The 52,837-nt window shown below is 70.9% G+C and carries 44 protein-coding genes and 2 pseudogenes; 29 read left to right on the plus strand and 17 right to left on the minus strand.

Translation table 11 applies throughout. The features are described from left to right. The 3 genes and pseudogenes from ACNAW0_RS19450 to ACNAW0_RS19460 all read right to left on the minus strand — a co-directional run. Nucleotides 1-185, minus strand: a pseudogene (locus ACNAW0_RS19450) (IS5/IS1182 family transposase); the annotation flags it as partial. A gap of 277 nt (nucleotides 186-462) precedes the next feature. After that, complete coding sequence (locus ACNAW0_RS19455) at nucleotides 463-666, minus strand: DUF397 domain-containing protein (RefSeq protein WP_416289341.1); 204 nt, start codon at nucleotides 664-666, stop codon at nucleotides 463-465. Continuing rightward, nucleotides 659-1,549, minus strand: coding sequence for a helix-turn-helix domain-containing protein (locus ACNAW0_RS19460; protein ID WP_416289342.1), 891 nt, complete (start codon nucleotides 1,547-1,549; stop codon nucleotides 659-661). The genes ACNAW0_RS19455 and ACNAW0_RS19460 overlap by 8 nt, the downstream gene beginning before the upstream one ends. 269 nt (nucleotides 1,550-1,818) lie before the next feature. On the opposite strand from ACNAW0_RS19460, the gene ACNAW0_RS19465 reads away from it, so the two are divergent. Next, nucleotides 1,819-2,118 (plus strand): DivIVA domain-containing protein, encoded by a 300-nt coding sequence (locus tag ACNAW0_RS19465; protein WP_416289343.1) that lies wholly within the window; start codon nucleotides 1,819-1,821, stop codon nucleotides 2,116-2,118. Beyond that, entirely contained in the window at nucleotides 2,115-2,366 is a 252-nt protein-coding gene (locus ACNAW0_RS19470; RefSeq protein ID WP_416289344.1) for a hypothetical protein, read from the plus strand. Before ACNAW0_RS19465 ends, ACNAW0_RS19470 begins: the two co-directional genes overlap by 4 nt. 102 nt (nucleotides 2,367-2,468) lie before the next feature. Here ACNAW0_RS19470 and ACNAW0_RS19475 read toward each other — a convergent pair whose 3' ends face one another. The 6 genes from ACNAW0_RS19475 to ACNAW0_RS19500 form a co-directional block, all read right to left on the minus strand. After that, a complete protein-coding gene (locus tag ACNAW0_RS19475; RefSeq protein WP_416289345.1) occupies nucleotides 2,469-4,856 on the minus strand; it encodes a WD40/YVTN/BNR-like repeat-containing protein in 2,388 nt (795 codons plus the stop codon). A gap of 168 nt (nucleotides 4,857-5,024) precedes the next feature. Continuing rightward, the gene (locus ACNAW0_RS19480) at nucleotides 5,025-5,492 is read right to left on the minus strand and encodes a hypothetical protein (protein WP_416289346.1); all 468 of its coding nucleotides are present in this window, start codon (nucleotides 5,490-5,492) and stop codon (nucleotides 5,025-5,027) included. An 18-nt stretch (nucleotides 5,493-5,510) separates the two neighbouring features. Continuing rightward, nucleotides 5,511-6,323: a carbohydrate ABC transporter permease gene (locus ACNAW0_RS19485; RefSeq protein WP_416289347.1), complete on the minus strand. Its 813-nt coding sequence runs from the start codon at nucleotides 6,321-6,323 to the stop codon at nucleotides 5,511-5,513. Between the two features lie 65 nt (nucleotides 6,324-6,388). Continuing rightward, nucleotides 6,389-7,402, minus strand: a complete 1,014-nt coding sequence (locus ACNAW0_RS19490; protein ID WP_416289348.1) for an ABC transporter ATP-binding protein — start codon at nucleotides 7,400-7,402, stop codon at nucleotides 6,389-6,391. Then, nucleotides 7,399-8,673 (minus strand): ABC transporter substrate-binding protein, encoded by a 1,275-nt coding sequence (locus tag ACNAW0_RS19495; RefSeq protein WP_416289349.1) that lies wholly within the window; start codon nucleotides 8,671-8,673, stop codon nucleotides 7,399-7,401. Before ACNAW0_RS19495 ends, ACNAW0_RS19490 begins: the two co-directional genes overlap by 4 nt. 23 nt (nucleotides 8,674-8,696) lie before the next feature. Next, entirely contained in the window at nucleotides 8,697-9,491 is a 795-nt protein-coding gene (locus ACNAW0_RS19500; RefSeq protein WP_416289350.1) for a carbohydrate ABC transporter permease, read from the minus strand. A 476-nt stretch (nucleotides 9,492-9,967) separates the two neighbouring features. Here ACNAW0_RS19500 and ACNAW0_RS19505 point away from each other — a divergent pair, with 476 nt between their 5' ends. Then, nucleotides 9,968-10,378: a DUF2267 domain-containing protein gene (locus ACNAW0_RS19505; protein ID WP_416289351.1), complete on the plus strand. Its 411-nt coding sequence runs from the start codon at nucleotides 9,968-9,970 to the stop codon at nucleotides 10,376-10,378. Between the two features lie 98 nt (nucleotides 10,379-10,476). On the opposite strand, the gene ACNAW0_RS19510 is transcribed toward ACNAW0_RS19505, so the two are convergent. Then, nucleotides 10,477-11,571, minus strand: coding sequence for a P1 family peptidase (locus tag ACNAW0_RS19510; RefSeq protein WP_416289352.1), 1,095 nt, complete (start codon nucleotides 11,569-11,571; stop codon nucleotides 10,477-10,479). 106 nt (nucleotides 11,572-11,677) lie between these two features. Continuing rightward, on the minus strand, nucleotides 11,678-11,860 hold the full coding sequence (locus ACNAW0_RS19515; RefSeq protein WP_416289353.1) for a hypothetical protein: 183 nt from the start codon (nucleotides 11,858-11,860) through the stop codon (nucleotides 11,678-11,680). Nucleotides 11,861-12,026: 166 nt separating this feature from the next. Between ACNAW0_RS19515 and ACNAW0_RS19520 the strand changes: the two genes are divergently transcribed. From ACNAW0_RS19520 to ACNAW0_RS19545, 6 genes are read left to right on the plus strand one after another with little or no spacing between them, the layout of a single operon-like run. After that, nucleotides 12,027-13,703 (plus strand): ABC transporter substrate-binding protein, encoded by a 1,677-nt coding sequence (locus ACNAW0_RS19520; protein WP_416289354.1) that lies wholly within the window; start codon nucleotides 12,027-12,029, stop codon nucleotides 13,701-13,703. Nucleotides 13,704-13,708: 5 nt separating this feature from the next. Further along, complete coding sequence (locus tag ACNAW0_RS19525; RefSeq protein WP_416289355.1) at nucleotides 13,709-14,665, plus strand: ABC transporter permease; 957 nt, start codon at nucleotides 13,709-13,711, stop codon at nucleotides 14,663-14,665. Continuing rightward, on the plus strand, nucleotides 14,662-15,549 hold the full coding sequence (locus ACNAW0_RS19530; RefSeq protein ID WP_416289356.1) for an ABC transporter permease: 888 nt from the start codon (nucleotides 14,662-14,664) through the stop codon (nucleotides 15,547-15,549). Before ACNAW0_RS19525 ends, ACNAW0_RS19530 begins: the two co-directional genes overlap by 4 nt. Then, nucleotides 15,549-16,610, plus strand: a complete 1,062-nt coding sequence (locus tag ACNAW0_RS19535) for an ABC transporter ATP-binding protein (RefSeq protein ID WP_416289357.1) — start codon at nucleotides 15,549-15,551, stop codon at nucleotides 16,608-16,610. The genes ACNAW0_RS19530 and ACNAW0_RS19535 overlap by 1 nt, the downstream gene beginning before the upstream one ends. Then, entirely contained in the window at nucleotides 16,607-17,608 is a 1,002-nt protein-coding gene (locus tag ACNAW0_RS19540) for an ABC transporter ATP-binding protein (RefSeq protein ID WP_416289359.1), read from the plus strand. The genes ACNAW0_RS19535 and ACNAW0_RS19540 overlap by 4 nt, the downstream gene beginning before the upstream one ends. Then, nucleotides 17,605-19,392, plus strand: coding sequence for a gamma-glutamyltransferase family protein (locus ACNAW0_RS19545; RefSeq protein ID WP_416289360.1), 1,788 nt, complete (start codon nucleotides 17,605-17,607; stop codon nucleotides 19,390-19,392). The genes ACNAW0_RS19540 and ACNAW0_RS19545 overlap by 4 nt, the downstream gene beginning before the upstream one ends. Before the next feature lie 3 nt (nucleotides 19,393-19,395). Here ACNAW0_RS19545 and ACNAW0_RS19550 read toward each other — a convergent pair whose 3' ends face one another. Continuing rightward, complete coding sequence (locus ACNAW0_RS19550) at nucleotides 19,396-20,100, minus strand: GntR family transcriptional regulator (RefSeq protein WP_416289361.1); 705 nt, start codon at nucleotides 20,098-20,100, stop codon at nucleotides 19,396-19,398. Between the two features lie 47 nt (nucleotides 20,101-20,147). Here ACNAW0_RS19550 and ACNAW0_RS19555 point away from each other — a divergent pair, with 47 nt between their 5' ends. The 8 genes and pseudogenes from ACNAW0_RS19555 to ACNAW0_RS19590 form a co-directional block, all read left to right on the plus strand. Continuing rightward, the gene (locus ACNAW0_RS19555; RefSeq protein WP_416289362.1) at nucleotides 20,148-20,879 is read left to right on the plus strand and encodes a YoaK family protein; all 732 of its coding nucleotides are present in this window, start codon (nucleotides 20,148-20,150) and stop codon (nucleotides 20,877-20,879) included. Further along, on the plus strand, nucleotides 20,866-22,488 hold the full coding sequence (locus tag ACNAW0_RS19560) for an N-acyl-D-amino-acid deacylase family protein (protein WP_416289363.1): 1,623 nt from the start codon (nucleotides 20,866-20,868) through the stop codon (nucleotides 22,486-22,488). The genes ACNAW0_RS19555 and ACNAW0_RS19560 overlap by 14 nt, the downstream gene beginning before the upstream one ends. A 112-nt stretch (nucleotides 22,489-22,600) precedes the next feature. Continuing rightward, entirely contained in the window at nucleotides 22,601-23,434 is an 834-nt protein-coding gene (locus tag ACNAW0_RS19565) for a YbaB/EbfC family nucleoid-associated protein (protein ID WP_416289364.1), read from the plus strand. 28 nt (nucleotides 23,435-23,462) lie between these two features. Beyond that, nucleotides 23,463-23,789, plus strand: a complete 327-nt coding sequence (locus ACNAW0_RS19570; RefSeq protein ID WP_416289365.1) for a hypothetical protein — start codon at nucleotides 23,463-23,465, stop codon at nucleotides 23,787-23,789. Nucleotides 23,790-23,792: 3 nt separating this feature from the next. Continuing rightward, nucleotides 23,793-24,287, plus strand: coding sequence for a hypothetical protein (locus tag ACNAW0_RS19575; RefSeq protein ID WP_416289366.1), 495 nt, complete (start codon nucleotides 23,793-23,795; stop codon nucleotides 24,285-24,287). Further along, complete coding sequence (locus ACNAW0_RS19580; RefSeq protein WP_416289367.1) at nucleotides 24,280-24,765, plus strand: EndoU domain-containing protein; 486 nt, start codon at nucleotides 24,280-24,282, stop codon at nucleotides 24,763-24,765. Before ACNAW0_RS19575 ends, ACNAW0_RS19580 begins: the two co-directional genes overlap by 8 nt. Before the next feature lies 1 nt (nucleotide 24,766). Next, nucleotides 24,767-25,183, plus strand: a complete 417-nt coding sequence (locus tag ACNAW0_RS19585) for a hypothetical protein (protein ID WP_416289368.1) — start codon at nucleotides 24,767-24,769, stop codon at nucleotides 25,181-25,183. 177 nt (nucleotides 25,184-25,360) lie between these two features. After that, nucleotides 25,361-25,501 (plus strand): annotated as a pseudogene (locus ACNAW0_RS19590) (hypothetical protein); the annotation flags it as partial. 80 nt (nucleotides 25,502-25,581) lie between these two features. On the opposite strand, the gene ACNAW0_RS19595 reads toward ACNAW0_RS19590, so the two are convergent. Next, nucleotides 25,582-25,767 carry a hypothetical protein gene (locus ACNAW0_RS19595; RefSeq protein WP_416289385.1) on the minus strand — a complete coding sequence of 62 codons (186 nt, stop codon included), beginning with the start codon at nucleotides 25,765-25,767 and terminating at the stop codon, nucleotides 25,582-25,584. Between the two features lie 91 nt (nucleotides 25,768-25,858). Here ACNAW0_RS19595 and ACNAW0_RS19600 point away from each other — a divergent pair, with 91 nt between their 5' ends. Then, entirely contained in the window at nucleotides 25,859-29,593 is a 3,735-nt protein-coding gene (locus tag ACNAW0_RS19600; RefSeq protein ID WP_416289384.1) for a S8 family serine peptidase, read from the plus strand. Between the two features lie 72 nt (nucleotides 29,594-29,665). Here the strand turns inward: ACNAW0_RS19600 and ACNAW0_RS19605 are convergent, their stop codons facing one another. Together ACNAW0_RS19605 and ACNAW0_RS19610 are read right to left on the minus strand one after the other, a co-directional pair. Beyond that, the gene (locus tag ACNAW0_RS19605; RefSeq protein WP_416289369.1) at nucleotides 29,666-30,691 is read right to left on the minus strand and encodes a helix-turn-helix domain-containing protein; all 1,026 of its coding nucleotides are present in this window, start codon (nucleotides 30,689-30,691) and stop codon (nucleotides 29,666-29,668) included. A 229-nt stretch (nucleotides 30,692-30,920) separates the two neighbouring features. Then, a complete protein-coding gene (locus ACNAW0_RS19610; protein ID WP_416289370.1) occupies nucleotides 30,921-32,561 on the minus strand; it encodes an amidohydrolase in 1,641 nt (546 codons plus the stop codon). A 203-nt stretch (nucleotides 32,562-32,764) separates the two neighbouring features. On the opposite strand from ACNAW0_RS19610, the gene ACNAW0_RS19615 reads away from it, so the two are divergent. The 8 genes from ACNAW0_RS19615 to ACNAW0_RS19650 all read left to right on the plus strand — a co-directional run bounded on the left by ACNAW0_RS19615 (nucleotide 32,765) and on the right by ACNAW0_RS19650 (nucleotide 44,533). Beyond that, entirely contained in the window at nucleotides 32,765-34,333 is a 1,569-nt protein-coding gene (locus ACNAW0_RS19615; RefSeq protein ID WP_416289371.1) for a TIGR02677 family protein, read from the plus strand. 76 nt (nucleotides 34,334-34,409) lie between these two features. Continuing rightward, entirely contained in the window at nucleotides 34,410-35,768 is a 1,359-nt protein-coding gene (locus tag ACNAW0_RS19620) for a TIGR02678 family protein (RefSeq protein ID WP_416289372.1), read from the plus strand. Nucleotides 35,769-35,783: 15 nt separating this feature from the next. Next, complete coding sequence (locus tag ACNAW0_RS19625; RefSeq protein WP_416289373.1) at nucleotides 35,784-39,926, plus strand: TIGR02680 family protein; 4,143 nt, start codon at nucleotides 35,784-35,786, stop codon at nucleotides 39,924-39,926. After that, nucleotides 39,923-41,212: a TIGR02679 domain-containing protein gene (locus ACNAW0_RS19630; protein WP_416289374.1), complete on the plus strand. Its 1,290-nt coding sequence runs from the start codon at nucleotides 39,923-39,925 to the stop codon at nucleotides 41,210-41,212. The genes ACNAW0_RS19625 and ACNAW0_RS19630 overlap by 4 nt, the downstream gene beginning before the upstream one ends. A 209-nt stretch (nucleotides 41,213-41,421) precedes the next feature. After that, nucleotides 41,422-42,537 (plus strand): WD40/YVTN/BNR-like repeat-containing protein, encoded by a 1,116-nt coding sequence (locus tag ACNAW0_RS19635; RefSeq protein ID WP_416289375.1) that lies wholly within the window; start codon nucleotides 41,422-41,424, stop codon nucleotides 42,535-42,537. After that, the gene (locus ACNAW0_RS19640; protein WP_416289376.1) at nucleotides 42,534-42,842 is read left to right on the plus strand and encodes a MoaD/ThiS family protein; all 309 of its coding nucleotides are present in this window, start codon (nucleotides 42,534-42,536) and stop codon (nucleotides 42,840-42,842) included. The genes ACNAW0_RS19635 and ACNAW0_RS19640 overlap by 4 nt, the downstream gene beginning before the upstream one ends. Nucleotides 42,843-42,985: 143 nt before the next feature. Further along, on the plus strand, nucleotides 42,986-43,381 hold the full coding sequence (locus ACNAW0_RS19645) for a hypothetical protein (RefSeq protein ID WP_416289377.1): 396 nt from the start codon (nucleotides 42,986-42,988) through the stop codon (nucleotides 43,379-43,381). 312 nt (nucleotides 43,382-43,693) lie between these two features. Continuing rightward, nucleotides 43,694-44,533: an ion transporter gene (locus ACNAW0_RS19650; protein WP_416289378.1), complete on the plus strand. Its 840-nt coding sequence runs from the start codon at nucleotides 43,694-43,696 to the stop codon at nucleotides 44,531-44,533. A 9-nt stretch (nucleotides 44,534-44,542) separates the two neighbouring features. On the opposite strand, the gene ACNAW0_RS19655 is transcribed toward ACNAW0_RS19650, so the two are convergent. Continuing rightward, a complete protein-coding gene (locus ACNAW0_RS19655; protein ID WP_416289379.1) occupies nucleotides 44,543-44,956 on the minus strand; it encodes a TIGR03668 family PPOX class F420-dependent oxidoreductase in 414 nt (137 codons plus the stop codon). A gap of 167 nt (nucleotides 44,957-45,123) precedes the next feature. Between ACNAW0_RS19655 and ACNAW0_RS19660 the strand changes: the two genes are divergently transcribed. Continuing rightward, a complete protein-coding gene (locus tag ACNAW0_RS19660) occupies nucleotides 45,124-46,935 on the plus strand; it encodes a RyR domain-containing protein (protein ID WP_416289380.1) in 1,812 nt (603 codons plus the stop codon). Next, entirely contained in the window at nucleotides 46,925-47,437 is a 513-nt protein-coding gene (locus ACNAW0_RS19665; protein WP_416289381.1) for a hypothetical protein, read from the plus strand. Before ACNAW0_RS19660 ends, ACNAW0_RS19665 begins: the two co-directional genes overlap by 11 nt. Before the next feature lie 75 nt (nucleotides 47,438-47,512). On the opposite strand, the gene ACNAW0_RS19670 is transcribed toward ACNAW0_RS19665, so the two are convergent. Then, entirely contained in the window at nucleotides 47,513-48,067 is a 555-nt protein-coding gene (locus tag ACNAW0_RS19670) for a winged helix-turn-helix domain-containing protein (protein WP_416289382.1), read from the minus strand. A gap of 289 nt (nucleotides 48,068-48,356) precedes the next feature. Between ACNAW0_RS19670 and ACNAW0_RS19675 the strand changes: the two genes are divergently transcribed. Continuing rightward, complete coding sequence (locus tag ACNAW0_RS19675) at nucleotides 48,357-52,751, plus strand: S8 family serine peptidase (RefSeq protein WP_416289383.1); 4,395 nt, start codon at nucleotides 48,357-48,359, stop codon at nucleotides 52,749-52,751. Nucleotides 52,752-52,837 lie beyond the last annotated feature (86 nt).

Here is a 52,837-nt window from a genome sequence, read left to right on the forward strand (position 1 = left end):
GCGACACGCTCGTACCCGGAACCGTGCACCAGCGCGGCGATGACGTGCTCGAACACCACCCGGTCCGGGACCCGGCGGCGGTGGCAGCCCAACGGATGCGCCGGATCGAGCTCCCGTCGCTCAGGCCACAGCACGGCGAACTGGACCCAGACAGGTTCAAACAACGATGATGGCAGGGCAGGCACGGGACTCCTGTCGATCGCTGAGCGTCGAGAACTCTGATGATCAACGGGCTCGTGCCTGCTTGCTACCTCGGGGTCCCTACCTGTCCGGATCCTGGCCTATTGCCGGTCGCTCTAAGACAGCACGGCGAGGCCCCGGTCGGGGCATCGGATTTGGATCGACTGCTGTCCTACCTGGGGCCTTATCCTCATCGATCTACGGGGTAAGTACTCGCACCCGCGTGACCAGCATAATCACGATGAAAATGGCTCAGTGCCCACATGCGTGATAGAGCGTCTGTCAAGGCGCGTCGATGCCGTGAGGGACAGCAGCCACGAACTCACCCCAGATCCTCGGGCCGAAGATCAAGGCGGGCCCGACCGGATCCTTCGAATCGCGTACGGCGACGATGCCGGAGAGGTTGGTGGCGACCTCGACGCAGTCTCCACCGTTGCCGCCGCTGCGGGTGCTCTTGCGCCAGACGGCGCCGGACAGGTCAGTCATGCCGCATCTCCCCGGTGATCCTCTTGATCATGTCCTTCGATTCTGCCTCGCCGAGGGCGAGCGCATCCAGACCCTTCCAGACGCGCTCGTAGGCGGCCAGTTCGTCGGCCTTGTCGAGGTAGAGCGCGCCGGTAAGCGACTCGCTGTAGACCACGGACGGCTCCGGCGCCGCTCGGCCGCCCTCGACCGGCGGAAAATCGAGGATGACGAAGGACCCGGCCACAGCGCCGGGCTGCGGGCCAGCTGCCAGCGGAAGCACCCGAATGGAGACGTTCGGCAGGTCGGACAGCCTCATCACGTGGTCGAGCTGGGCATGCATGACTCCCGCTCCGCCAACAGGCCGGCGGAGGACCGCCTCGGAAAGCACCTGCACCACTCGCGGCGCGGCCGGGAGACGGCGGGTGAGCAGGGACTGCCGTTGCAGCCGGACCTCGACCGCCCGCTCCCGTTCTTCTTCGCTGGCCTGTGGGCGGTCGAGTCGGTAGATGGCCTGTGTGTACTGGCGGGTCTGGAACAGGCCGGGGATCAGCGATTCGTCGTAGCGGCGCAGGTGGGCGGCCGCGGATTCCAGGCCGACGTACAGCTCGAACCAGCTCGGCACCACGTCCCCGTACGCGTGCCACCAGCCCTTCGACTTCGTCTCCGCCGCGAGCCCCTTCATCGCCTCGGTCAGCTCCGCCGAGACCCCGTACAGCTCGCACATCGCCTTGACGTCGAGCACCCGAACCGGGCCCAGGCCGCACTCGATGCGCCAGATCTTCTGCCGGCTGTATTCGAGGGCTTCGGCGGCGGCGTCGAGCGTGACGCCGGCCTCGGTGCGGTACTGGCGCAGCAGCCGGCCGAGCTGCCGGCGCGGCACGGTCGATCCGATGCCCTCGGCCATCCGAGCACTCCCTGATTCCGTCTTGCAACACTCCGTGACGTCGCCCTGTAACTCGTACATGTTTCAGTAAAGAAAGTCAATGCATCTGGCGAGAAATCTGCCGTGGAATGTTGCGTCGCAGCTCCACAGTGTCACAAGCTGACCATCAAGAGCCGTGTTGCCGTACCGCTGAATGGAGCTGCGGTGGCAGGGCCGGGGTGGGACGCCCGGGCGGGGAGGGCGGGTGATCCCACCCCATCCACCCACGACAAACGAGGGGAGCCTGCGGCATGAGCGTCCGCAATCAGCGACCGGCCTGGGGGAGTGGAGTGACCTACCGCTCCACCGCGTACACCAGCCTGTTGCCGTGGCAGGTGCGTGAGCGCCGCTTCCAGCCGGTCGGGCTCGGACGCCGCGGTCTCAACCCCGACGACGTGTACGCCTTCCTCGACCGGGTCGCCGGCGATCTGGCCGCCGTCTACGCCGCCCTGGCGGCCAGCCGCCGGGAGACCGCCGTCATCAAGGACGCGCTGCGCCGCTGGCAGTCCGACCAGGCCCGCCCCGACGATGTCCGAGGACACGAGTGGTGACCCAGCGGTACGTCATCCACCTGCCGGTCGTCGTCGCCGACCTGCGCGCCGCGCAGCGCCTGGCCCGGGTGGTCGGCCGCTGGCTGCTCGTCCTGCCGCAGGCCGACCCGGGGGAGACCACGGTCTCCGCCGAAGACGACCAGAACGTACGCCATCGGGTCTTCTGCGACCTGCTCATGCCCAGCGGCCGGCGCTGCCTGCTCCGCGCCGACCACGACGGCCCCTGCTCCCGCCGGCTGCGCCGCTGACCCGGCTTGCACCACGGGCTCCCGTCGGTGGACAGCAGCAAAAATGGGGGCGGGGATCTGGAGGCAAGCCTCCAGATCCCCGCCCGGATCACGTCGAGATCGCTATCCGGCTCGGCACGAGGCGAGCGTCCCGACGACGCCGACGCCCGGCGCGGGCAAGGGGAGCTTGGTCGACGCGGCGGGGCACCGCGGCACCGTGAGGTCGTAGATGCCCCGACCGAATGAGGCCACGCTCAACTGGCGGGTCGGCTCGTGGTAGCGCATGTACATCACGGCCGCATTCGGCAGGTCGGCGCCCAGTGAGGCCCACTCGCCGCCGTTCCACGCGGACATGTACACCCCGACATCGGTGCCGACCAGCAGCAGCCCGTCCGAGGTCGGTGTCACGAAGTTCACCGGCGCGTCGGGCAGGCCACGGCCGATGTCCGTCCAGGTGTGGCCGCCGTCCTTGGTGATCATCACGTGCGGCCGGTCGCTGCCGGAGCGGAAGCCGGAGAACGTGGCGTAGGCGATGTTCTTGTCCTTCGGGTTCACCGCGACCCGGGTCACCCACGTGCCGGGCAGTTGCGCCTGGTCGACCTGGTTCCAGTTCTGCCCGAGGTCGTCGGTCCACCACAGCCGACCGTCATCGGTGCCCACGTACAGCTTGTTGCCGTCGGTCGGTGCGGCCGCGATCGTGGTGATCGTGCCCCACGGGTAGCCGGACGGGTCGTTGGGGCCGCCGCCGGTGAGGTCCGGGCTGATCGCCCTCCAGGTACGACCGTTGTCCGTCGACCGGTTGACGATGTTCCCCGCGTAGTACATGACGTTGGGGTCGCTCGGGTCGAACTGCACCGGCGTCAGCCAGTTGCGCCGCTGCGACACCGTCTGGCCGGTGCCGATGGTCTGACGCGGCGTCCCACCGGCGGTCTCCGACCGGTAGCAGGAGCCGTACTGGCTGCAGCCGAAGACGATGTTCGGGTTCTCCGGGTGAATGATCACCTGGAGGCCGTCACCGCAGCCGATAGCCGTCCACGCGCCACCCCGACCGTTGTAGCCGCGGTTGCAGCCGTTGTCCTGGGCGCCGCCCGCCCTCAGCGCGGGATCGGTCTCCGCGACGTCCACCGTGTAGAACTGCGTGTACGGCTCGTGGGTCGACTTCACCCAGCCGCTCGCGCCGTTGTTGTTGGACCGGTAGAAGCCGCCGTCGTTGCCCAGGTAGGCGCGGTTGGGCGTCTTCGGGTCCCACCGCAGCACGTGCTGGTCGGCGTGCGGGCCGCTGACCGAGGAGAAGCTCTGGGCGCCGTCGGTCGAGCGCATCAGGCTGACCCCGGTGAGGAAGACGTGGTTCTGATCCTTCGGGTCAACGGAGATCTTGCCGAACCACCAGCTGAACGTGGACTGGGAGGCCTGGTTGGCAGTGACCGGGGTCTGCGTCCAGGTGTCGCCGCCGTCGTCCGAGCGGTAGAAGGCGCGGAACGGGCCCAGCGCCGTGCCGACGTACGCGTACAGGCGCTGCGGGTTGTTCGGGGCGACCGCCAGCCCCCAGCGGCCCTGGTCGGCGTCGGTCGGCAGGCCGTTGGTCATCCGCTGCCAGGTCTGGCCGCCATCGTTGGAACGCCAGATGCTGGAGCCGGGGCCGCCGTAGGTGCGCTGGTGCGGCTCGCGCTGGTGGTCCCACATCGCCGCGTACATGCGAGCCGGGTTGCTCGGGTCGATGACCACCTCGGTCGCGCCGGTGGTGTCGTTGGGCGCGGCGAGGACCTGGCGCCAGGAGTCGCCACCGTCGTCGGAAAGGTAGACGCCGCGCTCACCGCCGGGAACGAACAGGTTGCCGGTCGCCGCGGCGAAGATCCGGTCCTCGTTGCTCGGGTCGATGGCGAAGCGGGCGATGGCGTGGCTGTCCTTCAGACCGACGTGCTTCCACGTCGCACCTCGGTCGCGGGAGCGGTATACCCCGTCGCCGCCGAAGGTGATCGAGCCGCCGCCTGGCTGCGCCTCACCGGTGCCGGCGAAGAGCACGCCGTCGCTGGTCATGGCGACCGCACCCATGCTCTGCGTCGAACTGTCCGGCCACGCGGCGGTGAATGTCGCGCCGGCGTCGCCGGACCGCCAGATGCCGCCCGACGCGGCGGCGATGAAGATCTGGTCCTTGACCTGAGGATCCACCGCGATGTCGACCACCCGGCCGCCGATGTTGGTGGGGCCGAAGAAGCTCCAGTTCCGTTCGGTCAAGGGGCGGTACACGTTGCGGGTGTGTGCGGCGAGCTGGTTCGCCTCACCGCGTGCCTTGGCGTACTTGGCGGCGGACAGGTCCGTGCTGCCGTCGCTGAGTCGCTGGGCGGTCATCCATTCGTCGGGGAGCTCCATCGGTCCGGTCGGTGTGCTCGTGGCCAGCGACTCCTGGCCGCTCGCAGACGTGAGGGATGCCGTCAGCGCGACCGCGGTGAGCAGCGCCAGTCCTGCTGCCACCGTGAAGCTGCGACGACGTCTCAGGAGGGTTGGAACCATCAGGACCTCCTTGTCCATGCGGCGACGCGATCGGGGGATACCGATCGTCCAGGCGTACACTACGGACGGTGGCGACAAGCGTCACCGAGCACTTGTTGGGATTCCGACTGTCGGGTTGGGACAGTTGTCGAGCCCGCTGGCCCGCTTAATCGTTGTGGGCTGGTCCGCTCAGCCGTTCTGGAACTCGGGAAGGCCTGCCTCGTCGGAGTCCGGGCCCACCACCGCGGTCAGGCTGGTGCCGTCCGCGCAGAGCGCGCCGGCCCGCAGGTACATCCGCCGCTGCGGCGTGCGGATCAGCACCTCGGCCTCGAAGGTCTCGTCCTCAGCGCGCAGCAGGTCGATGTCGTCGCGGTTTTCGTAGTGCCCGCGTACGTCCAGTGGGGTCATTCGCACGGTGGCTTCCACTGTGGTCAGGACGCCCTGCTTGACCACCGAGGTGACCCGCGCGCCGTCGGGCAGCACCAGCCCGGTGACATCGGCGCTGATCTCGGGATCGTCGTCGAGCGACACCCGGTCGCAGCTGGGCAGGTTCGCCAGCATCGCCCGGCCGTGATCGGTGCCGCGGGGCGTGGTCGTGTCGCCGCAGCCGGCGAGCACCGTGACCGCGACGACGAGGGCTGCCACTCGGACTCTCACCCGTGCAGGATGGCACGTTCAGCGCAGGACCCGCCAGCGCCGCACCATCAGCAGTTGCGCGGTGATGATGACCGCGGTGACCGCCATCAGCATGATCGTGATGAGCGAGCCGTAGGCGAATCCGGAGAACTCGAAGACCTGGTCGAAGATGTAGACCGGTAGGTACAGGGTGGCGTTGCCGGGCCGCCCGTCGGTGAGGACGTACGCCGGGACGAAGTTGACCTGCAGGGTGAGGATCGTGTCGCGGACCGCGAGCAGCACCAGTACCGGCGCGAGCAGCGGGAGCGTGAGCCGCCGGAGTTGACCGAACGGGCTGCAACCCTCCAGCGCCGCTGCCTCGTACAGCCGGCCGTCCAGGAGTCGGCGTGCGGCGAGGACGACGATGAAGCCCTCCCCGATCGGGAACGCCAGCATGAGGACGACCCCGAGCCGCGCGGTGGTCGGATCGGCCAGCCAGGTGTAGCCGGGGTGGCCGAACAGCCCGAGAAGCTGGTTCAGCGGCCCGTACATCGGGTTGAGCACCCAGAGGAACAGCACCGCCAGCGCCACGTCCGGGATGACCGTGGGCAGGTAGACGGCGACCCGGAACCACCGGCCACCCGGGCGCGGCGCGGCCAGTAGCAGCCCGAGCCCCACGGCGGCGAGCAGCCGGACCGGTACCGCCAGCGCCACGTGGAACAGCGACGCCTGCAGACTGTCGAGCAGGAATCCGTCGGAGAGCAGGCGACGGACGTTGGCCAGGCCCACGAACTGTGGATCGCGGGTGAGCCCGGTGTGGTCGGTGACGGCGTAGCCGACATTGAGCAGGGCGGGAAGCGCGATCAGTAGCACGACCGCAACGGTGTACGGCGCGAGAAACGCCCAAGCGGTGAGAGGGCGCCTGGCCCGGCCAGCCTTCACCGGCGTCGTCCACTGTCGGCATCGAAGCGGTGGATCCGGCTCGGGTCAGGGCGAAGCCGTACCCGATCGCCCGGCCGCACACCCGACCGCGGCCCGGTTCGTACCGCCAACCGGGTACCGTCCGCACAGCGCGTGAGGACGATCGCCTCACTGCCGAGCGCCTCCACCGCCTCGACTGTGGCCTCCAGTGGCCCTTCGGGGTCGAGAGCCAGATCTTCCGGCCGTACGCCGAGTGTCAAGCCGGCCGTGCCGCCCAGCACACCCCCACCCGGGACGAGGTTCATCGGTGGGCTGCCGAGGAAACCGGCGACGAAGGTGTCAGCCGGCCGGTCGTAAACCTCCTGCGGCCTGCCGACCTGCCGCACCTGCCCGCCGTGCAGCACAGCCACCCGGTCCCCGAGCGTCATCGCCTCCGCCTGATCGTGCGTGACGTAGATCGTCGCGGTGCCCAGCTCGCGGTGCAGGGCCAGCAGGTCGGCGCGGGTGGCGAAGCGCAGCGGAGCGTCCAGGCTCGCCATCGGCTCGTCGAACAGGTAGACGCGCGGCTCGCGCAGGACAGCCCGGGCCAGGGCGACCCGCTGACGCTGCCCGCCGGACATCTGGTCGGGGTAGCGGTCGAGCAGGTCCGTGATGCCCAGCCGCTCGGCCGCCTGCTGTGCCCGCTGTTCGGCCTCGCCGCGTCGGACCCGGCGTACCCGCAGTCCGAAGAGCAGATTGCCGCGCGCACTCAGGTGCGGGTAAAGCGCGTAATCCTGGAACACCATCGCCACCCCGCGTCGGTGCGGCGGGAGGAGACTGACATCCAGACCGTTGACGAGAATCCGGCCGCCGTCGGGTCGCTCCAGTCCGGCGATCAGGCGCAGGATGGTCGACTTGCCCGAGCCCGACGGCCCGACCAGGGTCACCAGCTCACCTACCCGGACCTCCAGGTCGACGCCGTCGAGGGCGGTGACCTTTCCGTACGACTTGGCCAGCGACTCCAGCCGGATCGCGTCGTGCTCGGTGCTCACCGGCCGGTGCCTACCTTGAGGCTGAACAGTGGGTCGATCTGCTCCTCCAGGTGGCGTAGCCCTTCCTCGCGCCCGATGCGTCCGTAGAACACCCCTTCGAGGAGTTTGTCGGTCTCGCGCTCCACGCGCGCCCAGCTCGCCGTGAGTGGGGTGGCGCGCAGGTGCGGCTCGGCGTCGAGGAAGACACGCGACGAGCGTGGGGGCCGAGTTGCGGCGAGGAACGCCGAGGAGTTGGCGACGTCGAGACGGGAGGGCACCGTGCGGCCCGACTCGGCGAGAATCTCCTGGCCCTGCACTCCCATAGCGAACTCGATGAAACGCCAAGCGGCATCGTGGTTCGACCGGCCCGCGCTCATGCAGTAGGCGTCGCTGTGCAGGATCGAGGCCGGTACGCCTCCCGGGGCCACCGGCAGTGACGCCGCATCCCACTCGAAGCCCTTGATGGTGCGCAGCGTCGGCACCGCCACCCGACTGTTCAGGTACATGCCCAAGCCGCCGCGCAGGAACCGTGCCTCACTTGATTCGCTCTGCTCCTCGGCGTCTGGTGGCACCACATGGTGCACCAGTTGAAGGTCGAGGAACCAATCGAGGGCCTTGCGCGTGGCCGGGTTTTTGGTCAGGGTCAGCGCGGCGGGCTGGCGCGTGTCGTCGACGAGTTCACCACCGTTGGACCACACGAACGGCGCGACCCGGGCGATCGACGGCTCCACGCCGAGGCCGTACGTGCCGTCGCCGGTCAGTGCCTGCGCCGCCGACAGGAAGTCCGCCCAGCTCCAACCCGCCCGCGGCAGCGGGACATCCGCCTTGGCGAACAGGTCGGCGTTGTAGTAGACGACCAGGGAGGACATGTTCTGCGGAAGACAGGTCAGCTTCTCCCCATCGAAGCGGAAGGCCTCCAGGGCCCGCGGGCTGAAGTCCTTTTCCTTCAGCATTTTGCTACCGTCCAGGTAGGACTGCACGGGCTCGATCCCTTGCTGCGCCGCGAACTGGCCGTAACGGCGGTAATTCAACAGAAAGACATCGGGGGGACTCCCGCCGGCGAACGACGAGGTCAACCGAGCCATCAGGTCGTCCTGTTTGGCGACCGGGGAGAGGGTGACGTCAACGCCGGGCTTGGTCTTCTCGAAGGCTTCGACCAGGCTCCGGTAGCCGGCAACCTCCTCGGCGTTGCCCGCCAACACCACGGTGATTCCCGCCGCGTCGTCCGTGCGACGGGCGTCACCGCAGGCAGCCGCCGAGCCGACCATCAGGGCCGCGGTGGCGATCGCCACCCACCGCCGTGCACCGCTTCCAGTCATCGGCGTCCTCCAGATCTCAATGCCGTCAAAGGGTTGTCGTTCAACAGGATCCGTTGGGCCAGCAGGAACACCACCGCGCACGGCACGGTCGCGATCACGCAGCCAGCCATCAACAGCGGCCAGTCGGTGGGATTCAGCAGCCGCAGGAACTGCAGACCCAACGGAAAGGTGTAGCGGTCACCGTTGTGCAGGTACAGCAGCGGGTCGATGAAGTTGGACCAGTGGAAGGTGAAGGCGAGCACCGCCACCGCCATGGTCGCCGGACGTACCTGAGGCAGAGCCACCCGGCGCCAGATCGTCAGCCACCCGGCGCCTTCCAGCCGAGCCGCCCCGAGCTGGGTGTCCGGTATACCGCCGAAACTCCAGAAGTACAGCAACACCAGAAACGGACTGCCGGCGAGCGCCGCCGGGGCCAGCAGCGGGACATAGGTGTCGACCACGCCCGCCAGCCGGAACAACTCGAAGCGTGTCGTCCACACCCCGGTAACCGGCACCAGGAGTACCACCAGCAGACCCAGAACCACCCGCCGCCGAGCTGCCGGCGGCAGCAACCGGAGACCGAAACCGGTCAGCGAGGCGACGAGGACGGTCAACGGAACCGCAAGCGCGACCACCAGCGCCGAGTTCGCCAGGTAGGCGAACAGGGGTATCAGCCTGGGTAGCCGCGCGTAGGCGGCCAACGTCGGCTCGGGTGGGAAGAGCTCGAGCGTGCGTGGCGGGGGAAGCCCGGCGGGCCGCAGTGAGCCAACCACCATGAACCACAGCGGAGCCGCGAACAGCGCCGCGAACACAGCCGGCACGACAAAGCGCCCGATCACGCTAGCCCCAGCCGTACGCCCCGACCCGGGAACGCGCGTCCACAACGCACACCAGCCCCTCTTGCCAGCGGTCACACAGGTGCGCGGCTTCGCCTGCCGGCTGGCCGCCGCCGATGGACACCGCCCCGGCCTCTCTGCGCCTGCCAGAAGCTACCAGGCGACTGTGCCAAACCTACGAATTGACGGTTCACCGATCATCGGGCACCTGTTGAAGATCTACATCGGAAGGTCCTACGCCTGTCGCGCTCGGGCGCCGGCGGCCGCCCCCGCCCCGTCGCGCGGAGCCAGATATCGCCGCAGCTCGCCGAGGTGATTCGCCCGATGAGGATGAGGCATGGTCACCCTCCGGCAGAGGAATCTGTGGGCAAGGCGCACCTGAACCGCGGCGCATGGGATCAAGGGCTTGTAACTGGGCGATTCGACGGCAATCCGGCCGGAAAGGAGATCAAGTGGAATACCAGGATTTCGTTAACGCAGTGGCCACGAGGGCCAAGGTGTCGACCGATCAGGCGGCGACACTCACCGGCGCAACGTTGGAGATATTGGCAGATCGCATCACCGCCGGCCAAGCTGAAGACCTTGCCTACCAGCTTCCAGACAGGCTGGCCGACCACCTGCACAGACCGCTTGGACGGGAACGGGCCACGTCCTTCGGGCTCGAAGAGTTCGTGCGGCGGGTGGGGGACCGCCCGAACGTTGACCGCGCGCTCGCCGGTGCCGGGGTCCGCGCGGTGCTCACCACCCTCCGTGAGGCGGTTACCCGTGACGAGTTCGAGAACGCGATGGCCCAGCTGACGAAGGAGTTCCGGCAGGTGATCGAACCCGTGGGTGCCAGTAGTGGGCGGCGCCCCGGCTCGTAGCTGTGGGACCTGGAGGCTGTGGCGCGGACACGCACATCGGGAGGCATTGTGGGCGCCGTAGACGGGGCGCCGACCGCGTGACCCCGTGACGGCAGTGGTCAACGGCCGTGGGCGCGCAGCAGCGCCGCGACCTCGTCGACGGGCAGGCCGGACGACGTGTTGCCGCAGCGACCGACGACTGTCTGCGCCCGCAGCAAGCTGTTGAGTACAGACTCCTCGGTCGCCTCGACGACGGCCGCGAAGCACGCGTCGAGGTCGTGCCCCTGTACTGGCGCTCCGCTGGGCGACGTACCCCGCGGCGCGCGCAGGCCCGTCGCCAAGGCCAGGAAGATTTCACCACTGGCGTGGTGGGCGGTGGAGCCGGTACGGGCCAGCCCCAACCCGGCGCGCCGCGCCAGCCGGGCACAGCCAGCCGGGTCGATCGGCGCGTCGGTGAGGACGACGACGATGCAGGAGCCAGCGGGCGGCGCGGTCGGGTCGCCTGGCGGCAGCGGCGGCAGTAGCCGGCCGACCGGCATCCCGTCGACCGTAAGCCGCTCCCGCTCGCCGAAGTTCGTCAACACCAGCACGCCGACGGTGTGGCCGGACGGCACCACGCGGGACGCCGTACCGATGCCGCCTTTGAAGCCGAGGCAGCTCATCCCCGTCCCGGCGCCGACCGCACCCTCGTCGGGCACCGCGCGGGAACGGGCCGAGGCGCGGGCCGCGGCCAGGGCGGCCGCGACGTCGACGCGGTCGACCTGCATCCGCCGGGCGTCGTTGAGGAAGCTGTCGTCGCACTCTGCGACCACCGGGATGATGACATCTTCCGCGCCGATCGCCGGCTCCTCCTCGATCAGCAGTTCGCAGGCGGCGTCGAAGACCCGGCCGAGCTGCATCGTCGAGGTCAGGAAGATCGGCGTCTCGACCAGGCCCCACTCTGCGGCGGTCAGGAAGCCGGTGCACTCGCCGGCGCCGTTGAGTACCGCGCCGCCGGCCGGAACCGGCTCACGGAAGCAGTTGCCGCCGGGGTCGATGACGGTGACGCCGGTACGCGCGATGCCGCGGCCGGCGGGCGGGTCGTCCTCGTCCCGCCAGACGGTGGCGTGTCCGACGCCAACCCCGGGGACGTCGACGATCGAGCCGATCGGGCCGCTGGGCAGCAGCCCGATCCTGATCCCCAGCTCGGCCGTGCGTGGCCTGTCAGCGAGCATCGGCGCAGCGTAGCAAGGAGAACGGCCGAGGCGTACCGGGTTGGGGCTGCTTTGCGATCGGTCTGGTCACCCGGGCGCCTTCGCACACTCGATGCCGCACCAGGTCCTACCGCGACAGGCCGGCGCCACCTTCGTAGATGGCGCTGCCGCCGGCGATCGTGTGGGTGATTCGTGCGTCGGCCGGCAGGCCCGCGCCGGCGGCGAACAGGTTGCGGTCGAGTACGGCCGGGTCGTTGCGCTTGCCGGCCGCGATCGTGCCGCCGTCGGCGTCGTGAGATCGTCGGGTCATCCCTTCCATCGATGGTGTGGCCGACAGCGACGCCAGTCCCGAGCTGAGGTGGTGGACGTGGGCGTTCGGCGAGGCGGAGCGCTGTTCACGGGGCATTGAAGGAGGTCTTGCGCCATCTTCGTATACAACATACGCTCCCTCGAGTCGCCCACTCGAGGAGCTGTTAATGTCGAACCTCTCCCTCAGCGAAACGAGCCCGCGCAGGCTCCGTCCACTCGGGGCGGTGGTGGCGGCGGTCGCCCTTGCCTGCACCGTCGCGGCCTGCTCGCCGGTGTCGGACAGCGGGGGCGACGGCAAGTCCGGCGAGAACCAGGCGGCCGGGCAGGACACCTTCGGTACGCCGGCAGACCCCGCCGCGGTGAAGGACGGCGGCAAGCTGGTCATCGCCCTTTCCGCCGAGCCCGACGCGCTGGACCCGACCCTGTCCCGCAGCCTCTACTCGCGCTATGTCTTCCAGGCGATCTGCCAGAAGCTCTACGACGTGAACGAGCAGGCGCAGGTCGTGCCGCAGCTGGCCACCGAGCTTCCCACCACCAGCGACGACGGCAAGACGGTCACCATCTCGCTGCGCCAGGGCGCGCGCTTCGCGGACGGGACGCAGTTCGACTCCGGCGCGGTCAAGGCCACCCTGCAGCGGCATCTGACCAACGCCCGGTCCGCGCGCAAGAGCGAACTCGGTCCGATCGAGAGCGTCGACACTCCTGATCCGCAGACTGTTGTCATCCACCTGAAGCAGCCGTTCGCGCCCCTGCTCGGCGCGCTGGCCGACCGCGCCGGCATGATCATGAGCCCGAAGGCGCTGCAGAGTCTGGGCGACGACTTCGCCTCCGCGCCGGTCTGTGTCGGGCCGTTCAAGTTCGCCAAGCGGGTGCCGCAGAACTCCATCGACGTCGTGAAGGACCCGAACTTCTACGACACTGCCAAGGTTCACCTCGACGCCATCTCCTGGCACATCCTCAGCGACGCGAGCATCCGGGCCGCCAACCTGCGCTCCGGCGACGCCCAGGTCGCCGACACCATCTCCACCCAGGACGTCGCCGCGCTGCGCGGGGAAGCCTCGGTCACGGTTCTGCAGTCACAGTCGCTCGGCTACCAGGGGCTGACGTTCAACGTAGGGAACGTCGACGGGGTCGGCAGCACGCCGAAGCCGATCAACCGCCCCATCGCCCAGAACGCCAAGATCCGGCAGGCCTTCGAGTACGCCATCGATCGCAAGGCGCTGGTCCAGGCCGTCTTCAACGGCTACCACGCCGTGGCCTGCTCGCCGATCTCGCCGGCGAGCCCGTTCACGTCGCCCGAAGCCCAGAACTGCCCGTCGCACGATCCCGCGAAGGCCAAGCAGTTGCTCACCGAAGCGGGTGTTCAGACGCCGTACCAGGTGACGATGCTCGCGTCGAACACGCCGGACACGCTCCGCCTCGCCCAGGCCCTGCAGGCCATGGTCAAGGACGGCGGATTCGACCTCAAGATCAACCCGGTGGAGTACTCCTCGCTCCTCGACGAGCAGGACCGCGGCAACTTCGAGCTGCTGCAGCTGGGCTGGAGCGGGCGGATCGACCCGGACGCCAACATCACCAACTTCGTCGGCACCGGCGGGAGCCAGAACGTCGCCGGCTACAGCAACCCGCAACTCGACGCCGTCCTCGACCAGGCCCGGCAGTCGACCGACACCGACGAGCGCAAGAAGCTGTACGGGCAGGCGGTGACCATCCTCCAGCAGGACGACGCGCTGATCTACCTCTACCGGCAGCGGAACCTGACCGCGGTCTCCAAGCAGATCCAGGGCCTGCAGGTCTTCCCGGACGGCGTGATCCGCGCGGCCTTCGCCGGGTTCGCCAAGTAGGTCTCATGGCCCGGTATCTGCTCACACGCGCCTGGCACTCGGCGTTGACCCTGCTGCTGTCGACGGTCGTGGTGTTCCTCGGGGTGCGGGCGCTTCCCGGCGACCCCGCGCTCGCCCTGGCCGGGGAGGACCGCTCCCCGGAGGCGCTGGCGGCCATCCGCCACCACTACGGGCTGGACCTGCCGCTGCCGATGCAGTTCGCGCAGTACGTGCAACGCGTGGCGCAGGGCGACTTCGGGGTCTCGATCCGCACCGGGACGCCGGTCTCGTCGATGCTCACCACCGCCCTGCCCGTCACGGCCGAGCTCGCCGTCCTGGCGATTCTCATCGCCGCGGCGCTGGGCGTCGGCGCCGGGGTGCTCGCGGCCGTCCGCCGCGGGCACCCGGCGGAATGGCTGGCCAACGGACTGGCCCTGGTGGGCCTGTCGGTGCCGCACTTCTGGCTCGGGCTGCTCGCGATCCTCTACCTCTCGGTGGCAACGGGACTCTTCCCGGCCTCCGGATTCGTGCCGCTGCTGGAGGACCCGGTGGACAACCTGCACCACATTGTCCTGCCGGCCGTGATTCTGGGCACCGGTCTCGCCGCCATCATCATGCGGCAGACACGATCCGCGATGCTGGACTCGCTGTCCTCCGACCACGTCCGTACGGCGAAGGCGAAAGGCCTCCCGCCCCGAGCCGTCATCAGCCGGCACGCGCTGCGCAACAGCCTCATCGTGGTGGTGACCATCGTCGGCCTCCAGCTCGGCGGCCTGATCTCGGGGGCGGTGGTCACCGAGCAGATCTTCGGGCTGCCCGGCTTCGGCAAGATGACCATCGACGCGGTGTTCCAGCGGGACTACCCGGTGATCCAGGCGGTCGTCCTGCTCACCGCCACGGCGTACATCGTCATCAACTTCCTGGTGGACCTGCTCTACTCGGTGATCGACCCGCGTATCCGCGTGACGGGAGACCCGGCATGACCGTTCTCACCGTCCCGACAGCGGATGCGACCGGCCCTGCCGGCATCAGCCGCCGTACCCGAGTCCTTCGGCGTCTGCGGCGCAACCCGCTCGCCGTCGTGAGCTTCGGTCTGCTCGCGTTGGTGGCCGTCGTCGCCCTGCTCTCGCCCTGGATCACCCCCTATTCGGTCGAGCAGACCGATTTTGCCCACACCTTCTCACCCCCGGGCACCCCCGGCCACCTGCTGGGGACCGACGACCTGGGCCGCGACGTCCTGTCCCGGATCATGCTGGGCGCCAGGGCCTCCCTCCAGGTGGCACTGCTCGCCGTGGCCACCTCCCTGGTCATCGGCGTGCCGCTGGGCCTGGCGGCCGGCTACTTCCGGGCCTGGGACGCGGTGATCTCGCGCTTCACCGATCTGCTGCTCGCGTTTCCGTTCCTGATCATGGCAGTCGGGTTGGCCGCCATCCGCGGCGCCAGCCTCGCCAACGCCGCCGTCGCCATCGGGATCGCGCAGATTCCCGGCGTGATCCGGGTGGTCCGCTCGGACACCCTGCGGCTCAAGTCGCTGGACTTCGTCGCCGCGGCCGTGGTGGACGGCGCGAGCGACCTGTGGGTGCTCGCCCGGCACATCCTGCCCAACGCGACCTCGGTGATCCTGGTGCAGGCCACCGTCGCGATCCCGACCGCGATCCTCGGCGAGGCGGTGCTCTCGTTCCTGGGCCTCGGCATCCAGCCCCCGGCGCCCAGCCTCGGCACCATGCTGGCCACCGCCCAGCAGTTCGCCGCGCGCGCCCCGTGGGCGGCGGTCCTGCCCGGTGTCGTGATCATGGGCCTGGCGCTGGCGTTCAACGTCTTCGGCGACGCCCTGCGGGACGCCCTCGACCCGAAGGGAGACCGGTGATGACCACGGCCGAACGGGCGGGCACCTCCGCCGCCCTCGGCACCCCGGTCCTGCAGGTACGCGACCTCTCGGTCTCGTTCACCACCGAGGACGGAACCGTCTCAGCGGTCGACCAGGTGAGTCTGGACCTCGCCCCCGGCGAGATCGTCGGGATGGTCGGCGAGTCGGGCTGCGGAAAGAGCGTCACGGCGATGAGCCTCGCCGGCCTGCTGCCCGACAGCGCCCGGATCTCCGGCTCGGTACGGCTGGAGGGCACCGAGCTGGTCGGCACCCGCGAGCCGGTGCTGCGCCGCGTCCGCGGCAAGGACATCGCCTACATCTTCCAGGAGCCGATGACCTCGTTGAACCCGGTGCTCACCGTCGGCCGGCAGATCGGCGAGGTCCTGCAGGTCCACGAGCGGATGTCCCGGCGCGCCGCCCGGGCCCGCGCCGTCGAGCTGCTGTCGCTCGTCGGGATCCCGTCCGCCACGAAACGGGTCGACAACTACCCCCACCAGCTCTCCGGCGGCATGCGCCAGCGCGTGATGATCGCGATGGCGGTGGCCTGCGGCCCGAAGGTGCTGGTGGCCGACGAACCCACCACGGCCCTGGACGTCACCGTCCAGGCCGGCATCCTCCAGGTGCTCCGGGACCTGCGGGACCGGCTCGGCACCACCATCCTCATCATCACGCACGACCTCGGGGTGATCGCCGACGTCGCCGACCGCGTCGTCGTCATGTACGCCGGGCGGGTGGCGGAGCAGGCACCCGTCACCGACCTGTTCGCGCACCCGCACCACCGGTACACCGCGGGGCTGCTGTCGGCCTCCCCGGTGCCCGGTGTACACGCCGGCACCCAGCGGCTGCAGGAGATTCCCGGTCTCGTGCCGGTGCTGTCCACCCAGCCCGACGCCTGCACCTTCGCCGACCGCTGCCCGGCCGCCGACGCCCGCTGCCGGGACTCTGCCCCGCCGCTGGAGGCGGTCGCGACGGGGTCCGCGACCGCGGTGCCCGACCACCTCGCGGCATGCTGGCATCCCAGCCCGAACCCGCGGACGCAGTCCGAGGAGGCCACCGCATGACGCCGCAACCGAACGCCCTCGACCTCGAGGACCTGGTGATGCACTTCGGGCCGGTGCGAGCCGTGGACGGCGTCTCCCTCACCATCCCCAGAGGCCGGGTCACGGCGCTGGTGGGGGAGAGCGGCTCCGGAAAGTCGACCGTGGGTCGCTGCGTCGTCCGGCTCGTGGAGCCCACGGCGGGCACGGTCCGGATCGCCGGCACCGACGTCACGCATCTGCCCCGGCGACAGCTGCGCCGCCACCGCAATGAAGTGTCGATCGTCTTCCAGGATCCCGCCGGCTCGCTGGACCCCCGCATGCTGGTCGGCGACATCGTGGCCGAGCCGCTGCGGCTGTCCGGCAAGCGGATCTCCCGGCGCGACCGGCAGGCCCGCGTCGCCACCGAACTCGGCCGGGTGGGCCTACGCGCCGAAGTGGCCCGCCGGTACCCCCACGAGCTCTCCGGCGGGCAACGCCAGCGGGTCAGCATCGCCCGGGCCCTGATCTCCGAGCCCAAGCTGCTCATCGCGGACGAACCCACCAGCGCCCTCGACGTATCGGTGCAGGCCTCGGTGCTCAACCTCCTCGCCGACCTGCAACGGGACATCGGGTTCGCGTGCCTGTTCATCACCCACGACCTGGCCGCGGTCGAATACCTGGCCGACCACATCGCCGTCATGTACCTCGGCCAACTCGTCGAAACGGGCCCCCGCGCGCAGATCTTCACCCGACCCGCCCACCCCTACACCCAGGCGCTGCTCGCGGCCGCGCCGGTGGCCGACCCGATCCACCAACGGCAGCGCCAACCCGTGCTGCTCGGCGACGACCTGCCGTCCGCGCTGGACCCGCCGTCCGGCTGTCGGTTCCGCACCCGCTGCCCGCTCGCGTTCGACCGATGCGCGACACAGATACCGGCGCAGGTGGCGTTCGGTGACGGCGTGGCCGCATGCCACCTGGTCCAACCCGACGGAACACGGCCCGACGTCCGGGCCGCCGCCACGAGTGAGGTGTTGTCATGACGTTCACCACCAGGCCGACGCTGCAGGGAACCTTCGGGATGGTCTCCTCGACGCACTGGCTGGCCAGCCAGGCTGCCATGGGGATCCTGGAGCGCGGCGGGAACGCCTTCGACGCGGCGGTCACCGCCGGGTTCGTCCTGCACGTCGTCGAACCACACCTGAACGGACCGGGCGGAGAGGTGCCCGCCATCGTGGCCACGGCCCGAGACCCGCAACCGAAGGTGCTCTGCGGGCAGGGCCCCGCGCCGGCCGGCGCCGCGATCGCGCACTTCCGATCCCTCGGGATGGAACTCATCCCCGGATCCGGGCCGCTCGCCGCCACCGTGCCCGGCGCTGTGGACGCCTGGCTGCTGCTGCTGCGCGACCACGGCACGCTCTCCCTCGAGGACGTGCTGGAGCCGGCGATCGGCTACGCCGGCGCCGGCCACCCGCTGGTGCCGCGGATCGGCGACACGGTGGCCGCCGTGCGGTCCCTGTTCGAGGAACACTGGCCCACCTCCGCCCAGCTCTGGCTGCGCAACGGCAAACCGCCGGCGGCAGGCGAGCTGTTCACCAACCCGGCGTACGCGCGTACCCTGCAGCGGCTGGTCGACGCCGGCCGGGCGGCCGGCGCCGACCGGGAGGCGCAGATCGAGGCCGCCCGCTATGCCTGGGGCCACGGCTTCGTCGCCGAGGCGATCGACCGGTTCAGCCGGCAACCGTTCCTGGACTCCAGCGGCCGTCCCCACGCCGGCCTGGTCACCGGAGCCGACCTGGCGGGCTACTCCGCCACCTGGGAGGAGCCGGTCACGCTCGACTGGCACGGTTACTCGGTGGCGAAGACCGGCTTCTGGGGCCAGGGCCCCGTGCTGTTGGAGAGCCTGGCCGTCCTCGAAGCGCTCGGCGACCCGCGGGCGTATGACCCGGGGACCGCGGCCGGCATCCATGCCCAGGTCGAGGCGTTGAAACTCGCCTTCGCCGACCGGGAGGCCTGGTTCGGCGACGGTGACGTGCCGGCGAAAGCGCTCCTCTCCCAGGAGTACGCGCGGGAGCGAGCCGGCCTGATCGGGGAACGCGCCTCGGCGCAGCTGCGACCCGGCCAGCCCGACGGCAGGCAGCCCCGCCTCCCGGCGTACGTGCGCCGCAGCGTCGGACGCCGAGCCGACCTGGTGGACCCCACGACCGGGGAGCCGACGGTGCAGGCGGACGGGGTGACCCGCGGCGACACCTGCCACGTCGACGTGGTCGACCGCTGGGGCAACATGATCTCCGCCACGCCCAGCGGCGGCTGGCTGCAGAGCTCTCCCACCATCCCCGAGCTCGGCTTCCCGCTCGGCAGCCGCCTGCAGATGTTCTGGCTGGAGGAGGGGCTCGCCTCGTCGCTGGCGCCGGGACGCCGGCCGCGTACCACGCTGAGCCCGACCATGGTGCACCGCGACGGCGAGCCCGTCCTGGCCTGCGGCACTCCCGGCGGCGACCAGCAGGACCAGTGGCAGCTGCCGTTCCTGCTGCGCCACCTCGCCGGTGGTCAGTCCCTGCAGGAGGCCATCGACGCGCCCGCGTGGCACACCACCAGCCTGCCGGGATCGTTCTACCCGCGCGACATCGAGCCGGGCGTTCTGGTGGTGGAGGACCGCCTGGACGAGGACGTGCTGGCGGCGCTGCGCGGGTACGGGCACGAGGTGCGGCTGTCCGGCTCGTGGAGCCTCGGCCGCCTCTGTGCTGTGACCCGCGATCCGGTGACCGGCCTGCTCGCCGCAGGGGCGAACCCGCGTGGAATGCAGGGCTATGCCTGCGGCCGGTGACCGCTACCGGACGCCGTACCCGCCTTCGGCGTTCTCGTACGCCGCCGCGGAAGCGGCATCGAGGTGGGCCAACGCCGCCTGCTCGGCCCGGTCGCCGTCACCCGACTCGATCGCGTCGACCAGCTGAATGTGCTCGGCCCACGAGTGTGGCGCCCGTTCCGCCGCACCCAGCCGGAAGATCCATTGCACATGGAGGTAGAGGGCCTTGGCGATCGACGACAGCCAGGGGTTTCCACTGATCGCGAGGATACGCAGGTGCAGGGCACTGTTCAGCTCGGCGACCCGGCGCAGGTCCTGCTGTTCCGTCGCCTCGCGGCCCTGCTCCAGCAGAGCCCGCAGGGCGGCCACGTCCGCCGCCGTCGACCGCTCCGCCGCCAACCGGGCGGCCAAGGCCTCCAGACGCTGGCGAACGGCGAACATGTCCGCGATGGTCGCGCTGCTCGGAGAGGCCACCACCGCCCCGCGGCGGGGCAGGATCACCACGAAACCCTCCGCCTCCGCCACGCGCAGCGCCTCACGGACCGGGTTACGGGAGACGCCGAAGTCCTCCGCCAGCCGGTCCTCGGTCAGCCGCTCCCCGGGAAGGTAGTCGCCATCGATGATGGCGGTCCGCAACGCGGCGAGGACCTGGTCGCGTAGCGGCAGGTGTTGAGCGCCAAGCTTGCCCCGCAGGTCTTCAGCCAACCTGATCGCCTCTCCGTGAAACATCCCAGACGAAGCGTATACGAAGAACAATTTGCTAAGGATGGCCGAGAGTGCTGAGAACGCTGCCGAATGTCGTACGTTTCCGCCCAACGGCGGAGGGCAACCTACTGCGGCGCAGGCACGCCCTGGTCGTCGTGCTCACCTTCCTGACCGGTAGCGCGGACGCCGTCGGCTTCCTCGCGCTCGGCGGAGCCTTCTCCAGCGTCATGACCGGCAACATGGTCCTGCTCGGACTCTCGGCGGGCAGCGGCCACGCCGACCTCGCCCTCACCTCAGGCTGCGCCATCCTCAGCTTCATCACCGGCGTCCTCGCGGGCGCCCGCCTCGCCCGCCGGGCGCGGCCCGACGACCCCGTCTGGCCACGCCAGGTCACCCGCGCGCTCGCCCTGGAACTCCTGGTGTTCGTCGTCTTCCTCGTCGTCTGGACGGTCAACCTGCCCCACCCGTCGGCGCATGTCGCCCTCGCACTGCTCATGCTGTCCGCCGCAGCGCTGGGCATACAGAGCAGCGCCATTCAACGGTTCGGCGTACCCGGCCTCTCATCCACCTACCTGACCGGCACACTCACGAGTCTGATCGCCGGTGTCGCCGCACGGAGCTCGTGGCGGGACCTGCGGCCCAAGGCGCACGTCCTGCTCGCCCTGATGACCGGCGCCGCAGTCGGTGCCCTGGTCGCCATCCACCTGCCCGCATGGTCACCGGTGCTGCTGCTCGTGCCGCTCGTGCTCGTGATCGCCGTATCCTCACGCATGGCGGAAAGGGGCTCCGATGGCGCGTCTTGACGTGCTGATCACCGGCGGGGACGCCCTCGACGGCACCGGCTCACCGGCCCGCCCCGCCGACGTCGGCGTTCGGGACGGGCGGCTCGTGCTGCTGCCACCGGGCAGCCGCGCTCCCGCCGCCGCGGTGGTCGACGCGACCGGGCTGGTCGTCACGCCGGGCTTCATCGACGTACACACCCACTCCGACCTGCTCGCCGGCGACGACGAACAACGGGAGATGCTGCGCCGAGCACCGCTGCTCCAAGGCGTCACCACGGAGATCTGCGGCAACTGCGGAATCAGCCCCTTCCCGATCCCACCCGACCGCGACGGACCGGTGCGCGAGCTGATCGCCGCCACCTTCGGCCCACCCGCGGCGGCGTACGCGTCGTTCGCCGAGTTCGCCCGCGCGCAGGGCGTCGCCCGGCGCAACCACCTCGCCGCCCTCGTCGGGCACGGCACGCTGCGCGCCGCGGTGGTCGGCTTCGCCCAGCGCCGGGCCACATCACAGGAAACCCGGCGGATGTGCCAGCTGCTCGACGAGGCGCTCGCAGCGGGCGCGGCCGGGCTGTCCACCGGCCTCATCTACGCCCCGGGCGTCAACGCCGGCACCGACGAGATCATCGCCCTGGCGCGGGTGGCTGCCGCACACGGCAAGCCGTACGTGACACACCTGCGCGACGAGATGTCCCAGGTCGAGTCCGCACTCGAGGAGGCGATCGAGATCGCCGCCGCGGCCGGCTCCGCGCTGCAGGTCTCCCACCACAAGACGGCCGGACGGCGTGCCTGGGGCACCACCGTCCGCACCCTCGCCCGGCTCGAGCAGGCGCGCAGCGACGGGCTCGATGCGATGTGCGACGTCTACCCATATACCGCCGGCAGCACCGCCCTGCACGCGATGCTGCCGCCCTGGCTGATCGCCGACGGCGTACCGGCCATGCTCGCCGCCATCGCCGAGCCGGCGGTCCGCGAACGGATTCGCACCGACCTGGTCGTCGGGGTGCCCGGCTGGGAGAACACCGTCGGAAACGGCGGCTGGGACCTGATTCGCGTCGCGTCCGCCCCGAACAACCCGGACGCCCAGGGGCACACCATCGCCGACCTGGCCGCCGCGCGCGGCGTCGACCCGGTCGACTACGCCTGCGACCTGCTCGCCGCCGAACGCGGCGACGTCACGATCATCAGCCACTCGATGTGCGAGGACGACGTACATCGGGTGCTGGCCAGCCGGCTGACCATGCTGTGCTCGGACGGCGTACCGAAGGGGGGCCGCCCGCACCCGCGGTGGGCGGGTAGCTTCGCCCGGGTGCTCGGCCACTACGTACGCGACGTGGGACTGCTGGATCTGGCGGAGGCGGTACACAAGATGACGGTGATGCCCGCCCGCCGCTTCGGCCTGCCAGACCGGGGGCTGCTCGCCGACGAGTACACCGCGGACCTGGTGGTCCTCGACCCGCAGCGGGTGGCCGACGGCGCCACCTACGACGATCCGCTGGCGCCGCCGCACGGCGTGCGGTGCGTCGTGGTCGGCGGTCTGGTCGTCGTGGACGGCGGTGAGGTCACCGACGCGCGGCCAGGCCGGGTCCTGGCCGTACCCGATCGGCAGCCCACCCGACCGGGACGGACATGAGCGCGGCGTTGCCGCGGCCAGTGATCGGAATCGGCCATCCAAAGGGGACACTGCTGCGTCAGCCATCGCTTGTTAGGGTTCTGTTGGCTCCGTGACGGGGGAGGGCTACGGAATGCCAGACGATGCCGGTGACGACTACGCGGCGCGGATCAGCGCGTACCGCCGGGAGCTCGCCGAGATGCGGATTGACCGGTCCGGGTCCGAGGCGGGTGCGGAGAGCCGCGGGGACGCCGCGGAGGGGCAGGTCAACGTCGTGGCGGCGGCGGGTCGGTTACGCTCGGTCGAGCTGGCCGGGCGGCTGATGCGGCTGCCCGGTGAGGACCTCGGCCCCCTGATCGTGGAAGCGGCCAACACCGCACTCGCCGGTGCCCGTTCCGACCTGGTGAACCCCGAGCCCGCGCCGGACCTGTCCGGGCTGACGGACAGCTTCGCGGCAGCGCTTGCCGAGAGCGAGCTGGCGTTGCACCGGGTCCAGGGGGCGCTGAACGAGGCGATCGCCAAGGTGGGCCCCCGTACCGGGCTTGGTGGCGACCTTCCGGAAACCGAAGCGTCAGACCTGCTGTACGGGGTTATGGACACGCTGCGGTCGGTGCGCGGAGTCCCGCCTGACCAGGATCAGCCCGACGCGGCCGAGCGACGAGGGGTCGGCTCCGACGGCGCGGGACACATCTCGGTGGAGGTCGACGGCACGGGTCAGATCGTGCGCCTGGCGCTGCCGCGCGCTGGCCGGCTCACCTCCGATCAGCTCGGCGAGCTGATCGTCGAGGCGGTTAATCGGGCGCTTGACGAGGTGGAGCCGGCACCGGCGGTGGACGCCGTGCCGCCTGGTTTGGCCGGGGAAGATCTCGGCCGCCGGGTGGCGGAACTGCAGGAGGCCAGCGTCCGGCAGATGACCGCACTGACCGGGGCGCTGACCGGCATCATGGCCCGCATCCGGGAGCCGTGACGATGATCGACGGTGGGGGTGAGGCGTGATGGCCGGTGAGATCGAGATCAACCCGGAGGCGATCATCGATGCGGGTGACAACATTCTTGCCTCCGCGCAGCGTGTCCGCTCTGCGGTGTCGGCCTTCAACGCCGAACTGGCCGCCTTCGGTGCGCCGTGGGGCAGCGACGATCTCGGCTCACTCATCGGGATGGTGTACGAGACGATTCGGGACCTGGCGATGGAGAGCTATGACGCCAACCTGCTTGAGATCGAGGACATCGGCAAGCTCAGCCGGGTGATGGGCATGAACTACCACGAGACCGAGCGGGCCATCGTCGAGCACCTCGGTCGCTTCCGGGAGATGTTGGGCTGACACATGGGACTGATGCTTCCCGCCGAGTTGGTGTCCCTGCTGGGCGTTCTCGGCTACACCTGGCCCGAGGCCGACGAGTCGAAGCTGCTGGAAATGGGCCAGGCCTGGTTGGCGTTTCCGGACCGCCTCGCCGCTCCCGTGGCCGAGGCCGATCAATGGGCGCGACGCGTGTGGACCGAGAACCGCGACTCCGCCATCGAGCGCTTCCAGGAGACCTGGCAGGCAGGCGACTCGGCGAAGGGGAACCTGGACGACGGTGCCAGCGCGGCCGCGTTGATCGGCGCCGGGCTGATGGTGTGTGCCGGTATCGTGCTCGCTCTGAAGATCAACGTGATCGTGCAACTGACGCTGCTGGCTATTCAGATCGCGCAGGCCGTGGCGACGGCAGCGGTCACCTTCGGGGCGTCGTTGCTGGAGATCCCGATCTTCAAGCTCATCACCGGCGTCATTATCGACCAGTTGCTGAACATGGCGACCGAAGCGGTGCTCGGTGGGTAGCCGAGGCAAAGCGGGCCTGTTTCGGCCGGTCGAGAAGTGGCTGCGGGCGCGGATGCGTCACCGCCGCTACGAACACATCTTCCGCGGCCACGTCAACGCCAACGCCAATCCGCCCCGCGGCACGGGCTTTCACCATCGCTTCCTTGGGGAGAACCCACCGGGAGCCAGGGTCCGCGTCGATGCCGACGGGCGGGAGATGATTCTCGAACGGTACGTCGACGGCACGTACCGGGCTCGAGTCGACGTGCTCGACGCGAACGGCGTGTGGCGCCAGAAGCGCGGTGCCAGCACGTTCTTCCCCGACAACTGGACGCCCCAACGCGTCAACGAGACGATCGAGGACGGGTTCCGATCGGGGGGCCCGCACCCGGGCGATCCGAACAAGTGGCAGGGTAGGGCCAACGGGCTGCTGGTGGAGGGCTTTTACAATCCCGGCGGCACGACGTGGTATTCGGCCTGGCCGGTGGGGAGAAACTAGCATGCGGGACGGCATTGAGTTCCAGCGGAACCAGTACGGTGCGCCGTCGATGAAGACCCGGGACGGGCACTTCCGCGCCCTGGGCTCCCAGCTGGTCAGCGACATCCAGACGTACGCCCCGGACTGCCTCGAGCTGTTGCAGTGCATCGACGACGCGGTGTCTGGGCCCTCCGGGTACGAGGAGTTCGAGGGCAATTCCGCGGTCGTGCGCTGCACCGCGGATGGCGTCACGGTCGAGAGTCTCGGGCCGCTGCCGTCGGTCACGACCTACACGGTCGACGAGGCCCGCGACGTGATCCTGCAGTACTTCGCCTTCCTGGCGCCGTCCGCCGAGGACAAGAAGCGGCACGTGGCCGCCTGGGAGCGGGAGAACGGTCGACCGTTCCCCGGCCGATCGCTGCTGCACCTTCCGGATTGAGGTGTGGCGGTCCAGGCCGGAGCGCCGACGGGCCAGGCGGCCAGAGTCGCAGAACATGCTGCCGCCTCGCCGGCAGGCGTGCGCCGCGGCGAGCACCTGTGGCGAGCTGTAGCGGTGTCCTACCGCGACAGGCCGGCGTCACCGTCGTAGACGACGCTGCCGCCGGCGATCGTGTGGGTGACGCGTGCGTCGGCCGGCAGGCCCGCGTCGCCCGGGCCTGAGGAGACCAGCGAGGCCGACCGGCTCGCCGATGCCACCATCGGCGCGATTGGTGACGTGCTGGCGCTGCTGAGCCGGGTGACCGAGGCCCGGCGCGGCGGGGTGAGCCGCGAGTCCCAGTTGCGCCACCTGGCCGCCTGGTTCACCCGCGCTGGCTCGCGCCGGCTCCGGCGCTTTGGTCAGCCCACCTTGGCGCGGGAGAGGATCGCCGTGAAGTCGACACCGGCCGGCAGGGCGCCGAATGCGTGGCCGTGGTCGTCGCCGAGCCGGGAGGCGCAGAAGGCGTCGGCGACCTGGGCGGCGATGCGGCGCCAGGCTGCGTTGCCAGGGCGTGTCCAAGTGGCGACATGTCGCCTCTGTGGCACCCGGCGCCTAGTGACCACCAACCGTGTCGGCTACCAGACTCCGGTGGTGTCAACAGTGGTTGCCAGCTTCGCTGAGCAAAGGAGTAGCACGATGAACCGGCTCTTACGCTGGACGGCCATGGCGTTGGTCGGCGTCCTGGCGGTGGGCGTTCCCGCCGAGGCAGCGCCACCGCCCCCGGCAGAAGCTAGCGGAGCCGCCGCGACCGCTAGCCCGTCTCGCGTCACCCTGATAACGGGCGATGTGGTGGAGTTGGTCGAGGCGTCGCCCGGCAGGTATGCCGCCTCGGTCCGGCCGGCGCCTGGCCGGGAAGGGATCACCTTCCACACCCTGGAAGTCGACGGCGGCCTGCGCGTACTGCCCAGCGACGTTGTGCCATACGTGTCCGCGGGCGTTCTCGACGACGACCTGTTCGACGTGCAGGAGCTTATCGAGCAGGGCTACGGGGACGATGTGGCACCAAACCTGCCACTGATCATTCGTTACCGGGAGACCGGCGAGCAGACGATCGCCGGGGCACGACGTGTCTCCAGGCTGAACAGCATCGGCGCCTCTGTGGTCGTCGAGGACAAGGACGGACTGACCGGGTTCTGGCGGGCGGCGGCCGGCGGCAGCCCGGGCGTCCGATCGTTCGGCGTGGACACGCCGCAGCTGGGGTCCGGCATCGCGCAGATCTGGCTCGATGGGCGGGTGAAGCCGACGCTCGACCGGAGCGTGGCGCAGATCGGCGCTCCGGCGGCGTGGGCATCGGGGTACGACGGCGACGGTGTCACGGTGGCGGTACTGGACACCGGTATCGACGCGACACACCCCGACCTCGCTGGAAAGATCAGCGAGACGAAGAACTTCTCCAACAGCGCCACCATCGCCGACAAGTTCGGGCACGGCACACACGTCGCTGACACGATCGCCGGCACCGGCGCAGCCTCGGACGGCCGACGCAAGGGCGTCGCACCAGGGGCGAAGCTGCTCATCGGCAAGGTGCTGAACGACACTGGCTCCGGCTATGAGTCGTCGATCATCGCCGGAATGGAGTGGGCGGTCAGTTCCGGAGCCGACGTGGTCAACATGAGCCTTGGCGGGAGTGCCACCGATGGCACCGACCCGTTGAGTGAGGCGGTCAACCGGCTCACCGCGAGCAGTGGCACCCTTTTCGTCGTCTCGGCAGGTAACGACGGGGAGGAGTCGACCGTAGGAACCCCGGGTGCGGCCGAAGCGGCTCTCACCGTCGGTGCCGTGGACCGCGACGAGAGCCTCGCGAGTTTCTCCAGTCGGGGTCCGCGGTTGGGTGATTATGCCGTGAAGCCGGAAATCACCGCGCCGGGTGTCGGGATCATCGCGGCGCGGGCCGCTGGTACCGCGATGGGAACGCCGGTCGACGCGTACTACACCGCGGCGTCCGGCACGTCGATGGCGGCGCCGCACGTGGCCGGCGCGGCGGCGATCCTCGCCCAGCGCCACCCCGACTGGAACGCCGCGCAGCTCAAGGACGCGCTGGTGAGCACAGCCCGCACCAATACCGCCCTGACCGTGCATCAGCAGGGCGCCGGCCGGGTCGATGTGGCGCGGGCGACTGCCCAGCAGGTGCACGCGACCGGGGTGCTCAACTTCGGGGTGCATTCCGACACGACGGCGGCTGAGGCGCCGATCACCCGGCAGGTCTCCGTCACCAACTCGGGGGACAGCGCGGTGACGCTGTCGCTCGCCGTACGCCTGGAAAACCTCGATTTCCATGGTGCGGACCGGGACGCTGTCGCACTCGGCGCCGACCAGATCGTGGTGCCCGCGGGTACGACCCGGCAGGTGCCGGTCACGATCGACCCGGCCAAGCTGACCCGTGGACGGCACGGCGGTTGGCTCACGGCCAGCGGTGCGGGCGGGGTGCTGACCACCACTGCCCTGTCGGTGACCCTTGATGGGCCCAAGCACACGGTGACCCTGCGTGGGGTGGATCGCAGCGGCGCGGACACGAGCGTGTCCGTGGTCGCCCTGCACGGTACCGATCGGCGCTCGGACGCGGTGAAGTGGATTCAAAAGGGCAAGCCCCTGACCGTCGAGGTCGAGGAGGGTAACTATCTGCTGCACGGTCTGATCTCGGACGGTGGGCCGCTTCACCCACAGGCCACCCTGATCACCGACCCACAGCTGAAGGTCACCCGGGACCTCGAGGTGGTCATCGACGCCCGCAAGGGGACCCCGATCACCATCAAGACACCGAAACCCGCCGAGCAGCAGGCGGTGCTGAGCTATTACGTACACCGCACGTTCAGTAACGGACGGAGCATCAGCCACGGGGTCATGCATTTCAGCACCGTGCAGCAGGTCAACGTGACGCCCACCGACCCCGTCACCGACGGTGACTACGAATTCGCCTCCCGGTGGCAACTCGTCGCGCCCATGGTGAGCGCTCGCGTGTCCGGCGTGTCCGGGCCGCTGGACATCAACCTGCTGAACCGCTCACCAGCTTTCGACGGTGTCCGCAACTTCCCGCTGGTCTGGGCCGGCACCGGCACCGACGCGGAGTTGACCGCGGCTGACGTACGCGGAGCAGCGGTGCTCATGGACCAGGCGAAGGGCCGGTCGGAGAGCGCCCAGGTGGCTGCCGCGGCAGCGGCCGGAGCCGCGGTCGCGCTGATCGTGCGGCCGGCCACCTCTTCCGCCTGGACGGTGTGGCGGCCGAACGGCACCCGGGAGCCGATCCCGGCCATGGTTGTCGTCAACGACGACGGCCAGCGCCTGAAGGCCGCCGCCATGGCGGGAAAGCCGATGCTCAACCTCACCCTCACCGTGTCCAGCCCGTACCTCTACGACGTGTTCCACGTGGAGCGGGGGCGAATCCCTGCGCAGATCGTCCACCAGGTGACCGCGGAGAACTCGGCGCGGATCATTACTAGGTACGCCAACACCGGCGGGGACGAGTGGGCCAAGGAGCAGCGCTTCGGCTGGCGCCCCTGGCAGACGTACTCGTGGAACGACACCCAGCGCATGGTGCGTACGGGCGGGGAGCGCGAGGAGTGGGTTTCGGCGGGCGACTCGGTCTGGCAGCACCGGGTGGTTCACTACTACACCTGGGATGAGATGAACCCGCTCGGCGCTGGGATGCGCGACGCGCCGCGCAGCTACCAGGGCGACAGCCGTACCCGCGAGGACTGGTTCACCCCAGTGGTGCGTCCGGCGGCGCCCCGCGGTATCGCGGGCCTGGTATCGACCCGCCGTGGCGACATCCTTGCCCTGCGGGTACCGGAATTCGTCGACGCCGCAGGCCACTACACGCTGGCGGGCGGCGGCGGTGAGCGTGATCTGGTGTCGGCACGACTGCTGCGCGACGGCGCCGTCCTCGCCGAGTTGCCCGATGCGCGCCGGGATGTGTCGACGGTGGCCGCCGACGCCTCATATCGGCTGGAGCTGACCACCCAGCGGGCGTCCAAACAGTGGCAGTGGGCGACGCGCACGGACACGGCGTGGGACTTCCGGTCCGGGCGCCCGGACGGTGACCCGGACGAACCGCGGCCACTGCCGCTCCTGCAACTCGACTACTCGATTCCGGCCGACCTGGCCGGAACGGTGCCCGGGGACCACCCGCACACCATCAGTGTCGGGCTGCGCAACCAGGATGGGTTGGCGGCTCCGGCCGGGGGCAGCGTCGAGGTCGAGGTGTCGTTCGACGAAGGGGCGACGTGGCGCTCGGTGAAGGTCGCGAGCGAGGACCGCGTCTTCCGCGCGGTCGTGCCGCCGGGCACCGGCACGGTCTCCCTGCGGGTGCATGGCACCGATGCCGCCGGGAACCAGGTCACCCAGACGATCCTGCGAGCGTACGGGCTGCGCTGACCGCGGTTTGATCAGGGCGCCCGGCACGACGACGTCCGGCGCCCTGATCAAACCCGGGCGACAACGGTGACCTCAGATCCAACCCCGCCGTGCTGCCTGGTAGGCCAGCCCGGGTCGGGTGTCGACATCGGCCAACGCCATCAGCCGCTCCACCCGGCGTTGAACCGTGCGCCGGCTGATGCCCAGCTGCGAGGCGATCGACTTCTCCGGCACGCCCGCCACCAAGAGGGAGAGCAGGTAACGCTCATCCTCGTCCGGGCCGATCCGCTCCGGGTCGGCTCGCTCACTGGTGGTGCCGTCGGCGCTCAGCCGTACCGGGGTGGCCCGATCCCAATAGCTTTCGAACAGTGCCAGCAGCGCGTCGAGCAACTGGCTCCGGCCGACAACCGCAGCGGTCGGTTCGTCACGGCCACTCTCGATAAAGGGCACCAGCGGACAAAGCGCGGTCGACCCGTCAGCGATGGCCAGCCGTACCGGCAGCTTGGGCAACATGCGGGCCTGCTCCCCCCGACGGATGCCTTCGGCGACGCTGTCGAACATGCCAGGCTCGTCGAGCAGGGCCCGTTCGTAGAGGACCCGGTACCGTACCCCGCGGTCCAGAGCGTTGAACTCCTCGGTGTTCTCCGCACTGGGCATGGCCACCGGATTGGCTCTGCAAAACCAGAGCATCTCGGTGCGGGCGGTGTCCTGCAGCAACCGGATCCGCTCGCGCAGCGCCTGCCCGCCGGCCACCACCTCGACGAGTTGGGACGCGTCGTGGCGCCGGGCGGTAATCCGGTACATCTCGGTCAACTCGGCCACAGCCTGGCGCGCCGCCTCGATAGATGCTTGGCGGTGCAGCAGCGCAGGCCCCAATGCCACATCCGGGGGCAAGGCCCGATAGGTCTGTTCACCGTCGTGCTGGATTGCGGCCAGGCCCTTGAGGCGCAGCGCCTCCAACAGTGACTCTGCCCGCTCGCGGGTTACCGCCATCCGCTCGGCCAGATCGGCAGGGCGGGCACGGGCCAGCTGGATGAGCAGCCGGTACGCCTGCTCATCCAGCGGCCCAAGGCCGGCCGATGCGAGCGCTGTTTCCGGCTGGCCACCATCGTCGCCCACACCAGGACTGTACGAAGGAGGGCGGTGTGAGTGGTGCGCCGGGTCCCGCCGCCGCTTCCGTTCGGACGAATTGCCCCGATCCGACAAGCTCGCCTCCGCGGCGGTCACCAATCCCACCGGTCTGCTGCTCGCCGGCGACCTGGCCGCCGCGGGCCGTACGCACCACCGTGCTGGAATGCCGGTCGGAGGAGTCCCACCTTCTTCCTGCAGAAGGTAGAAGCACAGCGTCCTACCCCGACCGGCCGCTTTCGTAGACGACGCTGCCGCCGGCGATCGTGTGGGTGACGCGTGCGTCGGCCGGCAGGCCCGCGCCGGCGGCGAACAGGTTGCGGTCGAGCACGGCCAGGTCTGCCCGATTGCCGACCGCGATCGTGCCGCCCTCGGCGTCATGGTTGACATACGCCGAGCCGACGGTGAACGCGGCGAGGGCGACGGGCAGTGGCAGCGCCTGCTCCGGGAGGAACGGCGCGTTGTCGCGGTGCTCCGGGTCGGTCCGGGTCACGGCGACCTCGATCTCCTCGAGCGGGTTCGCGGTGGTCACCGACCAGTCGCTGCCCATGGCCAGGGTGGCGCCGGAGCGCAGCAGATCACCGAAGGGGTACTGCAGGTCGGCCCGTTCCCGGCCGAGGAACGGCACCGTCAGCTCCTCCATCTGCGGTTCCATCTGCGCCCAGTAGGCCTGGCAGTTCGCGGTCACCCCCAACTGCCGGAAGCGCGGCACGTCCTGCGGGTGGACGAGCTGTAGGTGGGCAATGTGGTGGCGGTTGTCCGTACGCCCGTTGGCCGTGCGGGCGGCCGCGACCGCGTCGAGGGCGTTGCGTACGGCGCGGTCGCCGATCGCGTGCAGGTGCACCTGGAAGCCGAGCCGGTCCAGCTCGGTCACCGCGGCGGCGAGCAGTTCGGCGTCCACGTACGTCAGGCCGCGGTTGTCGGTGTGGCCGCCGCAGCCGTCGCAGTACGGCTCGAGCAGCGCCCCGGTGTAGTTCTCCAGCACCCCGTCGGTCATGATCTTGACGGTGGTCGGGTGGAAGGTGCCACCCGCCGCCGATTCCCGTTGGGTGAGGAACTCGGGGATCTGGTCGAGGCCGCGGTGCCGGTCCCACCAGAGGGCGCCGACGACCCGGGCCGTGAGCCGGCCGGACGCGGCGAGCGACCGGTACGCCTCCAGGGTTGCCGGCGTCACCCAGGCGTCCTGCCATCCGGTGATGCCCAGCGAGTGCAGGTGTTCCTGGGCGTTGAGGATGGCCTCCTCCCACTCGGTGCGCCCCGGCAGCGGCACGTGCCGGTCGTTGACGCTGTACGCCGCGCCCTCGTGCAGCGTGCCGGTCGGCTCCCCGGTGGCCGGGTCACGCTCGATCCGCCCGTCGGCGGGGTCCGGGGTGTCCCTGGTGATGCCCGCGATCTCAAGGGCGCGGGAGTTGACCCAGGCGCCGTGCACGTCCCGGTTGAACAGGAAGACCGGGCGGTCCGGGGCGATCGCGTCCAGGTCCTCCCTGCGCGGGGTGCCGCCCGGGAAGTGCTCCATCGCCCAGCCGCCACCGATGATCCAGGGCTGGTCGGGGTTGTCGGCCGCGTAGCGCGCGATCCGGTCCAGGTATGCCTGCCGGCCGGTGAGGTCGTTGAGCCAGACGCGGAGTCGGTTGCGCCCGGCGAAGGGGGCGTGGATGTGGGCGTCCTGGAAGCCCGGCAGCACCATGCCGCCGCCGGCCTCGATCACCCTGGTCTGCGGGCCGATGAGCTCGGACGCGGGCTCGGAACCGACCGCGACGATCCGGTCACCGCGTACGGCGATCGCGTCGGACCCGCTGCGGGCGGCGTCGACGGTGTAGACGTCGGCGCCGGTGATGACCAGGTCGGCGTGCTCGGTCACCGTTCCCACCTCCTCCGGTGTCAACCGCACGGAGGCCTCCGGCCGCCTCTGGCGCGTTGGTCGAGGATCGAAGCACACGCTGGAACGGTTCGGCAACGGTCGGGGCGGCGGCGCAGCGACACGGCGCGGCCCATAGGTGGGCATGTCGGACGGGGTGGGTAGGCTGGCCCGATCGCCCGGAACAGCCGCCCGGAAGGACGACGATGACCGTACAGCCGTCGAGGCACACGTTCGGGCTGGACGAGTTCGGGCTGGACGACCGGATGCGCCTGTTCGGCTACGTCACCGCGGAGAACCGGTTCGCGTACCTCTGGCTGCTGCGCGCCTTCGAGGCGGCCCGCTCCAGCTACCACGTGATGCTGCACACCGCCGACGTCGCCGCGGCGATGGGGGCGCTGCACCAGGCCAACCCGGACTGCCCGGATCCGGCCGAGCTGGAGCTGCCGCGGCTGCTCGACGCGCTCGTGGACTGGGGTGTGCTCGACCGGGGTCAGGACGGCACCCGCGCGACAACCCTCGCCGAATACCGCAACCGGCACTCGGTCTACCAGTTCACCGAGGCCGGCTACCGGGCCCACCGAGCGGTGGAGACCGTGCTCACCGCGACGGTGGACGACGCGACCCTGTCCCGGCTGGTGTTCGCGGACCTGCTGGCGGACCTGACGGCGCTCGCCGCCGCCAACGAGGCGGGCGACGCGGAGGAGGTCTACCGCAAACTCAACCGGCTCGACCGCGCGCTGGCCGACATCGCTGAGCGGGCCGCCCGCTTCTACCACATGCTCGGCGACCTGAGCCGCACCAACGACATACGTCCTGAGGTGTTCCTCGCCCACAAGGACGCCCTGCTGGCCCACCTGCGGGACTTCCACGACGAGCTGCAGCGCTACACGCCACGGCTGCGGGCGGCGGTGCACGAGGTGGAGGCGACCGGCCTGGACCGGCTCGTCGAGGCGGCGGCCGAGGCCGACGAGCGGCTGTTCCACACGCCCGTGGAGCGGCTGGAGGACTGGCGGCGCCGCTGGCGTGGGCTGCGGTCGTGGCTGGCGCCGCCCGGGCCTGAGGAGACCAGCGAGGCCGACCGGCTCGCCGATGCCACCATCGGCGCGATCGGTGACGTGCTGGCGCTGCTGCGCCGGGTGACCGAGGCCCGGCGCGGCGGGGTGAGCCGCGAGTCCCAGTTGCGCCACCTGGCCGCCTGGTTCACCCGCGCCGGCTCGCAGGAGGCCACGCACGCGCTCTTCGACGTCGTGTTCGGCCTGGGCGGTCCACGGCACGTGGCGGTGGCTCACCCGGACCCGGAGGCGATCCCGACCCGCCTGTCCTGGTGGGAGGCGCCGGCGGTCGAGCTGTCGCGCACCCTGGTGGCCACCGGCCGGGCACCCGGTGCGGGTCGGGGCCGGCCGGCCCGGGTCGACCGCGGCGACGACCGCCGGCACCGGCTGCGCGCCGACCAGCTCGCCCGGGAGCGCCAGCTCGCCGACGCGGCCACCGTGCTCGCGGAGGAGGGGCTCGACGCGCACCGGCTGGACGACGCGCAGACCGACGTGCTGCTGCGGCTGCTCGACATCGCCCTCGCCGCCCGGGTCGGCGGCGCCGCGCGGGCACCAATGGCCGCGGCCGCGCACGGCGTCCGGCTCACCCTCACCCCGGCGCCGGGGCGGTTCACCACCGTGGTCACCGCCGCCGGCCGGCTCCACCTCGACGGGTATGCGCTGACCGTGGCCGCCGCGACCCACACCGCGGTCCGCCGCCCGGAGCTGGTGCCGGCATGAGCGAGCGTCAGCGAGCGAATCATCAGTGCAGCGTGGTGGTGCCTCATGGCGGCATGGAGCGAAGCGGAGTGCCGGCATGAGCGAGCAGGTCCGGCACCGGTTCGCCGGCGACGTCAACGACCTGGAACTGGCCGACTACCAGCGGGCCGTCCGGCTGGTGCTGCGCCACCCGCTGATCACAGCGACCTGGCCCGACGAGCGGGCGCTGCCGCGGGTACGGCGGTTCGCCGCGTCCCTGCGCCGGGACCTGTCCGAGGCGTTCGGCTACCGGCTGGAGCTGCACGGCGGCACAGCCCGGCTGATCCGGGCGAAGGACCGGCTGGACCCCACCCAGCCGGCGCTGTCGCGCACGGGCCGCACGTTCGACCGCCAGCGCTACGCGTACCTGGCCTTGTGCCTGGCGACGCTGGGCCGCGCCGGCATCCAGATCACCCTCAGCGAGTTGGCCGACTCGGTTGCCGCCGACGCGACACGCATCACCGGGCTGGGGCTGGACCCGGACCAGGGCGCGGACCGAAGGGCGTTCGTGGACGCCGTCGGCTGGCTGGAGGAGCGGGGCGCGCTGCGGGTGGCCGACGGGTCCAGCGCCGCCTGGGCCAGCGACCCCGGCGCGGGTGAGGCGCTGTACGACGTGGCCCGCGACGTGGTGTTCGCGCTGTTCCGGCCGACGCGGGTGCTGCAGCACGTCGAGTCGGTGGCGGCGCTGCTGGACCGGTCGGCGGCCAACAGCGGCAACGCCGAGCGGCGGCACGCCGCCCAGCTCGCCCGGCGGGCGGTGGTGGAGTCCCCGGTGGTCTACCTCGCCGACGTCGACCCGGCGGTCGCCAACCACCTGCGCGGCGCGCCGCTCGCCGCCGACCTGGCCCGGCTGACCGGGCTGCGGCTGGAGCGGCGCGCCGAGGGCGTGCTGCTGGTGGATACCGCGGGTTTCACCATCGAGCGGTTCCCGGGCACCGGCTCGGTGGCGCAGGCGGCGGTACTGCTCGCCGTGGAGCTGGCCGACCGGGCTCTCGACCCGGACGGCCGCCGGGTCCGTCGGCTCGCCCCGCCCGACCCGCAGGCCGGGCACCGAGCGCTGGTCGACCAGCTCGATTCCGGCCTGCCCACGGCCACGCTGGTGCTGCTGGACGACGCCGGGGCACCGCCGCCGCCCGGCGACGAACCGGACGCGGCCGGTGAGGGCCGTCTGCCGTTCATCACCGACAGCTTCCTGCGGGACGCGGTCGGGGAGATCCTGCGCCGCTACCGGTCGGCGTTCGGCGCCCAGTGGCACGCCGACCCGGAGCGGCTGCGCAGTGAGGCGGTGGCGTTGCTGGACCGGTTCGGCGCGGTCACCCGGGTGCCGGGCGGCGTCCTGGTCCGGCCGCTGCTGGCCCGCTACCGCAACACCGTCGCCACCGTGCGGCCGAGGCCTGCTGCCGACACCCTCTTCTGACCTGGGAAAGCTGCTGTGATCGAACAACGTGCCGTCCGCCGCTTCGCGCCCACCCGGGCCGGGATCATCAACCTGTGGGACTACCGCGACGAGGAGTTCTGCTTCGTCGACGGGTGGCTGGTGCTACGCGGGCCTAACGGCTCCGGCAAGACCAAGGCGCTGGAGGTCCTCTTCCCGTTCGTGCTCGACGGGCGGATCGAGCCGCGCCGGCTCAACCCGTTCGCCAGCGAGGACCGGACCATGAAGTCGAACCTGCTCTACCGCGGGCAGGAGGTGGCCCACGCGTACGTGTGGATGGAGTTCGGCGACGGCGACTCGTACGTGACGGTCGGCATCGGGCTGCGCGCCCACCGGCACGTCGACCGGGTGACCCGCTGGCACTTCGTCACCGACGGCCGGGTCGGCGTGGACTTCTCCCTGCTGGACGCCGACGACCGGCCGCTGACCCGGCGCGATTTGATCGACCAGCTCGGCGCCGACGCGGTGCGGGACTCCCCGGAAGAGTACCGGCAGCTCGTCGATGCCCGGCTGTTCGGCCTCGGCCCGGCCCGCTACGAGCAGCTGCTCGACCTGGTGCTGACGCTGCGCAAGCCGCAGCTGGCCAAGGACCTCAACCCGGTCGAGCTGTCCCGTACCCTGCAGCGCGGGCTGCGCCCGATCGAGGACCACCTGCTCGTGGAGGCGGCCCGTTCGTTCGACGACATGGAGGCCGTCGCCCGTACCCTCGAAGGGTTGGCCGCCGCGGACGGCGCCACCGCCGCGTTCCTCGCGGTCTACTCCACCTACCTGCGCACCCACGCCCGCGCGGCGGCCGACCTGCTGACCGCGCGCCGTACCGCAGTCGCCGACCGGTCCGCGGCGCTCGCCGAGGCGCGCCGGGAGGCCGCGGCGGCGGCCGAGGCGGAGAGCGGATCCATCGGGCGCCTGCGGGCGGTGGAGGGCGAGCCGGGCCGGCTGCGCGCGCACCTGGACAGCCTGAAGAGCTCGGCGGCCTACCAGTCCCACGAGCAGCTCGCCGACCTGGAACGGCACGTGCACGACCTGGCCGAGGCGGCCGAGCGGGCCGGCCGGTCCGTCACCGTCGAGCAGGACGTCGCCGGACGGCGGCGCGGCGAGTGGGAACGGGCCGTCGTGGCGACCCGGGACGCGCGGGCCAGCATCGAGCGTCTCGCCGCCGAGCTGCTGCTCGACGCCGAGACCGCCGGGATCGCCTGGGCCGCCGCCGACAACGTCCCGGAGGGACTGTCCGCGCGGCTCGCCGCCCGGGCCGGAGCCCGCCGCGACGACGTGCGCGCCGTGCGCGAGCAGGCGGCCCGGCACGAACAGGCCGAGCGCGACCACGCCCGCGCGGCCGTCGACGCGGCCGGCGCGGCCGACGCGCTCACCGAGGCCGAGCAGGCCGCGCAGCGCACCGAGCGTGCCCTGGCCGATGCCCGGGCGCAGGTGCGCGCCGCCGTCGACCGGTGGGCGCAGGACCACGCCGGCCTGCTGCCCGACCTCGACCGCCCGGACCTGCCGGCCCTGCTGGCCGCCGCCGTCGACACCGCCGGCGAGCCCGGCGCGCCGACCCTGCGGGAGGTGTACGCGGACGCCACCGCCCCGGCCGCCGCGCGGCACCGCGACCGGCTCGCGGAGCTGACCGCGCACCGCGCGGCGCTGGCCGGCCGCCTCGCCGAGCTGGCAGCGGAACGGGACCGGATCGCCGCCGAGCACGACGACGCGCCGCCGACCCCGGTGACCCGCCCCGCCCCGCGCGCCGGCCGGCCCGGCGCACCCCTGTGGCGGCTGGTCCGCTTCGCCGACGGCGTGCCCGACGCGACCGCCGCGGCCATCGAGGCCGCCCTGCACGCGGCCGGCCTGCTGGACGCCTGGATGCACCCCGACCCTGACCTCGCGGCGGACGCGGTGGCCGGTCGGGATCTGGACGGCTACCTGCTGCCTCTGCCGCCGCAGCGGCGTCCCGCCGGCGCGACCCTCGCCGACGTGCTGGTCGCCGAGGAGCAGGACGAGGTGTCCGCCGAGCGGATCCGTGACCTGCTGGCCTCGGTGGCGTTGGCGGACGTGGTCGACCCGCAGGACGCAGCGGCGGTCACCGTCGGCGCCGACGGCCGTTACGCCCAGGGTGTCGGCGTCGGCCGGTTCGCCAAGGCCCGCTGCGAGTACATCGGCGCGACCGCCCGGGCGGCCCGGCGCGCCGCCCGGCTCGCCGACTGCGACCGGCAGCGCGCCGCGCTCGACGCCGAACTGCGTACGGTCGACGGGCAGCGGTCGGCGATCGAGCGGCTGCTGGCCGCCGTGACGGCCGTCGCCGGGCAGCTGCCGCCGCTCACCGGAATCCACACCGCGCAGCGGGAGGTGGAGCGGGCGGCGGTCACGCTGCGCAACCGGCAGGAGTCCTCGGCCGCGGCGAACGCTCGCCTGGATCAGGCCCTGGCCGAACGGGCCGCAGCTGCCGCCGCTCTGCAGCGGATCATCGCGGAGCGGTCCCTCCCACTGGACCGTCTGGCGGCCACCGCCGACGCCGTCGACCGGTTCGACAAGCGCGGAGTACGCCTGGAAGCCGCCCACCCGGCCGCCGCGCGCGCCGCCGAACAGGAGGCGCAGGCGCAGCAGCGCCACGACGAGGCCGTCGACCGGCTCGCCGCCGCCGAGGACGCGGCACGCGTGGCAGCCGAGCGGCACGCGGAGAAGGCCGAGGCGTACCAGACGCTGCGGGCCGGCGTCGGCGCCGAGGCGGAACGGGTGCTGGCCGACGTGGCGCGCACCGCCGACGAGATCATCGAGGCGGAGGCCGCGGTCGAGCGGGCGCGTGCCGAGCTGAGCGCCGCCCAGCAGCGGCGGGCCGCCGCGGTCACCCGGGTGGAGTTGAGCGAGCAGGCCGTGACCGCCGCGGTGGCCGAGGCGCACCACGACGCGTTGCGGCTGCGCCCGTACGCCCGACCGGACCTGCTCGGGCTGCTGCGTTGCCCGACGGACCTGCGGTGGCCGGCCCGGGCGACGGACGACGGCCCCGACGCGGACCTGGATCCGCAGGTGGCCGCCCTGCACGAGGCGATCCTCGCCGCCACCAGGGAGCTCAGCCCGACCGAGACCTCGCTCAAGCAGAGCGCCACTCGGCTCACCACCGCGCTGACCGAACTGCAGGCGCAGCTGCCGGCGGCCGGGCTGGACCAGCGGCCCGAGTGGGACACCGACGACGCAGTCATCATCGTCCGGGTCGCCGACGAGCAGGGACTCACCCCGGTGGCGCACTTCGCCGACCGGATCGCCCGCGAACGCCGCGACCAGGAACAGCTGCTCACCGACGCCGAGCAGCGGGTGCTGGAGGACGCGCTGCTCGGCCAACTCGCCCGGCAGATCCATCACCGCACCATCGAGGCCCGCGACCTGGTCGAGGCGATGGACACCCAGATGCGGGCCCGCCGCATGTCCTCCGGGCTGACCGTCGGCGTCGGCTGGCGGCTCGCCGACGACCTCGACGCCGAGCAGCGGGAGGTGTGTAAGCTGCTCGAACGCGACCCGGCCCGGCTGGGGCCGGCCCAGCTGACCACCATGCGGCGGCACTTCGCCGCCCGAATCAAGGCGGCCCGCGCGATGCACCCCGAGCGGCCGTACCGGGAGCTGCTGGGTGAGGTGCTCGACTACCGGCAGTGGCGCACGTTCGCCTTCACCCTGCACCGGCCGGGTGGCGGCACCGAGGCGTTGACCCGCGCCCGACACAGCCAGCTCTCCGGCGGCGAACAGTCCGTGTCGCTGCACCTGCCGCTGTTCGCCGCCGCGAACGCCCTGTTCGGCTCGGCCCGGCCGGACGTGCCCCGCCTCCTCGGCTTGGACGAGGCGTTCGCGGGGGTGGACGACACCGGCCGGGGCGAGCTGATGGCGCTGGCGAAGCAGTTCGACCTGGACCTGTTCATGACCGGATACGACCTGTGGGCCACCCATCCGGCGGTCCGCGGCGCGGCCCACTACGACCTGTCACACTCCACCGTCGAGCACACGGTCTCCACCCTGCTGCTGGTGTGGGACGGCTCGGTCAACGTCGCCGACTTCGACGGCACGTTGGCCCGTGCGCTCGGCTCGCCAGAGACCCGCCGCGCGCCCGGCGTCGCCGATCAGATCGACCCGTCCGAACTCGTCCTCGACCTCGCCGACGAATGAGCGCGGGCCCGCGGCCGCCCGCCGGCCACGCCGATCCGGCCACCCGGGCCGGCCCTGCTTCCGGCCCGCCTGGGCAGATCGACCCCGGCTGGCGGCGGCTGCCCGACGCCCCGGGCTGGCGGCGGCTGCTGGCCGCCGCCCGGCGCAGCCTCGAGCGCACCGGCGGACGGCTCGACGTCGCCGTGACCCTGACGTCCCCCACCGACGACGAACGAGTGGTGATCATCGGGATCAGCGGCGCCCACCGGTCCGCTGGGTCGGCGCGGCTCAGCGTACGCCTCAGCGACGTGGACGATCATCTCCGCGCGGTCCACGGGGTAGGCCTGCGCGACCTGCTCTCCGCAATGGTCCCCCTGCGCAACCGGCCCGCCGAGGCGCAGCGCGAGGCCAGCGCTCGAGCTGCCCTGCTCACCGCCGCCAGAGAGAGCCGGCACGCCACCGCCGGCTGGTACGGCGACTGGCTCGACGCCGTGCGCCGTGACGGCACCCTCACCCGTGCCGTCCGAGCCGGCCTGCCGTTCGTTGACGTGCTGCGCGTACTCGACGCCTTGCCCGCACCGGACGAGCCCATCCCGGTCTTCGCCGACCGCGTACTCGACGACACCAAGGCCCTGACCGACGGCCCGCTGCGAGGCCTCGTGCTGCGGGCCCTCGCCGCGTGGCAGCAGATGCCGGTGCCCACCGGCGGGGAGCCCGAGCGAGCCCTGTGGGAATCCGTCGGCCTGGTCCCCGACGACCTCGCCAGTCAGGTACTGGTGCTCAACGTACCCGCCACCGGCGGCCTGCTCGGACGGTGGTTGACCGAGGCCGCGGCCGCGGGCGTGCCCGTGCGGGCCACCCTGCACCAGCTTCGCCTCGCCCCGCTCGCGCTGACCTGCGACGAGATCTTCGTCTGCGAGAACCCGGCGGTGCTCCGGGCGGCCACCGCCGCACTCGGCGCGCAGGCGCCGCCGCTGATCTGCACCGAGGGTGTGCCGTCGGTGGCCGTGCACACCCTGCTGCGCGCGGCACCGGGTGCGGTGATCCGGTGGCGCAACGACCTGGACTGGACGGGCGTACGACTGACCGCCGCGGCCCTCGCGCGTTACCCGACCGCGGTTGCATGGCGGATGACCACCACCGAGTACGAGACCGCCGCGCTGTCGGGCCCGGCCCTGCTCGGTGCCCCCGCCCCGACGCCCTGGGACCCGGCGCTGGCCGACGCGATGCGCCGGGCCGGGCGCGCGGTGATGGAGGAGCGGCTGATCGACCTCCTGCTGAGCGATCTGCGCGAAGCGGGGCGCTGACTGCTCCGCGCCGACCACGATGACACCTGCGCCCGCCGCCCCGCCGGTGATCGATCCGGGCGCGACCGGCACCGCCGTCGGCGTGTCGCCCGCTCCGAAGCGGCCGTTTCGTCGTACCCGGAGAGTACGACTGGCGGAGACCGATGAGCTTCGGCGTGGCGGAGGGTCTAACCCGAGGGCATCGCCGGACAGAGCGGAAGGATGAGGATATGAGCGGCGTACGAGTGCTGGTCGGCACGCGCAAGGGCGCGTTCGTGCTGACTTCGGACGGCAGACGCGACGACTGGACCGTCGAGGGACCACACTTCGGCGGCTGGGAGATATACCACCTCAACGGGTCGCCGGCCGACCCGGACCGGCTCTACGCCTCTCAGTCCGGCGGCTGGTTCGGCCAGTTGATCCAGCGCTCCGACGATGGCGGCAAGACCTGGAACACGGTCGGCAACGACTTCGCCTACTCCGGCGACGTGGGTGAGCACCTCTGGTACGACGGCACCCCGCGTCCGTGGGAGTTCAAGCGCATCTGGCACCTCGAGCCGTCCCGCGACGACCCCGACACGGTGTACGCGGGCGCGGAGGACGCCGCCCTCTACGTCACCACCGACGGCGGGCAGAAGTGGACCGAGCTCACCGCCCTGCGTACGCACCCGACCGGGCCGAAGTGGCAGCCCGGGGCCGGCGGCATGTGTCTGCACACGATCATCCTGGACCCGGCGCACCCGGGCCGGATCTACGTCGCCATCTCGGCGGCGGGGGCGTTCCGCAGCGACGACGGCGGCGCCAGCTGGCTGCCGATCAACAAGGGCCTGCGCTCGGGCGAGATCCCCGCCGAGGAGGCCGAGGTCGGCCACTGCGTGCACCACATCACCCAGCATCCGTCCCGGCCGGACACCCTGTTCATGCAGAAGCACTGGGACGTGATGCGCAGCGACGACGCCGGCGCGAACTGGCGCGAGGTCAGCGGCGATCTACCGTCCGACTTCGGCTTCCCGATCGCGGTGCACGCGCACGAGCCGGAGACCATCTACGTCGTGCCGATCAAGAGCGACTCCGAGCACTACCCGCCGGAGGGCAAGCTGCGCGTCTATCGCAGCCGCACCGGCGGCAACGACTGGGAGCCGTTGACCAAGGGCCTGCCGCAGTCCGACTGCTACGTCAACGTGCTGCGCGACGCGATGGCGGTCGACACCCTCGACCCGTGTGGGATCTACTTCGGCACCACCGGCGGTCAGGTCTACCACTCGGCCGACGGCGGCGACAGCTGGGCCCCGATCGTCCGGGACCTGCCGCCCGTGCTCTCCGTGGAAGTCCAGGTGCTGCCGTGATCCGGGTCGTCCTCCCGGCCCACCTGAAGAATCTGGCTCACGTCAACGGCGAGGTACGCCTCGAGGTGACCGGCCCGGACGCCGGGCCGGTCACCCAGCGCCGGGTGCTGGAAACCCTTGAGGCGCAGTACCCGATGCTGCTCGGCACGATCCGCGACCGCCACAGCGGCAAGCGCCGCGCCTTCATCCGCTTCTACGCCTGTCAGGAGGACCTGTCCAACGAGTCGCCCGACACCCCACTTCCCGAGCGGGTCGTCGCCGGCGAGGAGCCGTTCATCATCCTCGGAGCCATGGCCGGGGGGTAACTCACCGTGGCCAAGCCCATTCGGCATGCATATCCAGCCGCCGACCTGGGTAGAAGGACATCACTGCGTTTGCAGCGGGGCCGGGGCGAACCGACCGCCGTCACGGTGCGCCCGGTCACCGCGTTCGAAGGAGGGCGATCGACATGTCCCCTGCGCCTGCGCGCCGGTCGGCACTCACCGTCCCGTCGGTACCTCTGAGCTATGTGCGGTACCTGCGGGCCAGGCTGTTGGAGGCCGAAGCCGGACTCACCGCGATGAACGAGAAGTACGAGCGGACCAAGGCCCGCTTCGACCGCTCCTACGCCCGCCAGGGCATCACCCCGGAAACCGACATCGTCAACTACATCAACGCGAAGGCGATCAACCCGGAGCTCAAGTTCTGGTACGCCAAGGTCGAGCACTTCCAGCGGGAGGTGGCCGCCTACGCGGCGGCCTTGACCGGGCTCGACGCCGCACGCCGGATGCTCGGCGACGACGGCTACCGGGTCCAGGAAAACGGGCGGCCGCGTAACAAGCGCGCCTTGAACCGCGCCGGTTGACGCCGTACACCGTCGACGTGGCGGCTGCGGCGTCTCCTCGGACTGCTCGTACCTGTCGGCGGCGCTGCTGCGAAACTGGGTACCGTGCCGACGGTGGCAGGCCGCACACTCGTACGCTGGCTCGGTGATCAACCCTGCGCCGTGGCGTCCGCATCCCGCCGGTGACGTGACGCGTTGCCTGTTGGCCGGCCATCGCGTCCTGCCCGAGCCGGACGCGGCCCGGTGAGCGAGCAGCCGCTACCGCTCCAGCGCTCCGCCCCAGCGGTGTCCGGATCGCGGCCGTCGCAGGTGGCCCGACGGTGTGCCGGCATCGTGGAGTCGCACTGGTTCGAGGTGGCGATCGTCGGCGTCATCGGCGCGAACGCGGTGGTGCTCGGTGTGGAGACCTACCCGCACCCGGGGTCGCTCGGAGTGTTGCTGCGGGCGCTGGAATGGTTCTTCCGTGCGGTGTTCGTCATCGAGATGGGCATCCGGGTGCTGGCGTACGGGCGCCGGCCCCAGGACTTCTTCCGGCATGGCTGGAACGTGTTCGATTTCGTCGTGATCGCTGCGGCGTTCCTCCCTGGCCTGAACGGAGAGTCGGCGACTCTGCGGGTGATCCGGGTCGCGCGCGTGGCGCGGTTGGTGCGCTTGTGGCCGGGGCTGCGCACCATCGTGGTGGCCCTGCTGCGCAGCCTTCCCGGCGTCGGCGGGTTCCTCGCACTGGCCCTGGTGACCCTGTACGTGTACGGCATGGTCGGGTGGCTCATCTTCGCCGATACCTTTCCGGACGATTACGGCTCGGTCGGTCAGGCCGTACTGACCCTGTTCGTGCTGCTGTCCCTGAACACGCTGCCCGGTCTGATCGAGCAGGGCATGGCGCTGTCGCCGTGGACCCTCGTCTACTACATCAGCTACGTGCTCATCGCCGTCTACCTGCTGCTGAACCTTCTGATCGCGGTGGTCGTCAACTCGTGGGAGGAGGCCCGCCGGCTGGAGATGACCGAACGAATGGCAGTCGACGAGGACCGCGACGGCGTGCCGGACCACATCGACCGGATCATGATCAGCCAGCAGCTGGACGACCTGCGTACGCTGGTGGCCGACCTGGAGGGGGAACTGCGGATCGACCGCAAGAACGGACAGTCGACGCTGGACCCCCGAGAACGATGACGCCGGCCGTCACTGCGCCGCAGACCACGACGACCAGCCGGTCACCCGCATCGCGACCACCGGTCCGGCCGGTGGCCGCTGGGCGTACTGCGGATATTTGTCGACCAACGCCGCGCGGGCCGCGGCCTCCTCCGTACGGTCCTCCACCAGCCAGCCGTGCCCGTCCAGGCGGACCCACCACAGCCGGGACCAGTCGTCGTCGTACTCGTCGATCAGCAGGCAGGCCTGTCCCGTCGCCCGGATGTTCTCCAGCCGGCGTAGCCTCCGGTGCCGCTTGGGTTTCTGGTCGACCGCGTGGTAGACGACGTCGCCGAGCAGGACGAAGCACACCGGCACCAGGTGCGGGCGGCCGTCGGCCCCGACCGTGGCCAGGCGGGCCACCCGGGCCGACTCGACCCGGTGCCGGAGTTCGTCGGCGGTCATGGAGCCGACCGTAACAGTGGAGGCAGCTCACGCTGCGTACCGTCGTGATCGACTGCGTCAAATACCATTTGGTTCATGGGCGCAACCCGGTGGCCGCGACGCCGATGCCGGTGTCCCGGCCCGGTCGGCCCTTTCCACCACGGCACCGTCGACACGAGAGCCGCTCGATGACGCACCCCCTCGGTGGTTTCTCCCGCCCGACCGCACGATGGCTGCGAATCGTGTTCGGAGTCATCGGCCTGGTCTCCCTGGCCCTCGGCTATCTCGGCTTCGAGCGTTTGCTGCAGGCCCGGCCGGAGGCCATCCACGACTCGTGGGACGCGCTCTACTACGACCTCCAACTCTTCGTCCTCAGCGCCGAACCGTTCCAGGAGCCCGGCCCCTATCCGTGGCAGCTGCAGGTCGCCCGGTTCACCGCCCCGCTGTTCACCCTGCTCGCCGTGGTCGAGACCGGCCGGCTGCTGCTGGCCGCGGAGATCCGTCGCCTGCGTGCCCGACGGGCCCGCGGTCACGTCCTGGTCTGCGGCGACTCCCAGTTCGCCCACATGCTCGCCGATCGGCTCTTCGCCGACGGCGAACGCGTGGTCGTGCTGCGCTCCGAACCGTTCGGGCCGCTGGAATACCGCCAGCGTCGTTACCTCGGCGTCATCGGCGACCCCACCAGCGCCGAAGTGCTACGCGGCGCCGGCGTGCCCCGGGCCCACACCATCTACGCCTGCACCGACAACGACGACCGTAACCACGCCGTCGCCAACACCGTCAACCGGCTCATCCAGGACCGGCGACAGCCACCCCGGGTCTACGTCCAGGTCCACGATCCCGAGATGTGCCTGTCCCTGCAGGCCCGGCGGCTGGGCGCCGCCGGCTCCAGCCGGCTGCGGCTGGACTACTTCCACGTCGACGACATCGCCGCCCGCGCGCTGCACCGCCGTCACCCGTTGCGCCGCCCCGCCCCCGACCGGCCGGCGAAGGTCCTCATCGCCGGCAACGGCACCTTCCGCCGCGCCCTGCTGGTGGAAACCGCGCGGCACTGGCGGACGCGCCGGGCCGGCACCCGCACCGGCGAGCCCGTGCCACCACTGCACGTGGACCTCGTGGCACCCGACGCCACCGCCGAGCTCACCCTGGCCGTCTCCCGCTACCCGTTCCTGGCCACTGTCTGTCGGCTGTCCGCGTACGACCTGGACCTTGACGGCCTCGCCGCGCTGCCGCAACTGGCCGCCGGCGGCTACGACCGCATCTACCTCTGCGCCCCCGACGAGCGCACCGGCCTGCAGTTCGTGCTGGACACCCCCGCGCTCTGGCGAGGGGCGGACAGCGTCGTCTTCGTACCGGTCTACCGGCAGGCGGCGCTCGCCGCCGCCTTCCACGGCGACTCCCGCCACGACCTGCTCGACGAGGTCCACGGCAAGCTGCGCCTCTACCCGGTTCTGACCCGCGCCTGCGACGCCCGACTGATCGCCGAGGACCTCACGGAACGGCTGGCACAGCAGATCCACGACCGGTACCTGCACGCCCAGCGGCGAGCCGGGGTGCGCTCCGGCGACGCGCCCGCGATGGTGGACTGGTCGCGTCTGCCCGAGTCCCTGCGGCGGGCCAACCGCGCCCACGTCCAGGACATCGCCGCCAAGCTGTTGAACCTCGGCTGCGTCGTGGCGCCCCGGCACGGCGGCAGCGGCGACGCCTCGGCCGCCGGGCAGGCCATCGACGACCGGATCGACGAACTCGCCCGACTCGAGCACGAACGGTGGTGCCGGGAACGGCAGGGGGAGGGCTGGACGTACGGCGAGCCGCGCGACGACACCCGGCGGCGGCACCCCGCACTGCGGCCCTGGCACGAGCTGGCCCCGCAGGTCCAGGAGCATAACCGCGAGGAGATCCGTACGCTGCCCGATGTCCTCTCCGACAGCGGGTTCGAACTGATCCGGTTGACGCCCGCCGTGCCCACGCAGAGAAGAGGATCGGCCGATGGCGTCTGACCCCGTACCGCTGCGCGTGGGCATCACCGGGCACATCAACCTGGCCCCCGCCACCGAGCGGCTCGTCGCCGACGCGCTCCGCGTTGAGCTGCGCCGGATCAGTGACCGGCCGGTGCACGGCGTCACCTGCCTGGCGGGCGGTGCCGACCAGATCTTCGCGCGCGCGGTGCTGGCCACCGGCGGCACGTACGAGGTGGTCCTGCCGGCCCCCGACTACCGTTCCGTGGCGATCGCGCCGGACAGCCGGGCCGCTTTCGACGAGTTGCTGCAGCGGGCGACGGAGATCATCCACACCGGACACGTCCGCTCCGGCACCGCCGCCTACGTGGCCGCCAATCGGGAACTGCTCCGTCGGATACAGCGACTCGTGGCGGTCTGGGACGGCGAACCCGGCTGCCACGCCGCGGCGACGGACCGCACCGTCGACTGGGCGCGGCGGCGCGGCATCCCGACCACGATCCTGTGGCCGACCGGCGCCCGACGAACGCCCCCCACGGGCTGACGATCGCGGTACGCAGCGCCACTGCGCCGCCGAGTGTGCCGCCCACGAGATCGGTCTGTCCACGTCCGACGGGTGTCACCCGCCGCCGATTCTGGGCCGCTGGTGGTGGGTCAGGCGGAACCCGACACCGCGTACGGCGTCGATGGTGACGCCGGTGCCGAGCGCGGCGAGCTTGCGCCGCAGCCGCTTCACCAGGGACTGTACGTCCGCCCTGCGCTGCAGCTGTTCGTCACGCCAGACCGACCGGTGCAGCTCGGCGTAGCTCCACACCCGGAGTGGCTCGGTGGTCAGGCAGCTCAGCAGGTCGTGTTCGAGCCGGGTGAGGTCGACCTGGCGGTCCCCGCAGCGGGCCGTGGACCGGACCGAGTCGATCAGCAGGGTGTCGTCGGATGCCGCAGGCGCGGCGGCGGGCGCTCGCGTGGGTGGCTCCGTCGAACGCTGTTGCGGAATCGCGATCAGCTTGCGCAGCTCATCGAGGTCGGCCACCAGCAGCAGTGGTGCCACACCGTCCAGGAGTTCCGCGAGCCGGATCCGTTCGGCCGGCGACGGTGCCACCGCGATCAACAGTGGAAACACGTTCTCGGCCGGGGCGGATCCGCCCGGCGTAATTCTCTCGTCGTCCTCGGCCACAACACCCACCCCGAAACGACGGCAATCTCTGCCCAACTTCGTCTTGGCCGTGACAGTAACCGTCAAGCCTGCCGACAACTAGGCAACTGATAGTGATGAGTTGCTTACGTCCTGTTCTTGATCGTCCATTCACCTCGATCATATCGTCCAACCGGGCAGTCGGCGTGACCCGCACGGCCGCCCCGGGCAAGGGGTTCGTTCGTTCCGACGTGATCCTGACGGAAACGATCTCCTACACCCTTCGCCACGGCTCGACAAACCGCGGGTCGTTCTGGAGGAGGCAGCAACGATGCTGAGACGTCCACATCCAAGGCGCGTAGCCAGAACCCTGGCGAGCGCGGGCGCGGCACTGGCCCTCGTCGCGACAGCTCTGATCGCGACCAGCACCGGCGCACAGGCCGGAACGGGAACAGGTGCCGCGGCGGACAAGATCCGCCCGGACCTCGCGAAGCAACTGCAGGGCAAGAACGAAGGCGATTTCTGGATCCACTTCAAGGACAAGGCGGACCTGAGGCAGGCCACCGCGAACAAGGACTGGAACAAGCGGGGCACCGCGGTCGCCGAGGGGTTGCAGAAGACCGCCGCCGCAAGCCAGGCCAAGATCCGGGCTGAGCTCGACAGCTTGGGCGTGAAGTACGAGGCCTTCTGGGCGACCAACGCCATCAAGGTCACCGGCGGCACGTCGACAATGGTGCAGAACTTCGCCGCCCACGCCGAGGTCGACGGCCTGTACGCCCCGATCGAGTACAAGGTGCCCGAGGTCACCGAGGGCACCAACGAGAAGACGGTGAACGCCCTCGAGTGGGGCATCGCGAACATCAAGGCCGACCAGGTCTGGTCCCAGTACGGCGTCAAGGGCGCCGGCATCACGGTGGCGAACATCGACACCGGAGTCCAGTTCGACCACCCGGCCCTGGTGAACTCCTACCGCGGCAACAACGGCGACGGCACGTTCAACCACAACTACAACTGGTACAACGCCGCCGGAACCTGCGCCACCCCCTGCGACAACAACGGCCACGGCACCCACACCATGGGCACGATGGCCGGCTCCGACGGCGCCAACCAGGTCGGCGTCGCCCCCGAGGTCAAGTGGATCGCGGCGAACGGCTGCTGCCCCAGCGACGCCGCGCTGATCAACTCCGGCCAGTGGATGCTGCAGCCCCGGGACCTCAACGGTCAGAACCCGGACGCGAGCAAGCGGCCGAACATCATCAACAACTCGTGGGGTACCACAGCGCCCTCCAACGACCCGTTCATGGAGGACGTGACCAACGCGTGGAAGGACTCGGGCATCTTCGGAGCCTGGGCCAACGGCAACAACGGTCCGAACTGCCAGACCAGCGGCTCGCCGGGCAGCCTGACCAGCAACTACTCCGCTGGCGCGTACGACATCAACAACAACATCGCCAGCTTCTCCTCCCGCGGCGCCGGGCAGAACGGCACGATCAAGCCGAACATCTCGGCACCCGGCGTGAACGTCCGGTCGAGCGTTCCGGGCAACAGCTACGCCAGCTACAACGGCACCTCGATGGCCACCCCGCACCTCGCGGGCGCGGTCGCGCTGCTGTGGTCGGCGGCACCGGCGCTGGTCGGTGACATCGACGCCACCCGCGCGCTGCTGAACACCACGGCGGTCGACAAGGCCGACAGCCAGTGCGGCGGCACCGCGGCGAACAACAACGTCTACGGTGAGGGCCGCCTGGACACCCTCGCGCTGCTCGACGCAGCCCCGATCGGCGACACCGGCACCCTGACCGCCACGGTCACGGACGCGGGCAGCGGTGCTCCGATCGCGGGTGCCGCGCTGGCGCTGACCGGCCCGGCCAGCCGCCAGCTGAAGACCGGCAGCGACGGCAAGTACTCGTCCCTCCTGCCGGCTGGTGACTACCAGATCGCCGTGTCGGCGTTCGGCTACGGGACCAAGACGGTGTCGGCGACGATCACCAAGGACACGACCACGACGACCAACGTCGCGCTGACAGCGATGCCGAGCGTCACCGTCAGCGGGTCGGTCACCGACGGCTCCGGCCAGGGCTGGCCGCTCTACGCCAAGGTGAGCGTCGAGGGCCCGTCGGGTGTGTCCGACTACACCACGCCCACCAACGGCCAGTACAGCTTCAAGCTGCCGTCCGGGGCGACCTACAGCATCAAGGTCGAGCCGCAGTACCCGGGCTACCAGACGGTGACCAACGAGGTCGCGGTCGGCTCGAGCAACGTCACGCACAACGTTGCCGTGCCGACGGCTGCCAACTCCTGCACCGCCGCGCCCGGATACCGCAACGGCTCCGACGGGGTGTACGAGACCTTCGACGGCACCACCGTGCCGTCCGGCTGGTCCGTGGAGGACAACATTGGCAACGGCCAGGTCTGGCAGTTCACCGACCCCGGCAACCGCGGCAACCTGACCGGCGGCACCGGCAGGTTCGCGATCATCGACAGCGACAAGTACGGCATCGGCAATCGGCAGGACAGCTCGCTGGTCAGCCCGGTCGTCGACCTCACCGACGTCGAGGCGCCGGTGATCCGGTTCAACCAGGACTACCAGCAGTACACCACCAGCCGCGGCGATGTCGACCTCAGCCTCGACGGTGGCACCACCTGGACCAACGTGCTCCGGCAGTCGGTCAGCACCCGCGGACCGCGGGTCACCGAGATCAAGATCCCCCAGGCAGCCGGCAACGCGCAGACCCGGGTCCGGTTCCACTACTACGACGCCCAGTGGGCCTACTGGTGGCAGGTCGACAACGTGCTGATCGGCAGCAAGGTCGTCTGCCAGCCGATCGACGGCGGCCTGGTGCTCGGCCACGTGCAGGACAAGAACGACAACAAGTACCTCAACGGCGCCACCGTCACCAGCGACGACCGGCCGGCGGAGCAGGCCACCACCGCTGCCACCCCGGACGACACCAAGCTGCCCGACGGCTTCTTCTGGATGTTCTCGTCGCTGACCGGCTCGCACAAGTTCACCGCGAAGTCCGGCAAGTACATCAGCCAGAGCAAGCAGGTCGACGTCCAAGCCCACCAGGCGACCGGAACGGCCTTCCAACTCGGGGCTGGTCGGCTGTCGATCGAGCCGGCCGAGGTCGTCGGCTCGGCTCAGATGCCCGCCGGCAAGGCCAGGAAGACCTTCACGGTGACCAACACCGGCGCCGCGCCCGTCGACGTCGAGTTCAGTGAGCGGGCCGGCGACTTCGTCCTCCTGCGCGCCGACGGCTCCAAGATGAGCAAGCAGGAGGTGCTCGCCTCCAGCGGCGCACCTGAGCAGCGGCTCAACGTCCCGACGTCGTTCGCCGCGCAGGCGACCGGCAAGCCGGCCAAGGCGAGCTCTGCCGCGGACGGCCCGTACGCCGCGCCGTGGACGAACATCGCCAACTACCCGGCGAACGTGATGGACAACCGGGTGGTCAACCTCGACGGCAAGGTCTACTCGATCGCCGGCGGCAACGGATCGGCGTCCACGGCGAAGAACTACGTGTACGACCCGATCGCGCAGAACTGGGCGCCGATCGCCGATCTCCCCGGCGCGCGCAACGCCCTGACGGTGGGCGTCGCGGACGGGAAGATCATCGCGACCGGCGGCTGGGCGGCGTCCGGGCCCGACGGCACCACCTGGTCGTACGACCCGGCGGCCAACACCTGGACGAAGAAGGCCAACAACCCCGCGCCGCGCGCCGCGGCCGGGCAGGCGGTCGTCGACGGCAAGCTGTACGCCGTCGGCGGTTGCACGACCTCGTCCTGCACGCCGATGTCCAACTCGGCCGTCCGGTACGACCCGGGCAGCGACACCTGGGAGACGCTGCCCAACTACCCGAAGTCGGTGGCGTTCGCCTCCTGCGGCGGTATCGACGGTGTCGTCTACTGCACCGGCGGCAACGACGGGTCCGTCGCGCACAAGGCCAGCTACGCCTTCGACCCGGCCGCCAACGCCTGGACCGCCATCGCCGACGCGCCGGTCGACAGCTGGGCCAGCTCGTTCGCCGTCGCGAACGGCAAGTTCATGGTCGTCGGCGGTGTGCAGGGCGGAGCCATCACCAACGCCGGCTTCGCCTACGTCCCGGCCGGCAACTCGTGGTCCAACCTGCCGAACGCCAACACCCCGCGGTACCGCGGCGGCGCGGCGTGCGGCTTCTACAAGATCGGCGGTTCGTCGGGCAGCTTCAACGCCACGGCGGACAGCGAGGTGCTGCCCGGGTTCGAGGAGTGCGCTGAGGCCGCGGCGGACGTCAGCTGGATGACGATCGACAAGACGGCGGCCACGCTGGCGCCGGGTGAGAAGGTCACGGTCACCGTCGAGATGACGGCGAACGTCGACCAGCCCGGCACCTACACCGCCTCGGTCGGAATCAAGCAGAACACGCCGTACACGGTGCAGCCGGTGCCGGTGACGATGAACGTGACTCCTCCGGGTACCTGGGGCAAGCTGCTGGGTACCGTCACCGGGACGAGCTGCAAGGGCGTCAGCTCCCCGCTGGCTGGCGCGCTCGTCCAGGTCAACGCGAAGGCGATGTCCTGGACCCTCGCCACCGACGAACAGGGTAGGTACGCCTACTGGCTGGACCGCAAGCACAACCCGCTGAAGCTGATCGTGGCCAAGGACGGCTGGCAGCCCCAGACGCGTCAGACGACGATCACCACCACCCCGACGGTGGAGAACTTCGCCCTGTCCCCGTCAAGCTGCTGACAACTGAGCAGTGACTGACCGGCCCGCCTGGTTCCCAACCAGGCGGGCCGGATCAGGTCTGGAGGTTGCCGGCCGCGGCGCCCGAA

This window comes from Micromonospora sp. SL1-18 (genome assembly GCF_047921505.1).
In the GTDB taxonomy this organism is placed as follows: domain Bacteria; phylum Actinomycetota; class Actinomycetes; order Mycobacteriales; family Micromonosporaceae; genus Micromonospora.

Bases quoted from the DNA above. Each gene is read 5' to 3' on its own strand.
- ACNAW0_RS19455 (WP_416289341.1), bottom strand. From the start codon at position 666: ATGACTGACCTGTCCGGCGCCGTCTGGCGCAAGAGCACCCGCAGCGGC.
- ACNAW0_RS19460 (WP_416289342.1), bottom strand. From the start codon at position 1,549: ATGGCCGAGGGCATCGGATCGACCGTGCCGCGCCGGCAGCTCGGCCGG.
- ACNAW0_RS19465 (WP_416289343.1), top strand. From the start codon at position 1,819: ATGAGCGTCCGCAATCAGCGACCGGCCTGGGGGAGTGGAGTGACCTAC.
- ACNAW0_RS19475 (WP_416289345.1), bottom strand. From the start codon at position 4,856: ATGGTTCCAACCCTCCTGAGACGTCGTCGCAGCTTCACGGTGGCAGCA.
- ACNAW0_RS19510 (WP_416289352.1), bottom strand. From the start codon at position 11,571: ATGCTCGCTGACAGGCCACGCACGGCCGAGCTGGGGATCAGGATCGGG.
- ACNAW0_RS19515 (WP_416289353.1), bottom strand. From the start codon at position 11,860: ATGACCCGACGATCTCACGACGCCGACGGCGGCACGATCGCGGCCGGC.
- ACNAW0_RS19520 (WP_416289354.1), top strand. From the start codon at position 12,027: ATGTCGAACCTCTCCCTCAGCGAAACGAGCCCGCGCAGGCTCCGTCCA.
- ACNAW0_RS19525 (WP_416289355.1), top strand. From the start codon at position 13,709: ATGGCCCGGTATCTGCTCACACGCGCCTGGCACTCGGCGTTGACCCTG.
- ACNAW0_RS19530 (WP_416289356.1), top strand. From the start codon at position 14,662: ATGACCGTTCTCACCGTCCCGACAGCGGATGCGACCGGCCCTGCCGGC.
- ACNAW0_RS19535 (WP_416289357.1), top strand. From the start codon at position 15,549: ATGACCACGGCCGAACGGGCGGGCACCTCCGCCGCCCTCGGCACCCCG.
- ACNAW0_RS19540 (WP_416289359.1), top strand. From the start codon at position 16,607: ATGACGCCGCAACCGAACGCCCTCGACCTCGAGGACCTGGTGATGCAC.
- ACNAW0_RS19545 (WP_416289360.1), top strand. From the start codon at position 17,605: ATGACGTTCACCACCAGGCCGACGCTGCAGGGAACCTTCGGGATGGTC.
- ACNAW0_RS19550 (WP_416289361.1), bottom strand. From the start codon at position 20,100: ATGTTTCACGGAGAGGCGATCAGGTTGGCTGAAGACCTGCGGGGCAAG.
- ACNAW0_RS19560 (WP_416289363.1), top strand. From the start codon at position 20,866: ATGGCGCGTCTTGACGTGCTGATCACCGGCGGGGACGCCCTCGACGGC.
- ACNAW0_RS19565 (WP_416289364.1), top strand. From the start codon at position 22,601: ATGCCAGACGATGCCGGTGACGACTACGCGGCGCGGATCAGCGCGTAC.
- ACNAW0_RS19570 (WP_416289365.1), top strand. From the start codon at position 23,463: ATGGCCGGTGAGATCGAGATCAACCCGGAGGCGATCATCGATGCGGGT.
- ACNAW0_RS19575 (WP_416289366.1), top strand. From the start codon at position 23,793: ATGGGACTGATGCTTCCCGCCGAGTTGGTGTCCCTGCTGGGCGTTCTC.
- ACNAW0_RS19585 (WP_416289368.1), top strand. From the start codon at position 24,767: ATGCGGGACGGCATTGAGTTCCAGCGGAACCAGTACGGTGCGCCGTCG.
- ACNAW0_RS19600 (WP_416289384.1), top strand. From the start codon at position 25,859: ATGAACCGGCTCTTACGCTGGACGGCCATGGCGTTGGTCGGCGTCCTG.
- ACNAW0_RS19615 (WP_416289371.1), top strand. From the start codon at position 32,765: ATGACCGTACAGCCGTCGAGGCACACGTTCGGGCTGGACGAGTTCGGG.
- ACNAW0_RS19620 (WP_416289372.1), top strand. From the start codon at position 34,410: ATGAGCGAGCAGGTCCGGCACCGGTTCGCCGGCGACGTCAACGACCTG.
- ACNAW0_RS19630 (WP_416289374.1), top strand. From the start codon at position 39,923: ATGAGCGCGGGCCCGCGGCCGCCCGCCGGCCACGCCGATCCGGCCACC.
- ACNAW0_RS19635 (WP_416289375.1), top strand. From the start codon at position 41,422: ATGAGCGGCGTACGAGTGCTGGTCGGCACGCGCAAGGGCGCGTTCGTG.
- ACNAW0_RS19645 (WP_416289377.1), top strand. From the start codon at position 42,986: ATGTCCCCTGCGCCTGCGCGCCGGTCGGCACTCACCGTCCCGTCGGTA.
- ACNAW0_RS19655 (WP_416289379.1), bottom strand. From the start codon at position 44,956: ATGACCGCCGACGAACTCCGGCACCGGGTCGAGTCGGCCCGGGTGGCC.
- ACNAW0_RS19660 (WP_416289380.1), top strand. From the start codon at position 45,124: ATGACGCACCCCCTCGGTGGTTTCTCCCGCCCGACCGCACGATGGCTG.
- ACNAW0_RS19665 (WP_416289381.1), top strand. From the start codon at position 46,925: ATGGCGTCTGACCCCGTACCGCTGCGCGTGGGCATCACCGGGCACATC.
- ACNAW0_RS19675 (WP_416289383.1), top strand. From the start codon at position 48,357: ATGCTGAGACGTCCACATCCAAGGCGCGTAGCCAGAACCCTGGCGAGC.